Annotated in this window: 48 protein-coding genes, 1 pseudogene and 1 riboswitch; of the genes and pseudogenes, 20 read left to right on the top strand and 29 right to left on the bottom strand. The window is 70.8% G+C overall.

What is annotated here, in order from left to right:
• Together E1286_RS16430 and E1286_RS16425 are read right to left on the bottom strand one after the other, a co-directional pair.
• Nucleotides 1-883, bottom strand: an 883-nt coding sequence (locus tag E1286_RS16430; RefSeq protein WP_132613376.1) for a hypothetical protein, incomplete at its 3' end; no start/stop codon positions are given.
• Nucleotides 884-904: 21 nt separating this feature from the next.
• A complete protein-coding gene (locus E1286_RS16425; protein ID WP_132613374.1) occupies nt 905-2,179 on the bottom strand; it encodes an MATE family efflux transporter in 1,275 nt (424 codons plus the stop codon).
• A gap of 73 nt (nt 2,180-2,252) precedes the next feature.
• Between E1286_RS16425 and E1286_RS16420 the strand changes: the two genes are divergently transcribed.
• Nucleotides 2,253-3,233: an aldo/keto reductase gene (locus tag E1286_RS16420; RefSeq protein WP_132613372.1), complete on the top strand. Its 981-nt coding sequence runs from the start codon at nt 2,253-2,255 to the stop codon at nt 3,231-3,233.
• Between the two features lie 97 nt (nt 3,234-3,330).
• On the opposite strand, the gene thpR is transcribed toward E1286_RS16420, so the two are convergent.
• The 4 genes from thpR to E1286_RS16400 all read right to left on the bottom strand — a co-directional run bounded on the left by thpR (nt 3,331) and on the right by E1286_RS16400 (nt 7,281).
• Nucleotides 3,331-3,888 (bottom strand): RNA 2',3'-cyclic phosphodiesterase, encoded by a 558-nt coding sequence (thpR, locus tag E1286_RS16415; protein ID WP_132613370.1) that lies wholly within the window; start codon nt 3,886-3,888, stop codon nt 3,331-3,333.
• 61 nt (nt 3,889-3,949) lie between these two features.
• On the bottom strand, nt 3,950-5,173 hold the full coding sequence (locus tag E1286_RS16410; protein ID WP_132613368.1) for an MFS transporter: 1,224 nt from the start codon (nt 5,171-5,173) through the stop codon (nt 3,950-3,952).
• 23 nt (nt 5,174-5,196) lie between these two features.
• The gene (locus E1286_RS16405; RefSeq protein ID WP_132613366.1) at nt 5,197-5,649 is read right to left on the bottom strand and encodes a MarR family winged helix-turn-helix transcriptional regulator; all 453 of its coding nucleotides are present in this window, start codon (nt 5,647-5,649) and stop codon (nt 5,197-5,199) included.
• Between the two features lie 189 nt (nt 5,650-5,838).
• On the bottom strand, nt 5,839-7,281 hold the full coding sequence (locus E1286_RS16400; RefSeq protein WP_132613364.1) for an NCS2 family permease: 1,443 nt from the start codon (nt 7,279-7,281) through the stop codon (nt 5,839-5,841).
• 82 nt (nt 7,282-7,363) lie between these two features.
• Between E1286_RS16400 and E1286_RS16395 the strand changes: the two genes are divergently transcribed.
• Nucleotides 7,364-7,570: a DUF2530 domain-containing protein gene (locus E1286_RS16395; protein WP_132613362.1), complete on the top strand. Its 207-nt coding sequence runs from the start codon at nt 7,364-7,366 to the stop codon at nt 7,568-7,570.
• Nucleotides 7,571-7,705: 135 nt separating this feature from the next.
• On the opposite strand, the gene E1286_RS16390 is transcribed toward E1286_RS16395, so the two are convergent.
• On the bottom strand, nt 7,706-10,741 hold the full coding sequence (locus E1286_RS16390) for a sacsin N-terminal ATP-binding-like domain-containing protein (RefSeq protein ID WP_132613360.1): 3,036 nt from the start codon (nt 10,739-10,741) through the stop codon (nt 7,706-7,708).
• A 64-nt stretch (nt 10,742-10,805) separates the two neighbouring features.
• Entirely contained in the window at nt 10,806-11,606 is an 801-nt protein-coding gene (locus E1286_RS16385; protein ID WP_132613358.1) for a DUF3027 domain-containing protein, read from the bottom strand.
• A 299-nt stretch (nt 11,607-11,905) separates the two neighbouring features.
• Between E1286_RS16385 and E1286_RS16380 the strand changes: the two genes are divergently transcribed.
• Nucleotides 11,906-13,429 carry an MFS transporter gene (locus E1286_RS16380; protein WP_132613356.1) on the top strand — a complete coding sequence of 508 codons (1,524 nt, stop codon included), beginning with the start codon at nt 11,906-11,908 and terminating at the stop codon, nt 13,427-13,429.
• Nucleotides 13,430-13,485: 56 nt separating this feature from the next.
• On the opposite strand, the gene E1286_RS16375 is transcribed toward E1286_RS16380, so the two are convergent.
• Together E1286_RS16375 and E1286_RS16370 are read right to left on the bottom strand one after the other, a co-directional pair.
• Nucleotides 13,486-13,881 (bottom strand): cold-shock protein, encoded by a 396-nt coding sequence (locus E1286_RS16375; protein ID WP_132613354.1) that lies wholly within the window; start codon nt 13,879-13,881, stop codon nt 13,486-13,488.
• A 93-nt stretch (nt 13,882-13,974) separates the two neighbouring features.
• Complete coding sequence (locus E1286_RS16370; protein WP_246074904.1) at nt 13,975-14,583, bottom strand: HAD family hydrolase; 609 nt, start codon at nt 14,581-14,583, stop codon at nt 13,975-13,977.
• A 242-nt stretch (nt 14,584-14,825) separates the two neighbouring features.
• Between E1286_RS16370 and E1286_RS16365 the strand changes: the two genes are divergently transcribed.
• On the top strand, nt 14,826-15,443 hold the full coding sequence (locus E1286_RS16365; protein WP_132613352.1) for a TetR/AcrR family transcriptional regulator: 618 nt from the start codon (nt 14,826-14,828) through the stop codon (nt 15,441-15,443).
• Nucleotides 15,444-15,459: 16 nt separating this feature from the next.
• On the opposite strand, the gene E1286_RS47845 is transcribed toward E1286_RS16365, so the two are convergent.
• Nucleotides 15,460-15,996 (bottom strand): hypothetical protein, encoded by a 537-nt coding sequence (locus tag E1286_RS47845; RefSeq protein WP_165969760.1) that lies wholly within the window; start codon nt 15,994-15,996, stop codon nt 15,460-15,462.
• Nucleotides 15,997-16,264: 268 nt separating this feature from the next.
• Here E1286_RS47845 and E1286_RS47840 point away from each other — a divergent pair, with 268 nt between their 5' ends.
• Nucleotides 16,265-16,594: a hypothetical protein gene (locus E1286_RS47840; RefSeq protein WP_165969759.1), complete on the top strand. Its 330-nt coding sequence runs from the start codon at nt 16,265-16,267 to the stop codon at nt 16,592-16,594.
• A 77-nt stretch (nt 16,595-16,671) separates the two neighbouring features.
• Complete coding sequence (locus E1286_RS16355; RefSeq protein WP_132613350.1) at nt 16,672-19,005, top strand: helicase C-terminal domain-containing protein; 2,334 nt, start codon at nt 16,672-16,674, stop codon at nt 19,003-19,005.
• Here E1286_RS16355 and E1286_RS16350 read toward each other — a convergent pair whose 3' ends face one another.
• Nucleotides 19,006-20,319 (bottom strand): hypothetical protein, encoded by a 1,314-nt coding sequence (locus E1286_RS16350; RefSeq protein WP_132613348.1) that lies wholly within the window; start codon nt 20,317-20,319, stop codon nt 19,006-19,008.
• A gap of 279 nt (nt 20,320-20,598) precedes the next feature.
• Between E1286_RS16350 and E1286_RS16345 the strand changes: the two genes are divergently transcribed.
• Nucleotides 20,599-20,946: a hypothetical protein gene (locus E1286_RS16345; RefSeq protein WP_132613346.1), complete on the top strand. Its 348-nt coding sequence runs from the start codon at nt 20,599-20,601 to the stop codon at nt 20,944-20,946.
• Between the two features lie 114 nt (nt 20,947-21,060).
• Nucleotides 21,061-22,707, top strand: coding sequence for a DNA repair helicase XPB (locus tag E1286_RS16340; protein ID WP_132613344.1), 1,647 nt, complete (start codon nt 21,061-21,063; stop codon nt 22,705-22,707).
• Nucleotides 22,708-22,908: 201 nt separating this feature from the next.
• Here the strand turns inward: E1286_RS16340 and E1286_RS16335 are convergent, their stop codons facing one another.
• Nucleotides 22,909-23,226 carry a hypothetical protein gene (locus tag E1286_RS16335; protein WP_132613342.1) on the bottom strand — a complete coding sequence of 106 codons (318 nt, stop codon included), beginning with the start codon at nt 23,224-23,226 and terminating at the stop codon, nt 22,909-22,911.
• A gap of 120 nt (nt 23,227-23,346) precedes the next feature.
• Here E1286_RS16335 and E1286_RS16330 point away from each other — a divergent pair, with 120 nt between their 5' ends.
• Together E1286_RS16330 and E1286_RS16325 are read left to right on the top strand one after the other, a co-directional pair.
• Complete coding sequence (locus E1286_RS16330) at nt 23,347-25,398, top strand: HelD family protein (RefSeq protein WP_132613340.1); 2,052 nt, start codon at nt 23,347-23,349, stop codon at nt 25,396-25,398.
• 64 nt (nt 25,399-25,462) lie between these two features.
• The gene (locus tag E1286_RS16325) at nt 25,463-25,993 is read left to right on the top strand and encodes a YbhB/YbcL family Raf kinase inhibitor-like protein (RefSeq protein ID WP_132613338.1); all 531 of its coding nucleotides are present in this window, start codon (nt 25,463-25,465) and stop codon (nt 25,991-25,993) included.
• Between the two features lie 54 nt (nt 25,994-26,047).
• Here E1286_RS16325 and E1286_RS16320 read toward each other — a convergent pair whose 3' ends face one another.
• The 6 genes from E1286_RS16320 to E1286_RS16295 all read right to left on the bottom strand — a co-directional run bounded on the left by E1286_RS16320 (nt 26,048) and on the right by E1286_RS16295 (nt 31,146).
• The gene (locus E1286_RS16320; RefSeq protein ID WP_132613336.1) at nt 26,048-26,278 is read right to left on the bottom strand and encodes a hypothetical protein; all 231 of its coding nucleotides are present in this window, start codon (nt 26,276-26,278) and stop codon (nt 26,048-26,050) included.
• Nucleotides 26,279-26,428: 150 nt separating this feature from the next.
• Nucleotides 26,429-28,054: a chaperonin GroEL gene (groL, locus tag E1286_RS16315; protein ID WP_132613334.1), complete on the bottom strand. Its 1,626-nt coding sequence runs from the start codon at nt 28,052-28,054 to the stop codon at nt 26,429-26,431.
• 325 nt (nt 28,055-28,379) lie between these two features.
• Entirely contained in the window at nt 28,380-28,580 is a 201-nt protein-coding gene (locus tag E1286_RS16310) for a cold-shock protein (protein ID WP_132613332.1), read from the bottom strand.
• A gap of 245 nt (nt 28,581-28,825) precedes the next feature.
• Nucleotides 28,826-29,101, bottom strand: coding sequence for a MoaD/ThiS family protein (locus E1286_RS16305; RefSeq protein WP_132613330.1), 276 nt, complete (start codon nt 29,099-29,101; stop codon nt 28,826-28,828).
• 24 nt (nt 29,102-29,125) lie between these two features.
• Nucleotides 29,126-30,358: a threonine synthase gene (gene thrC / locus E1286_RS16300; RefSeq protein WP_132613328.1), complete on the bottom strand. Its 1,233-nt coding sequence runs from the start codon at nt 30,356-30,358 to the stop codon at nt 29,126-29,128.
• Between the two features lie 13 nt (nt 30,359-30,371).
• Nucleotides 30,372-30,512: riboswitch (SAM riboswitch) on the bottom strand.
• Nucleotides 30,513-30,591: 79 nt separating this feature from the next.
• On the bottom strand, nt 30,592-31,146 hold the full coding sequence (locus E1286_RS16295; RefSeq protein ID WP_111178496.1) for an RNA polymerase sigma factor: 555 nt from the start codon (nt 31,144-31,146) through the stop codon (nt 30,592-30,594).
• A 117-nt stretch (nt 31,147-31,263) separates the two neighbouring features.
• On the opposite strand from E1286_RS16295, the gene E1286_RS16290 reads away from it, so the two are divergent.
• Together E1286_RS16290 and E1286_RS16285 are read left to right on the top strand one after the other, a co-directional pair.
• On the top strand, nt 31,264-32,688 hold the full coding sequence (locus E1286_RS16290; protein ID WP_132613326.1) for an alpha,alpha-trehalose-phosphate synthase (UDP-forming): 1,425 nt from the start codon (nt 31,264-31,266) through the stop codon (nt 32,686-32,688).
• Nucleotides 32,689-32,722: 34 nt separating this feature from the next.
• On the top strand, nt 32,723-33,883 hold the full coding sequence (locus E1286_RS16285; RefSeq protein WP_132613324.1) for an MFS transporter: 1,161 nt from the start codon (nt 32,723-32,725) through the stop codon (nt 33,881-33,883).
• On the opposite strand, the gene E1286_RS16280 is transcribed toward E1286_RS16285, so the two are convergent.
• The 3 genes from E1286_RS16280 to E1286_RS16270 are packed head-to-tail and all read right to left on the bottom strand — an operon-like array spanning nt 33,861 to nt 35,581.
• Nucleotides 33,861-34,436, bottom strand: a complete 576-nt coding sequence (locus tag E1286_RS16280; RefSeq protein ID WP_132613322.1) for a hypothetical protein — start codon at nt 34,434-34,436, stop codon at nt 33,861-33,863. The genes E1286_RS16285 and E1286_RS16280 overlap by 23 nt on opposite strands.
• 34 nt (nt 34,437-34,470) lie before the next feature.
• The gene (gene otsB / locus E1286_RS16275) at nt 34,471-35,241 is read right to left on the bottom strand and encodes a trehalose-phosphatase (protein WP_132613320.1); all 771 of its coding nucleotides are present in this window, start codon (nt 35,239-35,241) and stop codon (nt 34,471-34,473) included.
• Between the two features lie 40 nt (nt 35,242-35,281).
• On the bottom strand, nt 35,282-35,581 hold the full coding sequence (locus E1286_RS16270) for a DUF3263 domain-containing protein (protein ID WP_187368173.1): 300 nt from the start codon (nt 35,579-35,581) through the stop codon (nt 35,282-35,284).
• 90 nt (nt 35,582-35,671) lie between these two features.
• Between E1286_RS16270 and E1286_RS16265 the strand changes: the two genes are divergently transcribed.
• The 3 genes from E1286_RS16265 (at nt 35,672) to E1286_RS16255 (ending at nt 38,260) form a co-directional block, all read left to right on the top strand.
• On the top strand, nt 35,672-36,478 hold the full coding sequence (locus E1286_RS16265; protein ID WP_132613318.1) for an SAM hydrolase/SAM-dependent halogenase family protein: 807 nt from the start codon (nt 35,672-35,674) through the stop codon (nt 36,476-36,478).
• Nucleotides 36,479-36,689: 211 nt separating this feature from the next.
• Nucleotides 36,690-37,160 carry a hypothetical protein gene (locus tag E1286_RS16260; protein ID WP_132613316.1) on the top strand — a complete coding sequence of 157 codons (471 nt, stop codon included), beginning with the start codon at nt 36,690-36,692 and terminating at the stop codon, nt 37,158-37,160.
• Complete coding sequence (locus tag E1286_RS16255; protein ID WP_132613314.1) at nt 37,157-38,260, top strand: S8 family serine peptidase; 1,104 nt, start codon at nt 37,157-37,159, stop codon at nt 38,258-38,260. Before E1286_RS16260 ends, E1286_RS16255 begins: the two co-directional genes overlap by 4 nt.
• A 50-nt stretch (nt 38,261-38,310) precedes the next feature.
• On the opposite strand, the gene E1286_RS16250 is transcribed toward E1286_RS16255, so the two are convergent.
• From E1286_RS16250 to E1286_RS16230, 5 genes are all read right to left on the bottom strand, one after another.
• Nucleotides 38,311-39,327 carry an ABC transporter ATP-binding protein gene (locus E1286_RS16250; RefSeq protein WP_132613312.1) on the bottom strand — a complete coding sequence of 339 codons (1,017 nt, stop codon included), beginning with the start codon at nt 39,325-39,327 and terminating at the stop codon, nt 38,311-38,313.
• Nucleotides 39,311-40,348 (bottom strand): ABC transporter ATP-binding protein, encoded by a 1,038-nt coding sequence (locus tag E1286_RS16245; protein WP_132613310.1) that lies wholly within the window; start codon nt 40,346-40,348, stop codon nt 39,311-39,313. The genes E1286_RS16250 and E1286_RS16245 overlap by 17 nt, the downstream gene beginning before the upstream one ends.
• 13 nt (nt 40,349-40,361) lie before the next feature.
• Complete coding sequence (locus tag E1286_RS16240; RefSeq protein WP_246074903.1) at nt 40,362-41,339, bottom strand: ABC transporter permease; 978 nt, start codon at nt 41,337-41,339, stop codon at nt 40,362-40,364.
• Complete coding sequence (locus E1286_RS16235) at nt 41,332-42,276, bottom strand: ABC transporter permease (RefSeq protein WP_132613308.1); 945 nt, start codon at nt 42,274-42,276, stop codon at nt 41,332-41,334. Before E1286_RS16235 ends, E1286_RS16240 begins: the two co-directional genes overlap by 8 nt.
• Nucleotides 42,277-42,402: 126 nt before the next feature.
• The gene (locus E1286_RS16230) at nt 42,403-43,911 is read right to left on the bottom strand and encodes a peptide ABC transporter substrate-binding protein (RefSeq protein WP_246074902.1); all 1,509 of its coding nucleotides are present in this window, start codon (nt 43,909-43,911) and stop codon (nt 42,403-42,405) included.
• Between the two features lie 605 nt (nt 43,912-44,516).
• On the opposite strand from E1286_RS16230, the gene E1286_RS16225 reads away from it, so the two are divergent.
• From E1286_RS16225 to E1286_RS47835, 3 genes are all read left to right on the top strand, one after another.
• Complete coding sequence (locus E1286_RS16225; protein ID WP_132613304.1) at nt 44,517-45,452, top strand: ABC transporter permease; 936 nt, start codon at nt 44,517-44,519, stop codon at nt 45,450-45,452.
• Nucleotides 45,445-46,311 (top strand): ABC transporter ATP-binding protein, encoded by an 867-nt coding sequence (locus E1286_RS16220; RefSeq protein ID WP_187368172.1) that lies wholly within the window; start codon nt 45,445-45,447, stop codon nt 46,309-46,311. The genes E1286_RS16225 and E1286_RS16220 overlap by 8 nt, the downstream gene beginning before the upstream one ends.
• Before the next feature lie 174 nt (nt 46,312-46,485).
• Nucleotides 46,486-46,641 carry a hypothetical protein gene (locus tag E1286_RS47835; RefSeq protein ID WP_165969761.1) on the top strand — a complete coding sequence of 52 codons (156 nt, stop codon included), beginning with the start codon at nt 46,486-46,488 and terminating at the stop codon, nt 46,639-46,641.
• A gap of 539 nt (nt 46,642-47,180) precedes the next feature.
• Here E1286_RS47835 and E1286_RS16215 read toward each other — a convergent pair.
• On the bottom strand, nt 47,181-48,029 hold the full coding sequence (locus tag E1286_RS16215; RefSeq protein WP_132613302.1) for a hypothetical protein: 849 nt from the start codon (nt 48,027-48,029) through the stop codon (nt 47,181-47,183).
• Nucleotides 48,030-48,408: 379 nt separating this feature from the next.
• On the bottom strand, nt 48,409-49,725 hold the full coding sequence (locus E1286_RS16210) for a KamA family radical SAM protein (protein WP_132613300.1): 1,317 nt from the start codon (nt 49,723-49,725) through the stop codon (nt 48,409-48,411).
• Nucleotides 49,726-49,903: 178 nt separating this feature from the next.
• Here E1286_RS16210 and E1286_RS16205 point away from each other — a divergent pair, with 178 nt between their 5' ends.
• The gene (locus tag E1286_RS16205) at nt 49,904-50,461 is read left to right on the top strand and encodes a DUF1707 SHOCT-like domain-containing protein (RefSeq protein WP_246074901.1); all 558 of its coding nucleotides are present in this window, start codon (nt 49,904-49,906) and stop codon (nt 50,459-50,461) included.
• A gap of 184 nt (nt 50,462-50,645) precedes the next feature.
• Nucleotides 50,646-50,995 (top strand): annotated as a pseudogene (locus tag E1286_RS16200) (phosphate acyltransferase PlsX); the annotation flags it as partial.

The raw sequence follows: 50,995 nt of genomic DNA, 5'->3' as shown, positions 1-50,995 counted from the left end.
CGACCGGCGTCGGCGTCGGGGTCGGGGTCGGGGTCGGCGATGGGCGGGCGCTCTCGGGGATCGGGACGCGGTAGACCGGGCTGCGCGCCCCCTCCGACCCGGTGAGCAGCGCCGACCCGTCGCGCGTGTACGTGATCGACTCGGCCTGCTCCAGCTCCGGCATCGTCACCCTGGTGATCTGCTCGCCGGAGGGCCGGTAGAGGGTCGCCGAGAAGTAGGTGCGGATGACGTACGAGGAGCCGTCGGGAGCGTAGGCGGCGTCCGTGGCCATCAGCGGCGCGTTCGCGACCTTGCGCAGCACGTTGACCCGGTCGGCGCGCAGCCGCTTCGGCGCGGCGTACACCGAGCCGGCGAACTCCTTGGACACCACGTACAGCCGTCCGGTCTTCGGGTGGACCATGACGCCCTCGGCGTTGCGGGCCCCGTCGGCGTACCGGAACCGGTAGCGGGTGGCGGGCAGCGTGGCGTCGCCGAGCGTGCGCGGCTCCATCACCTTGTAGACGGAGATGTCGGGCCAGGCGCCGTCGAGGTTGTCGCCGATGTCGGCGAACCAGAGCACGCCCCGCCCGCTCTCCGGGTCGCGGGTGGCGGCCATGGCCTCCCAGTCGCGCGCCTCGGCGCCGCGCACCTGGAACGTGCCCAGCGTCCGCCCCTCACCGTCGACGGCGTAGAACGTCGGGGTGTCGGCGCTGTCGTTGTGGGTGTAGTAGACGTCGTCGCGCGTCGGCGACACGGCCAGCCCGCTCGACTCGGTGATCCCCGCGTCCTTGAACGTGAACAGCCGCTGCGGCCGCTCGTCGTCAGGCGCCGCCCAGGCCGGGGCGGCGGGCAGCAGGCAGAGCGCCGCCACGACGGCGAGCATCCGGATCACGACTTCCCCCACGCCGCCATCATGCCCCACCGGTCACCCGGCGACGTGATCCCGCGCGCCGACCCGCGCGCTGTGGCGGTGGAAGCCGGCGCCCTGGAGCACGAGCAGGAGCCCGTTGGCCACCGCCAGGGCGGCCCACAGCCCGGTGATGCCCCACGTACGGGCCACGGGAACGGCGGCCACGACGAGCAGCCCGTACCCGATCGCGAAGAACAGCAGGCTGGCCGACGAGCGCTTGAGCGCGGTGAGACCGAAACCCTGCACGGCCTGGGCCGCGTCGAGCACCGACGCCAGCGACATCAGCGGCAGCAGCGCGAGCACGCGCTCCCGCACCGCCGGGTCGGCGGTGAACAGCCCCACCAGCGGCTGCCCGAGCGCGAGCAGCAGGGCGGCCACGACGAGCGTCCCCACGACGGCGAGCAGCGCCGCGGTGCGACTGGCCCGGCGCGCTCCGGCGGGGTCGGCGGCGCGGGCCACCTCGGGCACCGAGACCTGGGCGACGGAGAGCGAGACCATCATGATGAGGCCGGTGAGCGTGGTCAGCACCGCGTGGGCGGCCGTGTCGCGCGCGCCGGCGGAGCTCGCGGCGAAGGTGACGACCGCCAGCACGCCGAACTTGATCAGCACGGTCCCCGCCAGCGGGATGCTGACCTTCGCCACCGTGACGATCTCGCGCACCCGGGGCCGCGCCTGCCCGATGGGCCGCCCGAGCGCGCGACGCAGGTTGACGGCGGCCACGACCGCGGCCGCCGCCCCCGAGACGGCCCAGGCGATGCCCACCCCGGTCAGCCCGAGCGACGGCACCAGCAGGGCGGACAGCCCGCCCAGCCCGACCGCGAAGACGAGGGTCGGCCAGAGCACGTTACGGGGCCGCCCGAGCGCGACCAGGATGGTGCTCGCGCCTCCGGTGGAGGCGAAGACCAGCAGGTACACCGCGAGAAACCAGGGCAGCGCGCCCATCTCGCCGACGACCTCGCCCGGCACGCCGGTAACTCTCGCGAGCAGCGGCACGCTCAGCACGGCGAGCGCGCCGAGCGTCCCGGTGGCCAGGCTGAGCCAGCGCGCGTCGCGGACGACCGGCACGGCCGCCCCCGGATCGTCGCGGTACGGCGCCACGAACGGCCCGAGCCCGCGCAGCGCCCCCTGGACGGCGGCGCTCGCCGGGTTCAGCACGGCCGTCACCAGCGCGAAGGCGGCGAGCGTGACGGTGTCGTGGTGGCCGAGCACCGACGTGACGACCAGCGTTCCGACCATCCCGGCGATCATCGCCGCGAGGAGGGGGACGGCGGCACGCAGCAGACTGATCATGACATCGGAATATTCAGGATCATGAAAGAAATCTATGGCCTGGAGTGCACTCCAGCTTCCTAGGGTGAGACACATGGACTACGTGAACCTCGGACGCAGCGGTCTGCTGGTCAGCCCGCTCTGCCTCGGCACCATGAACTTCGGCCCCCGCACCTCGGAAGAAGACTCCTTCGCGATCATGGACCGGGCTCACGAGCTGGGCCTGAACTTCTTCGACACCGCCAACACCTACGGCGGCAAGAAAGGTGAGGGCGTCACGGAGAGCATCATCGGCCGGTGGTTCGTCCAGGGGGGCGGACGCCGCGAGCGGACGGTCATCGCGACCAAGCTCTACGGCGACATGGGCGACTGGCCCAACGAGCGCCGGCTTTCCGCCCTCAACATCCGGCGGGCCTGCGACGCGTCCCTCAAGCGGCTGCAGACCGACTACATCGACGTCTACCAGGCCCACCACGTCGACAGGAACACGCCGTTCGAGGAGTTCTGGGAGGCCATGGAGGTCCTGCGGCAGCAGGGCAAGATCCTGTACGTGGGCTCGTCCAACTTCGCCGGCTGGCACCTCGCCAAGGCGCAGGAGAGCGCGGCCCGGCGGCGGTTCATGGGCCTGGTGAGCGAGCAGTCCCACTACAACCTGCTCACCCGCGCGGTCGAGATGGAGGTGCTGCCGGCGTGCGAGGACTACGGGATCGGCGTGATCCCGTGGAGCCCGCTGGCGGGCGGCCTGCTCAGCGGCGTGCTGCGCAAGCTCGACAGCGGCGCCGACACGGGCCGCTCGGTCGCCGACCACATGGTCAAGCAGCTCGAGAAGCACCGCGACAAGATCGAGCAGTACGAGAAGCTCTGTGACGAGCTGGGCGAGCACCCGGCTGACGTGGCCCTGGCCTGGCTGCTCAAGCAGCGGGCGGTCACCGCGCCGATCATCGGCCCGCGCACGATGGAGCAGCTGGAGAACAGCCTGCGGGCCCTGGAGATCGACCTGGACGACGCCGCCCTGGCCCGTCTCGACGAGATCTTCCCGGGCCACCGCACCGCGCCGGAGGACTACGCCTGGTGACGCTCAGGCGAGCAGGGCGCCGACCACGACGATGAGCAGGAGCAGGCCGAGCACGATCGGCAGCAACCAGGGGCGAGGACGATCCACGACCTGGAGCCTAGTCGCGCGTGGAGGGTGCCAGCGCCCATTCGGCGAGTGACTCGTACCTCACCTGGGGCCCTGTGTGGCTGCGTACGAGACGGACACGCTCCGCCCGCCACGGCGAGCCGCTGAACCCTTCCAGCGACTCCACCAGCGGGCGGAGGTCCGTCTCGATCTTGGCGCGGGCCAGCGTGAGGTGCGGGTGGAACCGCTTCTCGTCGGTCTGCGTGGCCCCGGCCCGCCGGGCGCCCGCCTTGACCGAGTCGACCAGGCGCGCCATGGAGTCGCCGGTGACGCCCACCCAGAAGACCCGCGCCCGGCGCAGCGAGGAGAACGCGCCGAAGTGGTCGAAGGCCAGGTGGGCCACCGGGTGGCGGTGCACGGCCCGGGCCAGGCGCTCCTCCAGCTCGGGCAGCGCCGGCTCGGGCACCTCGCCGAAGAAGCCCAGGGTGATGTGCCAGGTGGCCCGGTCGGGCCAGCGCAGGCCGGGCACCTGCCCGACGTGGGGGGCGATCGCGTGCGCGATCTCGTCCAGCACCTCGTCGGGCGGCACCACGGCCGCGAACAACCTCATGGTCCCCGATTGTGCCGCCGCCCCCGGCCGGTCGGCGCACCGGCCCGCCGGGGGACATGACTCATGCGACGGCGAGGGCGGGCTTGCGCACTCGCGAGCTGATCAGCCGCGTCATGACCACCGCCAGGCCGGTGCCCACGAGCACCAGGGCTCCGGACAGGATCACGCCGACCCGGGGCCCGCCCAGGTCGGACAGCCAGCCGACCAGCGGCGCGCCCAGCGGCGCCCCACCGGTGAACACCAGGAAGTAGATCCCCATGACGCGTCCCCGCATCTCGGGGGACGTGGCCATCTGCACGCTCGCGTTCGCCGCCGTGTTGATCGTGATCAGCGCGATCCCGGCGGGCACGAGCAGCATCAGGTAGGCGGGGTAGATCGGGGCCAGCCCGGTCGCGATCTGGAACAGCCCGAACCCGAGCGCTCCCGCGAACAGCACTTTCCGGGTCGGCTTGGCCCGGCGCGCGGCGACCAGCGCCCCGCCGAGCGCGCCCACGGCGAACATGCTGGAGGCCAGCCCGAACGACGACGCGTCCGCCCCGAACACCTCGCGGGCCATCAGCGCGATCGACATCGAGAACGACTGCGAGAACATCGACACGAACCCGATCAGCAGCACGGGCATGAGCAGCTCGTCGCGCTGGAGCACGTACCGCAGGCCCTCGCGGAGCTGCCCCTTGGCCCTGGGCACGGGCTCGGCCGGGTTCAGCTCGGACGAGCGCATGAAGACCAGGCTGGCGATCACGGCGAGGAAGCTCAGCGCGTTGAGCACGAAGAGCGGTCCCGGGCCGCCGAGCAGGTGCATCAGCACGCCGGCGAGCGCCGGACCGGCCACGCGGGCCAGGTTGAAGATGGAGCTGTTGAGCGCGATCGCGTTGGGCAGGTCGCCGCGTCCGACCATCTCGACCACGAACGCCTGCCGCGTCGGCACCTCCACACAGGAGATCATGCCGAGCAGGAACGCCATCAGGTTCACGTGCCAGACCTCGGCGGAGCCCGTCAGCGTCAGCGCGCCGAGGGTGAGGGCCAGCAGGCCCATGAGCGTCTGGGCCGCGACGAGGATGGGCCGCTTGGGGTAGCGGTCGGCGATCACGCCACCGAACAACCCGAACAGCAGCATCGGCAGGAACTGCAGTGCGGTGGCCGTGCCGAGCGCCGATGCGCTGCCGTTGGTCAGGTCGAGGACCAGCCAGTCCTGGGCGGTCCGCTGCAGCCAGGTGCCCGTGTTGGTGACGATGCTCCCGGCCGCGTACATGCGGTAGTTGGGAATCTTGAGCGACCGGAACATCCCGGTCTTGGGTTCCTCAGGCTCTAGATCTTGCTGAGCTTCTCCAGGATCGGCGCCGCCTGCCTGAGTATCGACCTCTCCTCCGGCGACAGCTCCTTCAGCCGCTGTGTCAGCCACGCTTCCTTGCGCCGCCGCTCCTCCTTCAGCAGCTTCTCGGCGGCCTCGGTCACCGACACGCTCACCTGGCGCCGGTCGGTCGGATGCGGGGTGCGGGCGACCAGGCCGCGCTCCTCGAGGGCCGCGATCACGCGTGTCATCGAGGGCGGCTGCACTTTCTCGAGCTCGGCCAATTCGCCGGGGGTTATCCCGGAATGCCGATCCACCGCGGCGAGCGTCGCGAACTGCGTGGGCGTCAGCGAGTGCGCCGCCGCTTGGCGCCGCAGACGCCTGTTGAGCCTTGCCAGCGAAACGCGCAAGGCGGAAGCGAGACCTGCGTCGCTGCGCAGGTCCGTCTTGAACGGGGTTCTGGTTAGCATGAGTCATTACCTTTGCTAACTATAAGGGAACTCAAGATATTTCCCAACGTTAAGCGTCTCACCCGTTGATACCCGAAGCCGCCCCATGCGTGCGCATGGGACGGCTTCGGGTGCGACGGTTTCTCAGCCGGCCAGGCGCCGGCGGCCGTCACGGCCGACGCGAACCGCGAGCGGCAGGACGACCGCTGCTCAGGACAGCCCGAACAGGATCTTGATCGGGCCGATCGCGAAGTAGAGCACGAAGAGCGCCGTGACGCCCCACAGCAGCGGGTGGATCTCCCGCGCCTTGCCCTTCACGATCTTGATCAGCACGTACATGATGAAGCCGACGCCGATGCCGTTCGAGATCGAGTAGGTGAACGGCATGATGACGACCGCGAGGAACGCCGGGATCGAGATCTCGTAGTCGTTCCAGTCGATGTCGCGGATCGACGTCATCATGAGGAAGCCCACGACGACCAGGGCGGGGGCCGCGGCCTCGTACGGCACCATGGTCACGAGCGGCGCGAAGAAGATCGCGACGAGGAACAGCAGGCCGGTGACCACGCTCGCGAGGCCGGTCCGCGCGCCCTCGCCGACGCCGGCGGCCGACTCGATGTAGGTCGTGTTGGAGGAGACCGAGCCCGCGCCGCCCGCCGCCGCGCCGATCGAGTCGACGAGCAGGATCTGCTTGGTACGCGGCAGCGCGCCGTCTTCTCCCACCAGGCCCGCCTGGCGACCGACGCCCACGACCGTGCCCATGGTGTCGAAGAAGTCCGTGATCAGCAGCGTGAACACGAACAGCCCCGCCAGCAGCAGGTCCACCCGGACGAAGCCGCCGAACGGGTCGAACTCGGTGAACAGCGTGAGCGGGTTGTGGAAGCCGAAGGGCTCGCTGGGTACGACGGGACGGTTGAGCTGGAAGCCGCCCGGGTTCTCCGGCGAGGCACTGCCCACCTGGGCGATCGCCTCGACGACGAACGCCAGGACGGTCGAGCCGACGATGCCGATGAGGATGGCGCCCTTGACCCGCCGCGCCACCATCGCCGCCGTGGCCAGCAGGCCGACGACGAAGACGAGGATCGGCCACGAGGTGAGGCTGCCGGCGATGCCCATCTCCAGCGGCGTGCCCTCGGCCCTGCGCACGAAGCCGGCGTCCACGAAGCCGATCAGCGCGATGAACAGGCCGATGCCCACGCTGATGGCGGTCTTGAGCTGGGCGGGGATGGCGTGGAAGATCGCCGTGCGCAGGCCGGTCAGCACCAGCAGGGCGATGATGACGCCCTCCAGGAAGACCAGGCCCATGGCCTCTTCCCAGGTCATGACGCTGGCGATGTTGAAGGTCACGAAGGCGTTGAGCCCGAGCCCGGCCGCCATCGCGAACGGCACGCGGCCGACGACGCCCATGAGGATCGTCATCACGCCGGCGACGAAAGCCGTGCCGGCCGCGACGAGTGCCACGTTGGGCGCGCTGCCGTCGCCGATGAACTGGCCCTCCACGTCCTGTCCGTTGGCGATGATGAGGGGGTTGAGCACGACGATGTACGCCATCGTGAAGAACGTGGCGAGGCCGCCGCGGATCTCACGGGCGATGGTCGAGCCTCGTGCGGAAATTGAGAAGTATCGATCTATTGCGCTACGTGTGTCGCTCACGCGGCGAAGAGTGACAGTTGCGGTGACCTGCGAAAAGAGTCAGTAATGGGATCGAGACCCGATTGGAAGCTAGTCTGGACACGTGAAGCAGCAGTGGCATCCCGACCCGGAGCCGATCAAGACCAACGACATCACCACCGTCGCCGCCGGAACCGCCGTGTGGGCGGTCGCCCTGGTCTTCCTGCTGGTCTTCCGCCCAGCCCCGGAGAACACGTGGTGGATCTGGACCTGCGTGACAGGGATCGCGTTCGGCTTCTTCGGCATGTGGATGGTCCGCCGCCGCCGCTGACGCGCCCGGGCCATCCCTGACAGACCGCACACGAGCCCCCTGACAGACCACACACCAGGCCACCCCTGACAGACCACCACCGGGCCGTCCGCGACGGGCCGCTGCGGGCGGCCCGTCAGACGGCGGCTCGCCGGCTCAGGACAGATCCGCCTCGGCCAGCAGCAGCGGCACCGCGGCCGGATCACGCAGCAGCGCGGCCACCGCGAGCCGGTCGTTCCACTGCCCGGTGGCCCAGGCCAGCCCGCGCGCCAGCCCGTCGACGCCCGTGCAGTGCACCGCGCCCTCGAAGTAGCGCCACGCGCACGCCACCCCGTCGACCAGCAGTTTGTCGTGCTCGACGTACGTCTCGGGCGCGTGGGGCAGCAGCGACCGCACCTCGGCCGGCACTGGCCGCACCGCCCCCTCGGAGGTGACCTCCCCCGGTGTCAGCTCACCGGCGAGCGGCAGGTCGAGCAGCTCCGACAACGCCTCGGCCAGGTCGTACGGGGCCAGCACCAGCGGCCGGTCGGTGACGAGCTGCAGCAGGTCGGGCGCCTCCACCACGACCGCGTCGTCGGCGGAGGCCACCACGATCGAGCCGCCCAGCACCGCCCGCACCCGCGACGGCGGCGCCACCCGCGACGGGTCGACGGCGGCCAGCGCGATCCACAGGGCGCGCAGCTGGGCCCGGTCGACCTCGATCGACTCGTCGGCCATCAGGTCGAGCAGCTCCTCCGGCCCACCGTGCGAGGTCAGCAGCTCGGCCAGCGTCGTACGGACGCCGAGCATCGCCAGCGCCGCCTCGTCGAGGCCGGCGGGCGCGTCGGCGTAGAGGCCCTGCAGCAGCGGGTCGGCCCCGGGCAGCCGCAGCTCCAGCGGCTTGCGCCCGCCGAGCACGGAGTGGTGGGCCAGCCACCACGCGGTGTAGGACGGCACCTCCACACCCTCGACGCGCAACGGGTGGAGGGCGGCGCGCAGCGGCGGCCTGGTCAGCAGCTCAAGCGCGGCCGGCCAGTCGGCCACCAGCTCCAGGTCGCGCACGGCGGTGAACTCGGGCACCAGCGGCGGCACGTCGAGATCGGGCAGCAGGTCGAGCACGTGGTGGAGCCACTCGGCCTCGCCGTCGAGGTCGTGGTCGCACTCGTCGGGGTCGAGCAGCACGTCGGACTCGTGCACCATCGCGAACCCGTCGAGCACCCCGGCCGCGGCCAGCACCCGCGCGCCGTAGGTCTCCTCCAGCTCGGACGCCGCCACCCCGAGATGGGTGTCGGCCTCCAGCAGCCCGGCCAGCGCGCCGCCGGCCAGCATGAGCTCGCCGGCCGGGTAGATCTCGCCGTCGGCGCCCGGCAGCGCCAGCTCGGCCAGCCACGGCGCCTCACCGGGGGCCAGCCCGGCCGCGTCGACCAGCGACAGCACCGCCCGCGCCACCGGCTCGGGGTCGGGGCTGTCGAGCGACTGCGCGACGGCCGCCTTCGTCAGCGGATCGTCGAGGATCGTACGGGGCGTGGCCTCGGCGGCGCCCAGGCGCAGCAGCGCCGGGTGGGCCGCCTCCGGGTGCACGATGCGCAGCCCGAGCGGCGTCAGGTCGAGGTCGGCGCCCCCGTCGGTGAGGATGAGCGTGCCGCGCGGCCCGCGGACGAGCCGCCCGTCGGTCAGCGGCACCGGCAGCGCGCCGAGCGACTCGGGGTCGTCGGCGGGCAGCACGTCGTAGAGCGAGCGCCACCACGACGGCTCGCGCGCCTCGACGGCCTCGCCCGACAGCAGGTCGACCACGTCGGCCAGCTCGACCCTGCGCACGCCGAGCGCGGACATGGCGGGATGGCGAGCGGGCCAGCCGGCCGGCAGCAGCCCGGGAACGAAGGCGGCGACCGTCTCCAGCAGCTCCGCCGTCGCGGACGGCACCACGGCCGCCTCCCGGCCCGCGACCACCCAGCCGTCGCCCTCGGGCTCGCGTGCCGGATGCTCGACCAGCCACTCGGCGTCGGGCTCGTAGACCGGCGCCTCGGCGAACGACGGCGTCTGCACGGCCGGGGCGGGCGCCGACAACGCGGGCAACAGCGGCGTGGCAGGCAGCCGCGCCAGGACGGCGCGGCGGATGCGGGCGTCGAGCTCGCCCTTGCCCAGAAAGGACGGAACGAGGTCGAGCAGCTTCGGCGTGCGCGGCAGCTCGCGCAGCAGCCGGACGTAGGCGTCGGCCACCCGCTCCACCAGGAAGTCGGCGAGCGGCCCCTTGGCGACGTGGCGCCGGTCGGTGGCCATCGGGAACGACGCGATCAGCAGGGCGGGCAGGTCGAGCGGCTCGTCGCTGGGCGTGGGCGCGTGGACCACGGGCGGCACGGTCTCGGGCAGCGGCCCCGGCTCGCCGGTGCCGGTGACGGGCACCGCCCAGCGCAGCGACCAGAAGGGGCGCGCCCGCTCCTCGGTGGGCCGGTCGGCGAAGAGCCGGCTCACCTCCTCGGGGGTGAACTCGCCGGACTCGGACACGACGTGCCAGCCGTCGGCGACCACCTTGCGCGTCTCGCCCTCGACCTCGATCTCGATGACCTCGAGCGCCGGCATGCCGATCAGCAGCGCCGGGCTGGTCTCGGCCAGCATGCGCCGCACCACCTCGACGCAGGCCCGGTCGCGCAACGGCAGCCGGACGATCGTGTCGAACCCCTCGGGCACGTCGATGGGCGGCGGCTCGTCGAACGGCAGCCGCAGCAGCGGCACGTGGCCGCCCCGCCCGGTCAGCTCGCCGGCGAGCGCGGGGATCTCGGCGACCAGCGCCGCGGTCTCCGTGCGGGACCAGCGGACGGCTCCGACGCCGCGTGAGCCGATGGAGGGCGCGTCGCAGACGGAGACGACCGCCGCGAAGCCGACGCCGAACCGGCCGGCCGCGCCGCTCTCGTCGCGTTTGCCTGAGGCCCGCAGGGTGGACAGGCTCTCCACACCGGTGGCGTCGAGCGGGGCACCGGTGTTGGCGGCGGTCAGCATGTCGCCCCGCAGCGTCAGCCTCAGCACTCCCGGCACACCCGCCCGCAGGGCCGCGTCGGCGGCGTTCTGCGCCAGCTCGACGATCAGCCGGTCGCGGTAGCCGCCGAGCGCGAAGTCCTCCTCCGCGTTGGCGTCCTCGCGGAACCTGGCGGGCGAGGCCGTCCACGCAGCGAGGACGGTCGCTCGCATCCGGTCAGTGCCGTAGGTGTCGCTCATCTGTCACGATCCTGGTTGTGGGTTGGGGGCCACCGTAGGTTAGCGGCCTTCACCGACACTCAGATCACGAATGCCCGAGCTCCTCCGAGGCGGACTCGTCGACCGATCCGGCCTCCTCCTCCATGAGGTCGTAGCCGAGATCGTCGAGGATGGGGATGGCCTGCTCCACGGGCGGCGGCAGCACGGCGGCCTCGGAGTGGGCACCGCAGCCATGGTCGGCGGCCACCACCTTGCCGTCGTCGGGGGCGTACTCGTTAGAGCAGACTCCGAACATCTGCCGCAAGCTGCCCGCGAGCTGCCAGTAGAAGCCGCAGGTGGAGCACTGCGCGGGAGCGGCGTGTGCGATCGGTGTATGCGGCCCGTGCTCGCCCGAGTGCCAGCGTCTGGCCGCCCGGTCCTTGCCGATGGCCGAGAGCACACGTGCTCGGCCCAGGCCGTACTCGAAAACCGTCTGACGCTCTGCGTCGTCGGCGGTGTCGGTGAAACCAGGGACGAGCCGGTCGTCGTCTTCGGGGGTGGGCAGCAGGTCGCCCACGCCGAGGTCGCCGGGGCGCAGCCGCTCGCTCCACGGCAGCCACTCGGGCGCCAGCAGCGCGCCGGTGCCGGGCAGCAGGACGGCCTCGCTGACCGTCACCTTCTTCGCGCGCGAGGCGCGCGTGACGGTGACGGCCCAGCGCCAGCCGCGGTAGGCGCGGTCCAGGCAGGCGAAGTAGTGGGTGACGATCCGGTCGCCTTCGCTCTCGTAACCGAGGTGCTCGCCCGGCTCGCCCGGGCGCGCGAGCTCCTCGGCCGCGGCACGCGCCAGATCGACCGCGGCGACACAGGCCTGGTCGGGAGCGGAGACGCGGGCCCTGGTGCGGCTCATCGGGCAGCCTCCGCCGAAAGGTGCTGTTCGCTCACACTTCATTCTCACCCATCCCAGGACCTGCGGGCGCCGACAACCGCGGATCTCGGTGGGAGATCCGCCGAATCGGCCCTGCGCCGGCGTTGCCCGGCGACCTCGGATCTCCCGCGGCGGCTCGTCCGAATCGCCCCGGGACCAGCGTCTCCCGGCGACCTCGCGTCCCCTGCGGAGACGTGTCCGCATCGGGCCGGGGGCGGCGTTGTCCGGCAACCTCAGATCTCCCGCGGAGAGGGCCCCCGAATCGGGTAAGACTGGTAGGCGTGGAGGGTGGCTGGCAGCGGGCACGTGAGGTGTCCCGGCGGATGGCGCACGGCGTCGCCGACGCCGGACGCGCCTGCGCGCGCGCCGGAAAGGCCACCGTGGGCGGCACGGCGCGGGCCGGCCGGGTCACCGCGACCGGCGCCAGGAAGGTCGGCCACGCCGCCCGCAAGCTCACTTACGCCAACGGCGCCGGCCGCACCGGGCTCGGCCGGCTGATCGAGCTGTCGGCCGGCAACAGCGCCTGCGACGCGATGGTCACGGTCGCGCTGGCAAGCACGGTGTTCTTCGGCGTGCCGGTCGGCGAGGCGCGCGGCTCCGTCGCCCTCTACCTGGTCATCACGATGCTGCCGTTCGCGCTGCTGGCGCCGTTCGTCGGGCCGATCCTCGACCGCTTCAGGTCGGGGCGCCGCTACGTGATGGCCGGCACGCTGTTCGGGCGCGGCCTGCTGTGCTTCGCGATGGCGGCCGCGGTGGGCCCCGGTGACCTGCCGACGCTGTTCATCGGGGCACTGGGCGTGCTGGTGCTGTCGAAGGCGTACAACGTGTCGCGGGCGGCGATCATGCCGAGCGTGTTGCCCGCCGACATCACTCTGGTGTCGGCGAACGCGCGGGTGGCGCTGTTCACGCTGGTCTCGGCCGGAGTGCTGGTGCCGGTCGGCGCGGGGCTGACCGCGTGGCTGGGCAGCGCCGCCGTGCTGCGCGTCGCGATGGTGGCCTTCCTGCTGCTCGGCGTGGCCGCCGTACGCCTGCCGCGCCACATCGACTCGCCCGACCTGGAGGAGGAGGGCGCGGCCCCGCGCTGGCGCACCCTGCTCAAGGTCGGCCCCGCGGTGGCCGAGGCCGTGTGGGCCAACGTGGCCGTCCGGGTCTTCTCCGGGTTCCTGCTGTTCTTCCTGCTGTTCCTCGTGCAGGACGGCGCGGTGCCGTGGCTGGCGGCCGAGGAGCCGTGGGCGCGCGACCAGTTCTTCGACATCCCCAAGACGATCGCGCTGCTCGCGGGGGCGGCCGGGCTGGGCGGCCTGCTCGGAGCCGTCGTCGCCAACTGGACGCGCAACCACTCTCCGCAGGTCATCGTGCTCATCACGCTGGCCGTCACGGCGGCGACCACCGTGGTCTCCGCGATCCTCTTCGGCGTGTGGACGGCCCTGGCGATCTCGCTGGTCGCGGCGTTCGCGCAGGAGCTCGGCAAGCTGGCGCTCGACGCGATCGTGCAGCGGGAGATCGGCGAGGAGGTGCGCTCGTCGACGTTCGGGGTGGTGGAGGCGGTGCTGCAGCTCGCCTGGGTGTCGGGGGGCCTGGTCGGGCTGGTGCTCTCGCTGACGCGCAGCTCCACGGCGGGGCTGGCCACCCTGGCCGCCGCCCTGGTGGCGGCGCTCGGCTGGCTGCTGCTCTCCCGTCGCAGGCGGGTGCGCGCCACCGAGGACGATCTCCGCCGCCGGCGCGCCGAGGCCGCCGCCCACTCCGACCAGCACCGCACCGACACCCTCGACCCGACCAAGCCGCTCACCAACCCCAACGGCTGAGCGTCCGCACCGGCGCCGCGGCCGGACGAGCCGGCCGCGGGACCGGGACGCCCGGGTCAGTCCTCCAGGTCGTCGGCCACGGCCCGCAGGACCTGGGAGATCTTCTTGGCGTGGGCGGCGTCGGGGTGCTTGCCGCGTCGGTACGACTCCGAGACGACGTCGAGCAGTTTGATGAGGTCTTCGACGATGACCACCATCTCGTCCGGCTTCTTCCGCCTGCCCTTGGGCTTGGTCTTGGCCAGGGTCGGAGGTTGCTCAAGGATCCTCACGGACAGGGCCTGCTGGCCCCTGCGGCCCTCGGCCACGCCGAACTCCACCTTCTGGCCGGGCTTCAGCGGGCCCGCACCGGGAGGCAGCGCGGATGAATGCACGAAGACCTCACCGCCGTCGTCGCGGGTGAGAAAGCCGAAACCCTTGTCGGCGTCGTACCACTTGACCTTGCCACTCGGCACAGGACGACCTCGTTCAAACAGTCGAAAAGAAGGACGGATGGATGTAGGTTATGCCCCGCGAAGCGCCAGGGCGAGCGGGTAAATGCCGGGGAATTACCGGGCCTCGTGATGTTCGCGCCAGGCGGTGAACCAGGCGCCGAATTCGGTCAGGTCGCCCAGCGCCACATCCGCACCGTGATCACGCAGCTCTCCCACCGTGTAAGGGCCGGTCGCAACTGTCACGCTCACGGCGCCGCCGGCGCGCGCCGCTTCGATGTCCGCGACATGGTCACCAACATAAGCCGACGCGCCGAAGCGCGCGAGTGCCGATCCCTTGGCGGATCCGAAAAGGGAACCGACCACTTCGTCCACATCCAGCTTGAGCGCGGTGACCGTGCTGACCGCGTCGCGGACGTTCTTGCCGGTCACCACGATGACCCGGCCGCCGGCCCGGCGTACGGCGTCGATGGCCTCGTGGGCGCCGGCCATGGTGGTGTGCGCAGGAACCCCCATTTCCGGATAAATCTGCCTATAGAGGTCGGCGGCTGCGGGGACCTCCGCGGCGGGCAACCAGTTGGCGAGCTCCGCCTCCAACGGCGGCCCCAACCTTCGCACGATGGCCGCGCTGTCAAATGGCACGCCCAATCGCACGGCCAGCTCGTCGTAAACCGCCGCGATCCCGGAACGCGTGTCGGCCAATGTCATGTCCAGGTCGAATCCCACCGATGGCGTCACCCCAGCAGGATGCCAAACCAGCCCCTTGACCGCGTAACGAGCATTGTTCTGGAAGCCGGGGAATGAGAAGAAAGGAATTGCTTGTCGCAGAGGCGCCGCGGCCGTGGGCGAACGCGCGCCAGACCGGCCCGCCCACCGCACGGATCCGCCCTTCGCCCCGGCTCGGGCGATCCGCAGCCGAAGGGCCTTTCCACACCGACTACTCTCCTTACGGAGGTATCAGCGTAGATATGAGCAGATCGACCCGTGAGCGGATCATCGACGAGGCCCTGCGGCTCTTCGCCGAGCGTGGCTACTCGGCGACGTCCGTGGCCGAGATCGAAGCCGCCTCGGGGCTGTCCCCCGGCGCCGGGGGTCTCTACCGGCACTTCAAGTCCAAGTACGAGGTGCTCGCCGCGGCGATCAACGAGCACGCCGCCCGCACCCGCACCCAGGTGGCCGGCAGCCTGGCCGAGCTGAACGCCATGGAGACGTCGGTGGCCCTGGAGGAACGCCTGTCGCACGTGTGCCGGGCCGGGCTGGCGAAGGTGCGCGAGGAGTCGGAGCTGACCCGGGTCTTCTTCCGCGACCTCAGCCAGTTCCCCGAGCTGGTCGCCGTCGTACGCGAGGGGCTGCTGCAGCCCATGTTCGACGCCATCGTCACCTGGTTCCAGGACCAGCCCGAATACCGCGACGCCCAGGTCGACTGGACGGGCATCGCGGCCGTGCTCGGCGGTTCCGTGGTGCACTACCGGCTCTTCCAGGAGACGGTGGGCGAGATGCCGGGGTACGCGGAGAAGGACCAGTTCGTCGCCGCCTGGGTACGGCTGGCCGTCGGCCTGCTCCCGAGCCCCGCCCCAGTGAGCTGACGCCCCAGCCGGCGTCTCAGCCGGCGTCGAGCAGCCGGTAGGCCAGCCAGACGACGCCCAGCCCCGTACCGACCATGAACATCGTGCCGCTGACGTCGAAGAACTGCGCCACGAACTCCCCCAGCCCGGCCTCCACCCCGACGCGCACGCCGCCGACGACCACTCCGCCCACGGAGTAGCCCAGGATCGGCGCGCCGATGCCGAGCAGCTTGTCGCGCAGTTTCCAGCTCTCGCTGATCAGCACCATCGTGGCGGCCGCCGCCCAGACCACCAGCGGCACCGGGAAGATCGCCAGCGGCCGCAGGTCGAACGGCACCAGCAGCGCCGCCACCACCAGGATCACCATCGCCGCCGCGTCGCGCGGGTACTCCTTGAGCAGAGTCCTGGCGTCCCGCCCGCCGGTGGCCATCGGATTGGCCCCGGCCATGGCGAACCGGCGCAGCCCCGCGAACGGCATCCCCCGGCCCCTGCTCAGCCGCTCCCGCGCGACCCGCCGATGCTCCCGCACCCCGGGCGGCAGCCCGGCGTCGTCCGCGACGGCCGGGAAGCGCAAGGTCACCTCCCCGGGCGCAGAGTCCCCGAACGCTTCGGACGCGAAGCCCGCGGAAGCGGCCGCCGGGGAAAAGTGCGCGGCCGAAACAGCCGGGCTCGAAACAGCCGGGCTCGCGACAGACGGGCTCGAAGCAGGCGCGGGCGAAGCAGGCGCGGGCGAAGCAGGCGCGGGCGAAGCAGGCGCGGGCGAAGCAGGCGCGGGCGAAGCAGGCGCGGGCGAAGCAGGCGCCGGGATCGGCGGGGCCGAAGCCGGCCCGGAGATCGGAACGGTGGAAGCCGGTCCTGTGGCCGGCGCGGCGTCGTCCGGCCAGGTGGTCGTGACGGCGGCGCCCGGAGCGGTCGTCGGCGTGGTCGCGGCGCCTGGAGCGGCCGGCGCCGGGTGGCGTCTGGTGGGCACACCGGCCTCGGCCAGCCTGCGCTCCTCCCGCTCCACCAGGGCCACCGGATCCCCGAACCTGGCGAGCACCTTGGCCACGTCGCGCGGGTTCCGGCTGCCGTGCCGCTCCGCCTCGATCCTGGCCCGCAACCGCCGCGAGAATTCGAGCCGCTGGTCAGCCCTGAGCACGCCGTGGGCGGCGTCGGCCGCCTTGGAGACGTAGTTCAGCACGAGCTGGTCGGCGCGCTCTATCACGTCTAGCAATGCTGCCCCAATCAGGTGGGACATACCATGGCAACGATGGAGTTCACGGAGTGGATCAGGGGGCGCACCGACGAACAGCTGCGGGCGCTCGTCTCCGCGCGTCCCGAGTTGATCACTCCGGTGCCCGCGCATCTGGAGGGCCTCGCGTCCCGCGCGGCCAGTCCTTCGGCGATCGGCAGGGTGCTCGACCGGCTCGACCGGTTCACGCTGGCGGTCGTGGAGACGCTGGCCGTACGGGAAGACCCGGTGTCGAAGGACGAGCTGCGCGACCTCGTCGGCGCCGCGCTCGACCCCGGCGAGGACCCGGAGCCCGCGCTGTCGTCCGCCCTTGAGAGGCTGGCCGACCTGGCGCTGGTCTACGGCCCCGACGACGCGCTGGAGCTCGGCCCCGGCGTGCGCAAGGTGCTCGACGACCCGGCCGGGCTCGGCCCGAGGGCCGCCGACGCGTTCCGGCACCACCCGCCCGAGCAGCTGGAGGAGATGGCCGACGCCGTCGCGCCGAGCACCCCGGGCTCGGGCAGGGAACGGCTGGCGGCCGCGCTGGCCGAGCCCGCGGAGCTGGTCGAGTCCGTCTCGCCCGCGGCCAGAGCCGCCCTCGACCAGCTGGTGTGGGGCCCGCCGACCGGGCGGGTGCCCAACGCCCGCCGCGAGGTACACCTGGCCTCCGCACGTTCCCCCATCGAGGAGTTGCTCGCCCGCGGCCTGCTGGCCGCCACCGGCGAGGAGAGCGTGACCCTGCCCCGGGAGGTCGGCCTCCACCTGCGCGGCGGCCGGGTCCACCGCGACCTGCTGGCGGTGCCGCCGCAGCTGCGGGGCGCGGCCCGCGACCGCGAGCTGGCCGACCGCACGGCCGCCGGGCAGGCGTTCTCGTTCGTCAGGTCCGTCGAGGAGCTGTGCGAGCGGTGGAGCATCGAGCCGCCGGGGGTGCTGCGCACCGGCGGGCTCGGCGTCCGCGACCTCAAGCGCACGGCGGTCGAGCTCGACCTGCCCGAGTGGGTGGCGGCGCTGGTCGTCGAGGTGGCCCACGCGGCCGGGCTGATCGCGGCCGGCGGAGGCGTCGACGGCGAGTGGCTGCCGACCTCGGGCTACGACCTGTGGCGGGTCAGGGGCACGGCCGACCGCTGGGTCACCCTGGCGGTCACGTGGCTGCACATGGATCGGGTGCCCGGCCTGGTCGGCGAGCGCGACGACCGCGACCGGCCGCTCAACGCCCTCCACACCGACCTGCGCCGCTCGTCCGCGCCGAGCGTGCGGGCGGCCACGCTGGGCGTGCTGGCCGCCGCGCCGGGGCTCGCGCCCGACCGTGACTCCGTGCTCGCCCGGCTGGCGTGGGAGCAGCCGCGCCGCCGGGGGCCGTTGCGCGAGCAGCTCACCGACTTCGCGCTGCGCGAGGCCGAGCAGGTCGGCGTCACCGGGCTCGGCGCGCTGTCCGGGCACGGCCGGGCGCTGATCGAGGGCGGCGACGCCGCCGAGGTGCTCGCGCCGCTGCTGCCCGAGCCGGTCGACCACGTGCTGCTCCAGGCCGACCTCACGGCCGTCGCCCCGGGGCCGCTGACCAGCGAGCTCAACCGCTGGATGACCCTCACCGCCGACGTCGAGTCCAAGGGCGGGGCCACGGTCTACCGGTTCAGCGAGGGCTCGATCCGGCGGGCGCTCGACGCGGGCCACGGCGGCGAGGAGCTGGTCGCGATGCTGGCCCGCCATTCGGCCACACCGGTGCCGCAGGCGCTGTCGTACCTGGTGACCGACGTGGCCAGGCGGCACGGGCGCATCCGGGTGGGCACGGCGAGCGCGTACATCCGGTGCGACGATCCCGCGCTGCTCGACCAGATCACCGCCGACCGCCGCTCGGCCGCGCTGCGGCTGCGCCGGCTCGCGCCGACCGTCATCGCCTCCCGCTCGCCCCGGGCGGCGCTGGTCGACTCGCTGCGGGCCATGGGGTACGCCCCGGTCGCCGAGTCGCTCGACGGCGATGTGATCATCTCCCAGCTTGAGAGCCGCCGTACCGAGAGCGTTGCGCCGGCCCGGGTCGTGGCCTCGCCCAACGGCCTCGACCCCGAGGTCGCGACGGCGGCGGTGCGCGCGCTGCGCGCCGGTGACGCGGCCCATCTGTCCCGGCGCGAGCCGGTGGACGCACCCGACGGCCAGGTGCCGCGCTCTCCGGCGACGGCGACGATCTCGGCGCTGCAGGAGGCGATCAAGCAGGGCGTACGGGTGTGGATCGGCTACCTCGACTCGCAGGGCAACGCGACCTCGCGCATCCTGGAGCCGGCCCGCATGGAGGGCGGCTATCTGACCGCGTACGACGAGACACGCGCCGCCGTCCACCGGTTCGCGCTGCACCGCATCACGGGCGTCGCCGGTCTCTGATCACGCGCGCGGCAGCGCCAGTGACCGCGCGGCCACCACGGCGGCGGGCCCGTGGCCGGTCTCCAGGCGGCGCAGGTGGCGTACGGCGTCACCGGGGTAACGCACGGCCAGCGCGCCGCCGAGGGCCGCGGCCGCCGTCACGCGCACGTCCCCGGGCCCGTCCGCCCAGGCCAGCGCGATCCCGAGGGCCTTCGGGGCGAGGGCGTCGTCGGCGCACATCGACGACAACACGCCGGCCGCCGCCGCGCGCTCCGCCGCGTTCCCGCGCGCCCAGACCTCCAGGAACGTATGCCGTACTTCCGCGAACGAGTGCGCCGCGAGCAGCGCCACGGCCTCGGCGGCGGACGCCCGGACGGCGGGGCCCTCGCCCGGCAGCGACAGCGCCCAGTCGCGCAGCGGCTGCCACAGCCAGAAGCCGTACCGGACGACCAGCTCCGCCAGCACCTGCGCGCGCTGGTGCGGGGCCAGGAAGGCGACCAGCCCGTCCCGTGACCCGACCAGCGGGCAGGACGGCGGCCGCTCGCCGCTCTCCCCGCAGAGCCGCTCCAGCCGGGCGAGCTGCCGGTCGAAGGCGGGCGCGGGCAGCAGGTGCGCGAACGCCGGCGCCGCCACCGCCAGCACCTCGCGCAGCGGCGGCTTGGTGTCGAACCAGGCCGCCACCTCCTCCCCCTCAGCCTCCTCGCGCCGCGCGACGCGGGCGGCCAGGCGGACGACCTCGGCGGGCGTCGCCAGCAGATGGGCGGTGCCCCGGGCTCGGGCGACGTCCTCGGCGCTCACCCCGTCCCGCCGGTCGAACGTGCTCAGGCACAGGTCGAACAGCTCCCCCGGCTCCGGCGCGACCCACGGGTGCTCCACCTCGACCGCCGCGGACGGCCCGCCGTCCCTGGTGATCACCAGGTACGACCCCAGCTCGGCCAGCTTGCGGGCCAGGTTGACCAGCGCGGTGCGGTCGGTGCTCACCGTGACCCAGTCGTGCAGCAGGTACGCCCGCCCCGGCTCGTACTCGGTGCCGGTGAGCAGCTCGCGCGCGGTGGCGGCCGGCGACAGCACGGTGATCCGGCCCTCGGCCAGCGACATGCGTGACAGCAGCGCGATCGCACCGAGCCGCCGCCCGGTCCCCTCCTCGCCCACGAGCACGAGCAGGCGGCACGCGGCCAGCCGGCGTACGCCCTCGGAGAACCCGGCGGGCTCCAGGTAGGAGCGCAGCAGCCCGTCGGCCTCCCGCCGGCTCAGGTCGCGCGTGACCGGCCCGGCCACGGCCGCGCGACTCCGGGTGAGCATGTCGATCTCGCCCTGTTCAGGCGTTTCCGTCACGAATTCACCTCGGGAATCAGCAGGAAGGGGTTCTCTCAGGACATGGGGCGGCACCCGGCAATCGAGGCCCACCACCATGGCACGATCGAAGGCTCCGGGAGACACGAAGAACGACAGAGAGGGATTATTGCTCTTTACGGGCTAGGAGCCCCGTCCAGACGGACTAGTCACGGCCGCGACCCCTTACCGGGCCGGGCTTCGCTCCGTCTATCGTGAACTCGCACACCGGCCAGGCCGCGGGTCATTTCGTGATAAGTGTTGACGTGTCTGGAGGTGAAGATGAGCCAAGACCCGCCGGGATATCCGTACATGCCGTATGGCACGCCCTACGGCGAGCAGCCGCCACCGCAGTACGGCTACGGTCCACCGCCGCCCCCGCCCAATGACGGGCCCATGGCCAACGCCATCGTCTCGCTCGTGCTCAACCTCCTCGCGCTCGTCAGCTGCTGCAACTTCCTGGGAGCGCCCGGCGCGATCTGCGCCGGCCTCGCGCTGAGCAAGCACCGCACACAACCGCGGGCCGCCCGCACCCTGGTGATCTGGAGCTGGGTGCTGTTCGGCCTGGGCTTCGTGCTGGGCATCGGCACGTTCCTCTTCCTGGGCTTCAGCGGCTACCTCGAAAGCTGACGCCGGACTAATCACGGCCTCGCTGTTGTTGGAGAGTCGGAGCGGGGGAGCCGGGATCAGGAGACGATGGTCCTGTTGCGCAAGGCCCCGCACTGACCCCACGGAGAAACGCAAGTGAGCGATGGACCGCTGATCGTCCAGTCGGACAAGACGCTGCTGCTCGAGGTCGACCACGAGCGAGCCGACGCATGCCGCAAGGCGATCGCGCCGTTCGCCGAGCTCGAGCGTGCCCCCGAACACGTCCACACCTACCGCGTCACCCCGCTCGCGCTGTGGAACGCCCGCGCCGCGGGCCACGACGCCGAGCAGGTCATCGACGCGCTGATCGGTTACAGCCGATACCCGGTGCCGCACGCCCTGCTCGTCGACATCGCCGAGACCATGGCGCGCTACGGCCGGCTGCGCCTGGAGAAGGACCCGGTCAACGGCCTCGTCCTGACCTCCATCGACCGCGCCGTGCTCGAAGAGGTGCTGCGCTCGAAGAAGATCCAGCCGATGCTGGGCGAGCGCATCGGCGACGACTCCGTCGTCGTCCACCCGAGCGACCGCGGCAACGTCAAGCAGGCGCTGCTCAAGCTGGGCTGGCCGGCCGAAGACCTGGCCGGTTACGTCGACGGCGAGCACCACTCGATCAAGCTGCTGGAGGAGGGCTGGTCGCTGCGCCCCTACCAGCGCGACGCCGCCGACGCGTTCTGGAACGGCGGCTCCGGCGTGGTCGTGCTGCCCTGCGGCGCCGGCAAGACGATCGTCGGCGCGGCCGCCATGGCCCACGCCCAGGCCACCACGCTGATCATGGTCACGAACACGGTCTCGGCCCACCAGTGGAAGACCGAGCTGCTCAAGCGCACCTCCCTGACCGAGGACGAGATCGGCGAATACTCCGGCACGAAGAAGGAGATCCGCCCGGTCACCATCGCCACCTACCAGGTGATGACCACCCGCCGCAAAGGCGTCTACAGCCACCTTGAGCTGTTCGACGCGCGCGACTGGGGTCTGATCGTCTACGACGAGGTCCACCTGCTGCCCGCGCCGATCTTCCGGATGACCGCCGACCTGCAGGCCCGCCGCCGCGTCGGCCTGACCGCGACGCTGGTGCGCGAGGACGGCCGCGAGGGCGACGTTTTCTCGCTGATCGGGCCCAAGCGCTACGACGCGCCCTGGAAGGAGATGGAGAACCAGGGCTGGATCGCCCCGGCCGACTGCGTCGAGGTGCGGGTGACGCTGACCGACGAGGAGCGGCTGGCGTACGCGATGGCCGAGTCGGAGGAGCGTTACCGCTTCTGCGCCACCACGCCGTCCAAGACCCAGGTGACCGAGGCGCTCGTCCGCCGCCACCTCGGCGAGCAGGTCCTGGTGATCGGCCAGTACATCGACCAGCTCGACGAGCTCGGCGAGCACCTCAACGCCCCGGTCATCAAGGGCAGCACCCGGATCAAGGAGCGCGAGCGCCTCTACCAGGCGTTCCGCGACAAGGAGATCCAGGTGCTCGTGGTGTCGAAGGTGGCCAACTTCTCCATCGACCTGCCGGAGGCGGCCATCGCGATCCAGGTGTCGGGCACGTTCGGCTCGCGCCAGGAGGAGGCCCAGCGGCTCGGCCGGGTGCTGCGGCCCAAGGCCGACGGCGGGGGCGCCCGGTTCTACACGGTCGTCAGCCGCGACACGGTCGACCAGGAGTTCGCCGCGCATCGGCAGCGGTTCCTGGCCGAGCAGGGGTACGCGTACCAGATCATCGACGCCGACGACGTGCTCGGCGGGGTGTGACGCTGGGTGCCCGGCCGCTCGCGCCGAGCGGCCAGGCGTTCAGCATGGTCTCACGTCCACGAGACTCCGCGGGTCGAAGACAGTCGAACCACCCCCCTCACCTGCGTACTATCACGCCGCCTGCGACATACCCCCATGATCCGACAAACCCACCTGATATGCCCGAATTTTTCGGTATTTCCTGGTTGTTCGGTTTCGGGGTCAGCGCACCAGCAGGCCACCGACGAACAGCACTCCCTCGGCCGCGATCCAGGCCAGCATCCCGGCGCCCATCACGCGGGTGAACGCACGCTGGTCACGGCGGGAGAAGGGCAGCAGCCAGGCGCCGGCCGTGCAGACGGCGGCCACCGCGGCGAACAACCCCGACACACCGGTGACCGCGCCGAGCCGCTGCGCGCACGCCGGCTGCCCATCGGCGCAGAACGCCTGCAGCCCCCACCCCGCGAACACCGACAGCGCCCAGAGCGCCGCCAGCAGGAAGCTCGCGATCGTGGGGATGATCGGCGAATACCGCACCACGTCTTGGGCGTACCCCACCCCCGCTCGGTAAATGCTTTGGAAGCGTGTCGGAGTCACCACTAAACTGGCGGATTCGCTGCCTTAGACCACCTCCGAAAACCCACAGGGAGGCGCTTCCGCATGCCCGCATCCCAGCTGGCACCCGACATACCCTCTGACGTACTCGCCGCCGAGCAGGCCCACCTGGCCGCGTCCAGGGCCGCGCTCAAGGCGATGCGCGAGCACGCGCAGTCGCTCTCGGCCGACGCGGCCGGCGACTGGGTGTCGCAGCAGATCCTGCAGTCGCTGCTCGACCAGCGGGTGGCCGCGCTCGCCGACCACCCCGACACACCGCTGTTCTTCGGCCGCCTCGACCGCGAGGCCCCTGAGCGAACGAGCGCGCGACCGGAGCGCGACGAAGGAGCCGAGGAGGAGCAGGCCGACCTGCCCACCACGATCTACGTCGGTCGTCGCCACGTCCACGACGGCCACAGCAAGCCGCTGGTGATCGACTGGCGGGCGCCGGTGTCCCGCGCGTTCTACCAGGCGAGCCCGGCCGACCCGATGGGCGTAGCACGCCGGCGCCGCTTCGGCTACCACGGCGGCGCGCTCACGGCGTTCGAGGACGAGCCCCTGGGCGAGGGCGTCGAGCTCGGCCCGTCGAAGATCCTCACCGACGAGATCGAACGCCCCCGCACGGGCCCCATGCGCGACATCGTCGCCACCATCCAGCCCGACCAGGACGAGATCGTTCGCGCCACGCTGGCCCAGACGGTCTGCGTGCAGGGCGCGCCCGGCACCGGAAAGACCGCCGTCGGCCTGCACCGCGCCGCCTACCTGCTGTTCACCCACCGCGAGCGGCTGGCCAGGTCGGGCGTGATGATCGTCGGCCCCAACCGGGCCTTCCTGTCCTACATCTCCTCGGTGCTGCCCGCCCTCGGCGAGGTCAAGGTCGACCAGACGACGGTGGCCGGGCTGCTCGGCGAGCACGCCGCACCGGAGGATCCGCTGGTCGCGGCGGTGAAGGGCGACGCCAGGATGGCGGCGGTGCTCGACCGCGCGCTCTGGCTGCACATCGTCAAGCCGGAGGAGGGCGTCGTCTACACCCAGGGCGTCTACCGCTTCCGGGTGGCCGACTACGAGGTACGCGAGATCGTCGCCTCCCTGCGCGGCACCACCCGCTACAACCCGGGGCGGGCGGCGCTCGCGCAGCGGCTGGCGCACATGGTGCTGGTCCGGATGGAGCAGCGCGGCGAGTCGCCCGACGACCGGGTGCAGGACGCGGTGGCGCGGTCGAAGCCGGTCAAGCAGCTCGTGGAGGCGGTGTGGCCGAAGCTGACGCCGGAGCAGGTGCTGTACCGGCTGCTTTCGGACCGCGAGTTCCTCGCCAAAGCCGCAAAGTCGGACTTGCCGCCCGAAGAGCAGGAAATGCTGATCTGGCGGAAACCGTACCGGAGCTGGAAGTCGGCCAAATGGTCGGCCGCCGACGCCGCGCTCCTCGACGAGCTGCGCGACCTCATGGAGCGCACGCCGTCGCTCGGCCACCTGGTCGTGGACGAGGCCCAGGACCTGTCCGAGATGCAGCTGCGAGCCCTCGGCCGGCGCTGCCGCAACGGCTCGGCCACCGTGCTGGGCGACCTGGCCCAGGGCACCACGCCCTGGTCGACGAGCTCGTGGCAGTCGGTGCTCGAACATCTCGGCCAGCGCGAGGGCGAGGTCACGGAGCTGACGCTCGGCTTCCGCGTGCCGCGCGAGGTGCTCGACTACGCCGCCCGCCTGCTGCCCTCCATCGCCCCGGGGCTGGCCGCCCCGCGCTCGCTGCGCCCCGGCGCCGGTTCGCTTTCCGTACGCGCGGGCGGCTCGGTGGCCGAGGCGGCCAAGGAGGCCCTGGCGAAGGAGGGCTCCATCGGCGTGATCGTCCCCGACGCGCGGGTCGCCGAGGTCTCGGCGGCGCTGGCCGGCCTCCCCCACACGGTGCTCGACCCCGACTCCGCCGAGGACCACCGCCTGCTGGTCATCCCGGCCACGCTGGCCAAGGGCCTGGAGTACGACCACGTCATCGTCGTCGAACCGGCCGACATCGTCGAGGCCGAGCCAAGGGGCCTGGCCCGGCTCTACGTCGTCCTGACCCGAGCCGTCACGTCTCTCACGGTGGTGCACGACAGGCCGCTGCCGGCCGAGCTGACCGCATGACATCCGGCGGGTGCGGCCGATTCTAGGATGGCGGGGCAAGCAGCTCTCAACCTAGGAGGATGCCGTGCCCGCACCCCTTCCCCATGAACACCTGCCGTCGGTCCCCGCGCTCGTGGTCGAGAGCGACGACATCCGCGACGGTGAGACGCTCAGCGAGCTCCACGTCTTCAACGACTGGGGCATGTCGGGCCAGAACCAGTCGCCCCACCTGCGCTGGTCGGGGGCTCCCGAGGGCACGCGCGGCTACGCCGTCACCTGCTTCGATCCCGACGCCCCGACGGGCAGCGGCTTCTGGCACTGGGTGTCGTTCGACCTGCCGGCCTCGGTGACCGAGCTGCCCACGGGCGCGGGCACGGGCCCCGACTTCAAGGGCCTGCCGGAGGGTGTCGTCCACGCTCGCAACGACTACGGCGTCAAGGCGTACGGCGGCGCCGCCCCGCCGCCCGGCGACCCGCACCGCTACGTGTTCACGGTGCACGCCCTGGGCGTCGACAAGCTCGGCGTCGACAGCGACACCAGCCCGGCGGTGGTGGGCTTCAACATCACGGCTAACACCCTGGCGCGGGGCCACGTCATCGCCTACTACGGCGTCTGACGCGCGCGGCGCCCCGCCACGACCGGCGGGGCGCCGTCGCCCGGCTCAGCCCCGCTAGTAGGCGCAGGCCACCATGCCGGGGGCGATGTGGTCGACCAGCGGAATGCCGAACGACGAGACCGGCACGCACACCGGCGTCCGGTACGGCGTCAGCAACGCCCAGCCGGGCCCATAGCGGTGGTCGTCCCAGTAGTCGTCGTCGGCGTGGGCGGGAGCCGCCATCGCGGCGGCGGCGGCGAAGGACAGGACGGCGATGCCGGCCAGGCGCTTGCTGCGGGAAAACATCCTCTGCTCCTTGCGTGTGAGGTCGGTGTGGCCACCACTTTCCCGCACGCAGCCCGGCCGCCCCCTCGCGAAATGTCATCGGGGACGTACAGAAACAAGAACGGCCCGGAAAAACCGGGCCGTTCTGTCGTACGTCCGAGGCGAAAAGACCTAGAAGTCCATGTCGCCGCCGCCCGGCATGGCCGGAGCAGCAGGGGTCTTCTCGGGCTTCTCGGCGATGACCGCCTCGGTGGTGAGGAAGAGCGCCGCGATGGAGGCGGCGTTCTGCAGCGCCGAGCGCGTCACCTTGGCCGGGTCGATGATGCCCGACTCGAACATGTTGACGTACTCGCCGGAAGCGGCGTTGAGGCCCTCACCAGGGGTGAGGTTGCGCACGCGCTCCACCACGACGCCGCCCTCGAGGCCGGCGTTGACGGCGATCTGCTTCAGCGGCTCCTCGAGCGCCTTCTTGACGATCGCGGCACCGGTGGCCTCGTCGCCGTTGAGCTCGAGCTTGTCGAACGCCTTGGCACCGGCCTGCAGCAGCGCGACACCACCACCGGGGACGATGCCCTCCTCGACGGCCGCCTTCGCGTTGCGGACGGCGTCCTCGATGCGGTGCTTGCGCTCCTTGAGCTCGACCTCGGTCGCGGCACCCGCCTTGATGACGGCGACGCCACCGGCGAGCTTGGCCAGGCGCTCCTGGAGCTTCTCGCGGTCGTAGTCGGAGTCGGTGCGGTCGATCTCGGCGCGGATCTCGTTGACCCGGCCGGCGATCTGCTCGGCGTCACCGGCGCCGTCGACGATCGTGGTCTCGTCCTTGGTGACGACGACCTTGCGAGCGCGGCCCAGCAGGTCGAGGGTGGCGGTCTCGAGCTTGAGGCCGACCTCCTCGGCGATGACCTGGCCGCCGGTCAGGATCGCGATGTCGTTCAGCATCGCCTTGCGGCGGTCGCCGAAGCCCGGAGCCTTGACGGCGACCGAGCGGAACAGGCCGCGGATCTTGTTGACGACCAGGGTGGCCAGGGCCTCGCCCTCGACGTCCTCGGCGATGATCAGCAGCGGCTTGCCCGACTGGACGACCTTGTCGAGCAGCGGCAGCAGGTCCTTGTTGGCGGAGACCTTGCTGTTGACGATCAGGATGTACGGGTCTTCGAGCACGGCCTCCATGCGGTCGGAGTCGGTGACGAAGTACATCGACGTCATGCCCTTGTCGAAGCGCATGCCCTCGGTGAGCTCGAGCTCGAGGCCGAAGGTGTTGCTCTCCTCGACGGTGATGACGCCTTCCTTGCCGACCTTGTCCATCGCCTCGGCGATGAGCGCGCCGATCTCGGGGTCGGCGGCGGAGATGGAGGCGGTCGAAGCGATCTGCTCCTTGGTCTCCACGTCCTTGGCCAGCTTGGAGAGCTCCTCGCTGACGCGCTCGACGGCGGCCTCGATGCCCTTCTTCAGGGCCATCGGGTTGGCGCCGGCGGCGACGTTGCGCAGGCCCTCGCGCACCAGCGCCTGGGCGAGCACGGTGGCGGTCGTGGTGCCGTCGCCGGCGACGTCGTCAGTCTTCTTGGCGACTTCCTTGACCAGCTCAGCGCCGATCTTCTCCCACGGGTCCTCGAGCTCGATCTCCTTGGCGATGGAGACACCGTCGTTGGTGATCGTGGGAGCGCCCCACTTCTTCTCCAGCACGACGTTGCGGCCCTTGGGGCCGAGGGTCACCTTGACGGCGTCGGCGAGCTGGTTCATACCGCGCTCGAGACCGCGCCGGGCGTCCTCGTCAAACGCGATCATCTTGGCTGCCATAAGGCTAGACCTCCCAGATGCAGGGTGGCTTACAAGGACCGAGCCGACGCCCGCGACGGCATGGGTCAGCATCTCCGTTCGGCAGACCCCATCGTCTCGATCCGAGTTGGCACTCTGCTGCACAGAGTGCCAACGAACTGTTTAGCACTCTACCCTGCCGAGTGCAAGCGAACGCCTCCCCCACTGGGGTTTACGCCCAGCTCATGAAGTCTGTACGGCGAGCCGCCACGCGGCCCGCCGTACGAGAGTCGAGGAAACCAGGGCGACGGCCCGCACGGACTGCGCTGCCGTGCGAACCCGCCACGCGCTTGCCGGCGACCGATGATCAGACCGAGCGGACGGCCTCCGCCTGCGGCCCCTTCTGCCCCTGCGTGATCTCGAACTCGACGCGCTGACCCTGCTCGAGAGATCGATACCCGTCCATCAGGATCGCTGAGTAATGGACGAATACATCCTTACCACCGTCTACCGCGATGAAGCCGTAGCCCTTGTCCGCGTTGAACCACTTGACGGTGCCCTGCGCCACTTCCGACTCCTCTTACTTGTCTCACAGATCTCGCCCATTCCTCCGCGAGACCTGTAATCACCCGACTTAACAGAAAATCAGTCGAGACGATCGCCCTCGACCATACCTGTGGCAAGGGGTTTGGCAACAGAGTCAATCTGCGAACCACTATTTGCTCCGGCGCGAGTAGTACAACGTTAAATGAAACCGGAAAAGCAGAAGGCGCCCACTAGGGGCGCCTTCAGGAGTGTGGAGTCGGGCCGGGCTCAGCCGCCGGCGACGGCGGGGATGATGGAGATCTGAGTGCCCTCCGGGGCCGGGGTGTCGAGACCCTGGGCGAAACGGACGTCCTCTTCCCCAACGTAAACGTTGACAAAACGACGAATCTTGCCCGATTCATCCAGAATTCTCGCGCCGATCCCCGGGAAGTCGGAGTCAAGCTTGGCGAGCACGTCACGAAGCGTCGCGCCCTCGCCGCTGACCTCCGCGTTCCCCCCGGTGTAGGTGCGCAGAATGGTGGGAATCCGCACAGAAACGCTCATGATTTAACTTGCCTTTCCTGGTTGTCAGACAGTCGCGCGGAACGCGTCGAGAGAGGGCTTGATGACGGCCGTCGGCACGGCGTCGTCGCTGATCGCGTCGAGCGTCTTGAGGCCGTCGCCGGTGTTGAGCACCACGGTCAGGGCCTCGGGGTCGAGCTGCCCGGTCTCGGTGAGCTTCTTCAGCACGCCGACGGTCACGCCGCCCGCGGTCTCGGCGAAGACCCCCTCGGTCGAGGCGAGGAGCTTGATCGCCCGCACGATCTCGGCGTCGGTGACGTCCTCGACCGCGCCGCCCGTGCGCCGCGCGATGTCGATCACGTACGGCCCGTCGGCCGGGTTGCCGATGGCCAGCGACTTGGCGATGGTGTTGGGCTTGACCGGCTGCACGACGTCGTGACCGGCCTTGTACGCCGTCGACACCGGCGAGCACCCGGCGGCCTGCGCACCGAAGATCTTGTACGGGGTGTCCTCCACCAGGCCCAGCGCGACCAGCTCCTTGAAGCCCTTGTCGATCTTCGTGAGCTGGGAGCCCGAGGCGATCGGCACGATGATCTGCTCAGGGAGCCGCCACCCGAGCTGCTCGGCGATCTCGTACGCGAGCGTCTTGGAGCCCTCGGCGTAGTACGGCCGCAGGTTGACGTTGACGAAGCCCCACTTGTCGCCCATGGGGTCGCCGATCAGCTCGGAACAGAACCGGTTGACCTCGTCGTAGGTGCCGTCGATGCCGACGAGCCGCCCGCCGAAGACGCGGGCCATGGCGATCTTGGCCTTTTCCAGGTTGGCCGGGATGAACACGCACGCCTCGAGGCCGGCCCGCGCGGCGGCGGCGGTGACCGCGCCCGCGAGGTTGCCGGTGGACGAGCAGGAAAGGGTGTGGAAACCGAAGTTGCGCGCCGCTTCGACGGCCATCGCGACCACCCGGTCCTTGAAGGAGTGGGTGGGGTTTCCGGAATCGTCCTTCACATAAAGGGAGTTGATGCCGAGCGCTCGCCCGAGGTTTCCGGCCTTGACCAATCGCGTCCAGCCCGGGTTCATATTGGGCTTGGTGGTCACGTCAGCCGGAACGGGAAGCAGTGCGCGGTAGCGCCAGATGTTGGCGGGGCCTGATTCGATCTGCGCCCGCGTCACCTCGCCGAATTCGTAGGCCGCCTCGAGCGGCCCGAAACACTCTTCGCAGGCGAAGATGGGGCCGAGCGGGTAACGAGCGCCGCACTCGCGGCAGGACAGAGCGACAGCAGGACCAAAGTCGAGCGACATGAAGCGAGGCCTTCCCTCATCTTCGCCCACGGCCACCTTGACCGCGAACCGGAATTGGCACCTGTCCCGGTCGGCCTCGCCACGTCGCGAGTCACAAGCCGGGAGGGTTGCCGGGGCTTCGCAGGGCCGGTCCCTCCACCCCTCTGGATGAGCAATATGAAGTTGTTGAAATGGACTCTACCCGCCTAAGTGGCGGATATTACCACCCGTCTCACTGTACGAGACGCACGGTCTCAGCGGTAGTCGTCCCCCAGCACGGCCTGCACGTATTTGCGGGCCTGGTGGATGCGGGACTTCGCGGTGCCGAGCGGGATGCCGAGCTGCTCGGCCACCTCGTTGTAGTCGAGCTGGACGATGTCGCGCAGCACCAGCGCCTGCGCCAGGTCGGGCTTGTCTGCCTCCAGCGCCTCCATCGCGTCGAGCAGGTCGAGCCGCGAGCCGGCGATCACGCTCACCCGCCGCGCGTCGGGCTTCTGCATGGGCAGCTCGTCGGAGGTCTGCTCGGCCGCCCGGCGCTTGAGCGACCGGTACGTCGTGCGCGCGCAGTTGGCCGTCACGATGTGCAGCCAGGTGCTGAACCTGGCGCGCCCCTCGAACCGCCCGATGTTGCGGGCCACCGCCAGCAACGTGTCCTGCGAGGCCTCCTCGGCGTCCTGGTGGTAGGGCAGGATCCGCGAGCAGTGGCGCATCACATCGGGCTCGATCCGCGCCAGGAGCTCGCCCAGCGCGCGGTGGTCCCCCGCGGCGGCGGAGCGGGCGAGTTCCTCGGTTAGCTCATCAAGCGCCATAGCTGGGATCCTAGATCGAAGGGAGCCCGGTTGACGTCCTCCTTCCCGAAGGGGAGGGGATTCCAACCGTCGCGGCCCGGCCTTCCGCTCCACTGCCGGTCTCCTCGGAGGTATTCGATGAACAGCGTCCTGGTGGCCTCCAACAGGGGTCCGGTCTCCTTCACCGTCTCCGACGGAGGCGAGCTGACCATGAAACGCGGCGGCGGGGGCCTGGTCTCCGGGCTGTCGGGGGTGGTCAAGGACGACGGCGTGCTGTGGGTCTGCGCCGCGCTGTCCGACGGCGACCGCAGCGCCGTACGCCAGGCTCCCGAGGGGCGCATCGACCACGCCGGCTACGACACCGGCCCGCTGCGGATGCTGGACATCCCGCCGGCCACCTTCCACCGCGCCTACAACGCCGTGGCCAACTCCACCCTGTGGTTCGTCAACCACCTGCTCTACGACATCCCCAACGCGCCCAACTTCGGCACGAAGTTCGCCCGCGAGTGGGAGTCGTACCGCGACTACAACGGCGCGTTCGCGCTGGCGCTGGCCGGGGAGGCCGGTCACGGCGCCCGCGTGATGGTGCAGGACTACCACCTGACCCTGACCCCGGCGATGCTCCGCGCCGAGCGGCCCGACCTGCGCGTCGCCCACTTCAGCCACACGCCGTGGGCGCCGCCGGAATACTTCTCGCTGCTGCCCGACGAGGTGGCCCGCGAGGTGCTCGAAGGCATTCTCGGCGCCGACCACGCCGGGTTCCTCACCGACCGGTGGGCGCAGTTGTTCATGGACTGCTGCGAGCGGCTGCTCGGCGCCGAGGCCGACCGCGTCGCCCGCACGGTCACCCACCAGGGCCGCACGACCCGCATCGGCGTGCACGCCCTGGGCGTCGACGGCGCGGCGCTGCGGCGGCGGGCCGGCGAGCCCGACGTCGAGTCGCACATGACGGTGCTCAGGGAGCAGGTCGGCGACCGCAGGCTGATCGTCCGCATCGACCGTACCGAGCTGTCGAAGAACATCGTGCGCGGGCTGGTGGCCTACGGCGAGTTCCTGGCGGCCCACCCCGAGTGGCACGGGCGGGTGGTCCACCTGGCCTTCGCCTACCCGAGCCGCCACGACCTGCCCGAATACCGCGAGTACACCGCGTCGGTGCAGCGCTGCGCCCGGGAGATCGAGGACGCCTACGCCACCGAAGACTGGGCCCCGGTGATCCTCAACGTCGACGACGACTACCCGCGCTCCCTGGCCGCGTACCGGATGGCCGACGTGCTGCTGGTCAACCCGATCCGCGACGGGATGAACCTGGTCGCCAAGGAGGGCCCGGTGCTGTCGCCGCACTGCGCGCTGGTGCTCTCCCGGGAGGCCGGCGCGGCGGCCGAGCTGGGCCCGCACGCGCTGCTGGTCAACCCGTACGACATCAGCGGCACCGCCGCGGCGCTGCACGAGGCGCTGGTCATGCCGGAGGAGGAGCGCCGCAGGCGCCGCGACCGGCTGCACGCCGCGGCCACGGCGCTGCCCCCGGACAAGTGGCTGGCCGCGCAGCTCGACGCCCTAGCATGAGGGGGTCTCATCCCCCCGTCCAGGGAGCTGCCGGGTGACCTCGGTCTTACCCCGCGTCCGGCTGGTCAGAGACCGCCCGACCTGGCTCATCTACCTCCAGCTCGGCACGTTCGCCAGCTACCTCTACGGCCTGAGCGCCGCGCTGCCGCTGCTGCGCGCCGACCAGGGCACCTCCGCCACCGTGGCCGGGCTGCACGGCACCGCCATGGCCCTCGGCACGATCGCGGCCGGCCTCGCGCTGTCCCCGCTCACCCGCAGGTACGGCCGCCGCGTGACGAGCTGGGCCGGCCTGGCCGGCATGAACGCCGGCGTGCTGCTGGTGCTGGCGTCCGACGCCCAGCCTCTGACGCTGCTCGGCTACGGCGTGTCCGGCGGCTTCAGCTCGATCCTGCTCTACACGGCCATGGCGGCGCTCAGCGACCACCACGGCCCCGCCGGTCCCGCGGCGATCAGCGAGGCGAACGCGGTCGGCGTCGTGGTCGGCATGGGAATGACGTTCGGGCTCAGCATGGTCGCGCAGTCCACGCTCGGCTGGCGGGCCGCGCTGCTGGTCACGCCGGTCGCCAGCGTGCTGCTCGCGCTGGCGATGGGCCGGGTCTGGCCCGCCGTGCGGGAGGCGGCGGGCGTCGCCGGCGGCCCGGCCGCGCGGCCCGGCTGGCGCTTCCACATGGCGGGGCTGGTGCTGTTCTGCTGCGTGGCGATGGAGTTCACGTTCAACCTGTGGGCGGCCGACCTGTTCGCCTCCCGTACGGGACTGAGCACCGCGGCGGCGGCCACCGGGCTGACCGCGTTCGTGGCCGGGATGGCGGCGGGGCGCTTCGCCGGGGCGCAACTGGCGCTGCGGCTGCCGCCCGCGCCGCTGTTCGCCGGAGCGCTGACGGTGACGTTCGCGGGCTGGCTGGTCTTCTGGCTCAGCACCCACCCCGCGCTGTCGTACGCCGGGCTGGCGCTCTGCGGGCTCGGCACCTCGCTGCACTTCCCACTGGCCATGACCGGCCTGATCACCGGGGCCGGCGGGCGGTCGGACCTGGCGGCGGCGGCCTCGCCGATCTGGGCGGGCGCGGCCATGGCGGCCGGCCCGCTGGCCCTCGGCGCGCTCGCCGACGGGTTCGGCACCCGCACCGCGTTCCTGATGGTGCCGGTGCTCATCGGGCTGGCCGTCGCCGGGGTGCTCATTTCCAGTCGGCGTTCCTGAGGGCGTCGGCCAGGCCCGGGGTGTTCCACTGGTCGACGACGAGGACGCGGGTCCGCGGCAGGTACCACTCGCGCTGCACGTACCGGGACTTCACGGCCCCGTCGGTGTAGGAGACGCAGGTGGCCTTCCACTCCCGGTAGGCCGCCCTGTGGCCGGGGCCGACCTGGCGCAGGCCCTTGGCCCGCGCCTCACCGAGGACCTGGCCCCACTTGCCGTTGTGCGGGCACCTCTGCACGTCGGTGGCGGGGTAGAAGGGCTTCGCGCCGTTGTACGGACGGAAGAGCTCGTTGCCCGCCTTGATGGCCTTCGGGCCGAGGATCCAGAAGCTGTCGCACCCCGGGGTGCCGTACTCGCCGCTGGGGTTGGCGCACTTGCCGGTGACCACCTTGGTCCAGTCGGGGTTGACGCGGTGGACCTCCCACTCGATCGGCAGGTAGAGCGTCAGCCCGCCCCGGAGCTTCAGCGGCTGGGCGGGGGCCGCGTGGGCTGCGGCGGGGACGGCGAGTACGGCGGCCGCGGCCGTGGCGGCGACGGCGAGGAAGCGCTTCGACATGCGCCGAGACTAGGGATTCCCGCTTGCAGGCGAGTCACGAACGGCTGAACGCGGACGCCAGCTCCGCCAGCAGCGCCACGACCCCCTCCGGCCCCTCGACCACGATGTCGGCCCGCTCGCTCAGCGCGGTCACCTCGGCGGAGCCACTGCACACGGTCACCCCGGGCAGCCCCGAGGCGCGTACGGCGTCGAAGGCCGCCAGGTCGCCGAGGTCGTCGCCGGCGAACATCACCGAGCGCGCGTTCCGCTCGGCCAGGAAGAGGCTGAGCGCCTGCCCTTTGTCCATGCCGGGCGGCCGCAGCTCCAGCACCATGCGCCCGGGCTCGATGACCAGGCCGTGTTCGCCGGCCAGCTTGGCCAGCGGCTCGCGCAGGGCGGCCAACGCGCCCTCGGGGTCGGGGCTGCGCCGGGTGTGCACGGCCACGGCCCGGCCCTTGTCCTCGATGGTCACGCCGTCCAGGCCGAGCGAGTCGAGCAGCAACGGCAGCTCGGCCTCGGCCCGCGGCACTCCTGGCGGGGGCGGCGGGGCGGAGATGCGCCCGGCCTCCCAGCGTTCGAAGCCGTAGTGGCCGAGCACGACGAGCTTCGGCACGTCGGCCAGGCCGGGGCCGAGCTCAAGGGCGGTGGCCGGGGGTCTGCCGGTCACGATGGCCACCGCGAGAACGTGGGCGCCCAGCTCGGCGAGGACTTCGGGCGCCTTCGGGTGGATCACGGCCTTGGCCGGGTCGGGCACGATGGGCGACAGGGTGCCGTCGAAGTCGAGCCCGATCACGACGCCCGCCGGATCGCTCAGGATCGCTTCCATTCCAGGGATGTTCCTCACGCGGGCCCCCGTACCCACCGTGTCAGGGGCGCATGCCAAGCCTTCTGGCCGCCCGGTCGCGCTGGCGGGTGGCGCGTAACCGGCGCAGCCGCTTGACCAGCATCGGGTCGTGCTCCAGCGCCTCCGGCCGGTCGATCAGCCCGCCGAGCAACTGGTAGTAGCGGGTGGCGGACAGGCCGAAGGTCTCCTTGACGGCCTGTTCCTTCGCGCCCGCGTGGCGCCACCAGTGGCGCTCGAAGGCGAGGATCTCGAGCTCGCGTTCTGACAACGGACGGCGGGACGGCTCCTGGGCAGCATCGTCACCGCTGAGCGGAGCTCCCATGGTGTCCTCCTCGGAAGGGGCAGGCGTGCCCATCGTAATGTGCGCGCTGCGGCTGTTCACGATGGTTTGCGAGACGTACAGTCACCAGATGTGACCTCTGTCATCACCCTTCTCACCGACTACGGGCTCGAAGACGGCTATGTGGCCGCCTGTCATGGAGTGATCGCCGGAATCGCCCCCGAGGCCCGGGTGATCGACGTGTGCCACCTGATCCCCGCCGGCGACGTACGGCGCGGCGCGGCGGTTCTCGCCCAGACCATCCCCTACCTCCCCGAGGGTGTGCACATCGGCGCGGTCGATCCCGGGGCGGGCGGCGCGCGGCGCGCGGTGGCGATCGAGGCGGGCGGCCGGGTGTTCATCGGGCCCGACAACGGGCTGCTGTCGTGGGCGGTGCACGCCTGCGGCGGCGCGCGGGCGGCGTACGAGATCAGCAACGAGGAGCACTTCCTGCGGCCGGTCTCGCCGACCTTCCCGGGGCGCGACGTGTTCGCGCCGGTCGCCGGGCGGCTCACGGCCGGGCTGCGGCCGTCCGAGCTCGGGCCCGAGGTGCCGGTGTCCCGGCTGGTCGCGCTGCCGGAGCCGACGTCGCTGGTGCGCGAGGGCTCGGTGGAGGGCGAGGTCGTCTCGGTCGACCGTTACGGCAACACGCAGCTGTCGATCGCGGCCGGCGACCTTCAGGCGCTCGGCGTGCGGGTGGGCGACACGCTGGGGGTGCGGCTGGGGCGGCGGCAGTTGTCGCTGCCGTACCGGGAGACGTACGCGGCGGTGCCGCCCGGGGAGCTGGTGGCCTTCGAGGACTCCGCCGGGCTGATCGCGATCGCGGTGAACTCGGGGGACGCGGCGCAGCGGCTGGGACTTCCCCCGGGCGCACACGTCCGACTTTCGCCCATGAACTAGAGCAAAAACGGCAAATCGGAACTACTCCGCGTATCGGGCTGTTTACTGAACCGTCGGATTGAGTGGCGAGTCGCGTGTCAGAATGCACCGACTGATCGGGCGCCCCTCCCCCCGTTCGAGGTTCCCTGTGTGCCACCACCTCTCTCTTGTCCTGCTCGCCATACTGTCCGCGATCTGGCCGCCCGCGCCGGAGCCCCCTCCTCCCTGGCCGATGGCGCGGATCTTCCCCGGCTCGGTCCCCGGGGTGAGCCCGTCGGGCGCCCGGGTCACGTACGTGCTGGCCGGGGTCGCGCCCGCGGCCTCCTGCCGGGAGGCGTTCCAGCCGGCCGCCGTGCCGCCCGGCTGCCGCACGACCCTGCGCGCCACGTACGCCGACAGCACGCAGACCTTCGTCGCCACCGTGGGCGTCGCCGTGCTCGACCGGCCCCGCGTGGGACCGCGCGGGGCGGGGCGGCCGGCGACCGTGCGGCCCGTGGCCTTCCCCGGCGGCCCCGCCCAGCGCTTCGGCGAGCGCCAGTACGTCACCGGCGTCGTCGTCCCCTGCCCGGAGCGTTACCTGGTCGCCACGGCCGCGGGCTACGCCGACGGGCGGGCGTACCAGCCGGGCGACCTGGTCGTGCCGCGCCTGCGCGACGCCGCCTGGCAGCTGGCCGCCGCCCTGCACCGGTCGCTGAGCGTATGAGACACCTGATCGCGGGTTTCCTGGTGGCCGGCCTGGCCGGCGGGCTGGTGGCCGGGGCGGCGAGCGCCTCCGACGAGGTGGCCGAGGCCGCCAGGGCCGGCCAGTGGCAGCTCGCCGCGCTGCGGCTGCCGGAGGCGTGGCGGTCGGCCAGGGGCGAGGGCGCCGTGGTCGCCGTCCTCGACACCGGCGTGAACCGCCGCCACCCCGACCTGCGCGGCGCCGTGATCCAGGGCCCCGACCTGACCGGCTTCGACCGGGGCCCGTCGGGCCGCCACGGCACCGCCATGGCCAGCCTGATCGCCGGGCGCGGGCACGGCGACGACGCCAGGGGCGGCGTCCTCGGCGTGGCGCCCGCCGCGACGGTGCTGTCGGTCCGCGTCACGCTGGAGAGCGGCGACCCGCGCCGCGGCAAGGAGCGCTTCGGCGGGCGCGACGCCCTCGCCAGGGGCATCCGGTACGCCGCCGACCACGGCGCCGACGTGATCAGCATGTCGCTCGGCGGCGGCAGCGGCTCGTGGGAGGGCTCGGCCTCGGAGGAGGAGGCCGTCCAGTACGCGATCGGCAAGGGCTGCGTGCTGGTCGCCTCGGCCGGCAACGACGGCGCCTCCACCAACAGGAAGAACTTCCCTGCCGCCTACCCCGGCGTGATCGCGGTGGGCGCGGTGGACCGGCGGCTCAGGGTGGCGCCGTTCTCCAACCGGCAGTACTACGTGTCGGTGGTGGCGCCCGGAACCGACATCGTCACGGCCGACGCCGACGACTCGTACGTGGTGAGCGACGGCACCAGCTCGGCGGCGGCCATGGTCGCGGGCATCGCCGCGCTGATCCGCTCGGCCCACCCCGGCATGTCGCCCTACGACGTGCGGATGGCCATCGAGCTCGGCACCCGGCGGCGGCCCGCCGACGGCTACAGCCCCGCCTACGGCCACGGCGTGGTCAACGCGCTGCTCGCGCTGCGCGAGGCCGAACGGCTGGCCACCCGCGGCTCCGCCCAGATCAGGACGGCTCCGGTCTCCAGGGCGCCGGTGGTCGCGGGCATGGTGCTGCTGGCGCTGGCGATGTCGGCGCGGGTGCTCCTGCGCCGCCGCGAACGCCGCTGACACCCGAAGGCCCCCGGAAGACAGAACTCCCAGGGGCCCCGTGCGGCGGGTCAGCCCGCGTGCACCACGTCGTGCGTCTCGGCGAAGTGGCAGGCGCTCAGGTGCGCCGTGCCCGGCCGGATCTGCAGCAGCGGCTCCTCCTGGGCGCAGATCTCCTGCGCCTTCCAGCACCGCGTACGGAACCGGCACCCGCTCGGCGGGTTGGCCGGCGACGGCGGGTCGCCCTGCAGGATGATCCGCTCACGCCGCTCCCGGCCCTCGGGGTCGGGCACCGGCACCGCCGACAGCAGCGCCTGCGTGTACGGATGCGCGGGCCGTTCGTAGATCTCGGCGTCCTTGCCCAGCTCGACGAACTTGCCGAGGTACATCACGCCCACCCGGTCGGAGATGTGGCGCACCACCGACAGGTCGTGGGCGATGAAGATGTAGGCCAGGCCGAACTCGTCCTGCAGCCGCTCCAGCAGGTTGATCACCTGCGCCTGGATCGACACGTCGAGCGCGGAGACCGGCTCGTCGCAGACGATGATCTCCGGCTGCAGCGCCAGGCCACGGGCGATGCCGATGCGCTGCCGCTGACCGCCCGAGAACTGGTGCGGGTAACGGTTGATGTGGTCGGGGTTGAGCCCAACCACATCCAGCAGCTCCTGCACCTTCTTGCGGCGGTCGCCCTTCGGCGCCACCTCGGTGTGGATCTCGTACGGCTCGCCGATGATGTCGCCGACCGTCATCCGCGGGTTCAGCGAGGTGTACGGGTCCTGCATCACCATCTGGATGTTGCGGCGCATGGTCTTCAGCTCGCCGCCCCTGGCCTTGGCGATGTCCCGGCCGCCGATCTTCACCGAGCCCGACGTCGGCCGCTCCAGCGCCATGAGCACCTTGGCGAGCGTGGACTTGCCGCAGCCCGACTCGCCCACGATGCCCAGCGTCTCGCCCTTGTGCAGGTCGAACGAGACGCCGTCGACGGCCTTGATCGCGCCGATCTGCTTCTTGAAGAGGATCCCCTGGTTCAGCGGGAAGTGCTTGACCAGATCGCGTACCTCGAGAACCGGCTCACCGACGCTCGCCATCGAGGACCTCCCTCCAGTAGTGGCAGGCACTGCCGCGCGTGCCGCTGATCTCGTAGAGCGGGGGGGCGTCGGTCACGCAGTTCTCCTGCCGGAACGGGCACCGGGGGTGGAACGCGCAGCCTGTCGGCAGGTCGAGCAGGTTGGGCGGCAGGCCCTTGATCGCGTACAGCTCGTGGCCCTTCTGGTCGACCCGGGGGATCGAGTCGAGCAGACCCTTCGTGTACGGATGCGCCGGCGCCCGGTAGATGTCGTACACCGGGGCGTTCTCGACGATGCGGCCGCCGTACATGACCGCGATCTTGTCGGCCACGTCGGCCACGACGCCGAGGTCGTGCGTGATCAGGATCAGGCCCATCTGGCTCTCGCGCTGCAGCTCGGCCAGCAGCTCCATGATCTGCGCCTGCACGGTCACGTCGAGCGCCGTGGTCGGCTCGTCGGCGATGAGCACCTCGGGGTCGAGCGCGATGGACATGGCGATCATGATGCGCTGCCGCATGCCGCCGGAGAACTGGTGCGGGTAGTCGTGCACCCGCTGCTTGGCGGCCGGGATGCGGACGCGGTCCATCAGCTCGACGGCCTTCTTCATGGCGTCGGACTTGGACATGCCCCGGTGCACCCGGAACATCTCGCTGATCTGCCAGCCCACGGTGAACACCGGGTTGAGCGCGGAGAGTGCGTCCTGGAAGATCATCGCGATCCGCTGGCCGCGCACCTGCGTGCGGTCGTGCTCCGACAGCTTGAGCAGGTCGGTGCCCTTGAACCGGATCTCCCCCTGGGGGATCACCGCGGGGGGCATGTCGAGGATGCCCATGATGGCCTGCGCCGTCACGGACTTGCCCGAACCGGACTCGCCCAGCACCGCGAGCGTCTCGCCGGGGCCGACCGTGTAGCTCACGCCGTTCACCGCACGTACGACACCGGCCCGCGTGTGGAATTCCACGTGCAGGTTGTCGACGGCGAGCAGCGGTGCGTCGCCCAACCCTCCCTCGGCGGGCAACACGTCCGCGGACGTCTTCTTCACGTGATCCCCCCTTCTACCTGAGCTTCGGATCGAGCGCGTCGCGCACGGCGTCGCCCATCATGATGAACGCGAGCACGGTGATGCTCAGGAACACCGCCGGGATCACCAGCGGCAGCGGCGCCTCGAGGAACCTGTTGCGCGCGTCGGCGATCATCAGGCCCCACGAGATGTCCGGCGACTGCACACCGACGCCCAGGAACGACAGCGCGGCCTCGGCCGCGATGAACGTACCCAGGTTGATCGTGGCCACGACGATGACCGGGGCCACCGAGTTGGGCAGCAGGTGGCGGAACATGATCCGGCCGGATCCCGCGCCCAGCGCCTTGGCCGCGATCACGAAGTCCTGGCCCTTCGCCGTGATCACCGCGGCTCGCATGATGCGGTAGACCATCGGCCAGCCCAGCACCGACAACGCCAGGATGACCAGCAGGATGCTGTTGGCCTTGCCGCGGAAGGTGGCCGCGATCAGCAGCGCGCCGAGGATCGACGGGATGGCGAAGAAGACCTCGGTGAGGCGGGAGGCGACGGTGTCGACCACGCCGCCGCGGTAGCCGGCGACGATGCCCAGCAGGCCGCCGACGACCGTGGTGAAGAGCGTGGTCAGCACGCCGATCACGATGGAGTTGCGGGCGCCGTAGACGGTCCTCGCGTACAGGTCGCAGCCCAGGTTGTCGCGCCCGAACAGGTGGCCGGCGCTGGGCCCCTGACGCGCCGTCGCGAGGTCGCACGAACGGGCGTTGAACGGATCGATCGACGAGAACAGCGACGGCCAGATCGACATGACCAGCAGGACGGCGACGATGACCACCGAGATGATGAACATCGGCCGGCGCCGCAGGTCGTACCAGGCGTCCGTCCACAGGCTCGCCGGCTTGCCGCCCTTCTTGGCGTGCTTGCCCTCGCGTACCGGCGCCGGCGCGGGCACCGTGTCCGAGACCATGGTCTGCGTCTCGGGGAGACCCGGCCCGACCGGCGGGGTTGGGTTACTCATAGCGGATCCTCGGATCGAGCACGGCGTACAACAAGTCGACGACCAGGTTGGCCAAGATGTAGATCAGCACCAGTACGGTGATGATCCCGACGACGACCGGCTGCTCACGTAGGTAGACCGACATGAAGAGCTGGTTGCCGATGCCCTGGAGGTTGAAGATCGTCTCCGTGATGACCGCGCCGCCCATCAGCTGACCGAGGTCGGCTCCCAGGAACGTGATCAGCGGGATCAGCGCGTTGCGCAGCGCGTGCCGTCCGACGACGCGGCGTCTGGACAGACCCTTCGCCGTGGCCGTGCGGATGTAGTCGGACCGCAGGGTCTCCGCGAGGCTGGTCCTGGTGAGCCTGGTGAGGTACGCGATGGACACCCCGGCGAGGACGAAGCCGGGCAGTAGGTAACTGCGCCAGCCCGCGAACGTGCCCGCCACGGGGAAGATGTCCGCTCCCGTCCACTGCTTGAGCTTCACGCCCAGGACGAGTTGCAGCACGAAACCGGTCACCAGCGTCGGGACCGAGATCAGCAGCAGCGTGGCGGCCAGGATCACGGTGTCGGTGGCCTTGCCGCGGCGCAGCGCCGCCCACAGGCCCAGGCCGACGCCGATGACGGCCTCCATGACCAGCGCGGTCAGGGCGAGGTTCAGGGTGATCTGGAACTTGCCCGCCATGATCTGGGACACGGGGACGTCGGCGAAGTTCACCCCGAAGTCGCCGCGGAAGAGAACGCCGCTGATGTAGTACCAGTACTGCAGCAGCAGCGGATCGTTCAGGTGGTACTGCTCGCGCAGGACCTCCGCGATGGCGGGGTCCGGGCGCTTGTCTCCGAACAACGAGGCGATGGGGTCGCCCGGCAGCGCGAAGACGATGCAGAAGATGAGTAGCGTGGCGCCGAGCAGGACGGGTATCGCCTGGATCAGTCGCCTTATGACATATCGGCCCATTCAGCCCTCCGGTACATGCTTGGAGGCAGCCCCTCGGAGTCCGTGGTTTTGCCCGGCCCGAACGACTGCCTCCAAGATCAGTCCTTCGACGGGTGGGCGGCGCGGCCGCCCACCTGGCGAACGACGTCAGGCCTTCTCGACGTCAGCCCACTCGATCTGCTTGAGCAGGTTGAGCTTGACGTTCTTGACCTTCGAGGAGTTAGCGTAGACGGCCCGGTAGAAGTAAACAGGAATGTACGGCAGGTCCTTGAGGAGGATGTCGTCGGCCTGCTGGTAGTACTTCAGACCCTCCGCGGCGTCCGTGGCCTGGTCGCCCTTGGCCACCAGTTCGTCGAACTCCTTGTTGGAGTAACCGCCGTAGTTGGAGCCGGTGCCGATCGACCCGGTGCCGAAGATGGGGGTCAGGTAGTTCTCGGCCGAGGGGTAGTCGATGGACCAGCCCATGCGGAACAGGCCCTTGTACTCCTTGGCGTCGAGCGCGTCCAGAATACCCTGGAACTTCTCGAACGGCTTCGGGGTCACCTCGATGCCGAGGTTGGCCCGCAGGTTGTTGGCGACGGCCTCGATCCACTCCTTGTGACCGCCGTCGGCGTTGTAGCCGAGCTCCATGCTCTTGGGGCCGCCGGCCGACTCGTACAGCTTCTTGGCCTCGGCCGGGTTGTACGCGCAGGCGGCGCAGGCGCCCTGGCGGTAGCCGGGAATGGCCGGGTTGATGAAGTCGTCGGCCGGGGAGGTCGTGCCGGAGAAGACCGTCTCGGTGATCGTCTTGCGGTCGATCGCCATCGAGATGGCCTTGCGGACGTCGACGTTGTCGAATTCCTTGTTGTACGCCAGCGGCACGCCGATGTACGCCACGGCGGCGTCGGGCTCGTCGTGGTAGCGGTCACCGAGCACGGTCTTGGCCGTGGAGATCGCGGTGGCCGGCAGCTGGTCGTGAATGTCGAGGTTGTCGGCCTGCAGGTCGTTCCACGCGGTCTCGGAGCTGGTGTAGACCTTGAACTGGAGCTTCGTCCAGTTCGAGGGCTTCTCGCCCGGGAACTTGTCGTAGACCGTCAGGTCGAGGGTGGTGTCGGTGCCCTTCTTGTAGGGCTTGTCCAGCTTGAACAGGCCCTGGCCGGTCGGCTTCTCGCCGTAGGCCTGGGTGACCTTGCCGTCGGGGCCGAGGGCCGACTCGGGCATCGGGTAGAAGGCGGTGTAGCCGAGCATCGTCTTGAACTGCGAGAACGGCGCGGACAGCGTGACCTCGAGGGTCTGGTCGTCGACGACCTTGAGGCCCTTCATCTCCTTGGCCGTCGGCGTCTTGCCCTCACCGGGGTGCACGTCCTCGTAGCCTTCGACGCGGTTGAAGAAGGCGGACGAGCTCATGGCGTTGTCCTGCAGGGCGGCGTAGTTCCAGGCGCGGGCGTAGTCCGCTGCCGTCACCGGGGTGCCGTCGTGCCACGTGTAGCCGGACTTCAGCTTGATCGTCCAGACCTTGCTGTCCTCTGTGGTGATGGACTCGGCGGCCTCTTCGACAGGCTGCTTGTTCTCGTCGTAGGTGACGAGCGGGTCGAAGATCGCGGCGAGCACCTCGGCGCCCTCGGTCTCGGTCGTGTTCTGCGGGTTCAGCAGCTCCTGGGGCTCACCGATTCGCATGCTGACCGGCGTGTCCGCGCTGCCCCCGGCGGAGTCGCCGCCACCCGAGGCGCCACTGCCACACGCGGTGACCGCGACCGCGAGGAGCGCGGCACCGGCGACAATCCGTGCGCCTTTAGTAACACGCATGGTGAAAGAATTCCTCCCTCTACAGGTGGGCGCCTAGCGCTGAGCTGCCGTGATCTAGAGCAGCCTGACGGAGGGTTTCCTGGTATCCCCCCGGATTTGGCTGACATGGTCAAACCAGCCGACGCCCTGCCAGTCGATCGCGACTATCCCTTACTCCTTGCCATCAGGAAGTCTCTGGCGCGTTGCAGTTCGGTCACACGTGTGCCTATCTAGCGTCACAGACAATTCGCCCGATGCGGTTCAAACAGTACAGACTCCACGGAACGCATGAAGCCCGCCCCACGGACAGTCGATGAAAGTTACCCCCTACCCGACGGTGGCCGTGTCCCGGCCCCCGGAGCAGGCCCCCTTGGGCTACCGTTGAGCAGGTCTTTGCGGCGTCTTGGAACCCGTCGCCGCGAGACTCCGTCCAACTGTCTGTCGCCGACCCGCGCGACAGCTACTTCACCGACCGGGATCCAATAGAGTCACTTGCCATGAGCCAGCCGGAATCCGCTGTCGCGGACGCCCAGGCGGGCGGCCGAAGCGGGCAGGAGCCGCTGGCCAAGCTCGCCAAGAGATACGGGCTTCGCCGTGCCATCGCACGGCCGAGGTTCCCGGTCTACCTGCGCCAGCTATGGGAGCGGCGACACTTCATCCTGACGTACGCGACCTCGCGCAACGTCTCGAAATACTCCAGATCAGCGCTCGGCCAGTTGTGGCAGGTGCTGACCCCCCTCCTCAACGCCGCCATCTACTACGTGATGTTCGGCCTCATCCTCGGTGGCAAGGATGACATCGAGAACTACCCGGCCTTCCTGCTGACCGGGATGTTCGTCTTCACCTTCACCCAGCGGACGGTCAGCGCCGGCGCGAGGTCGATCTCCGGAAACCTGTCGATGATCCGGGCCCTGCACTTCCCGCGGGCCTCGCTGCCGCTGGCGTACACGATCCAGGAGCTCCAGCAGCTCGCCTTCTCCATGGGCGTGCTCCTCGTCATCGTGATGATCACCGGCGAGACGCCCACCTGGTTCTGGCTCATGATCCCGGTGGTGCTGGTGCTCCAGACGCTGTTCAACATCGGGGCCGGCCTGGTGGTCGCCAGGCTGGGCGCCCAGATGCGCGACCTCAACCAGTTGCTGCCGTTCATCACCCGCACCTGGCTCTACGCCTCGGGCGTCTTCTTCTCGATCCAGGACAAGGTGGTCGGGTCCGCCGATCTGCCCCAGTGGGTGGCCAACGCGATGTACCTCAACCCCGCCGCCTCCTACATCGAGTGGATGCGCGAGATCCTCATCAGCACCCACAACCCGGAGCTCGGGCACCACCCGCCGACAATGGTGTTGGTGTCTTGCGTATTCTGGGCGGTGTTCGCACTCGGCTTCGGCTTCTGGTACTTCTGGCGGTCCGAGGAGAGGTACGGGCGTGGCTGAACTGACCAAGGAGCTGTCACAGGTGAAGGGCGACAAGCCCGCCGTCCCCGGCAAGGATGTGAAGGTGCATCCCACCCCGGAGCCCCAGGGCAAGCGACCCCTCGACGTCCCCACGGGCACTCCGACCGTCATCGTCGACGACCTCCACATCGTCTACCGCGTCTACGGGGCGGCTGCGGAGTCGGAGAAGGGCAACGCGGTCAACGCGCTCACGCGCTTGCTGAAGCGCCAGGCCCGGCCGCAGATGAAAGAGGTCCACGCGGTCAAGGGCGTGACGTTCGTGGCCTACCACGGCGACGCGATCGGCATCGTCGGCCGCAACGGCTCCGGCAAGTCCACGCTGCTGCGCGCCATCGCCGGCCTGCTGCCCCCGCACAAGGGCGCCGTCTACACCGACGGCCAGCCCTCGCTGCTCGGCGTCAACGCGGCCCTGATGCGCGAGCTGACCGGCGAGCGCAACATCGTGCTCGGGTGCTACGCGATGGGCATGACGCCGGCCGAGGTCCGGGAGAAATACCAGGAGATCGTCGACTTCTCCGGCATCGACGAGTTCGTCCAGCTGCCGATGTCCACGTACTCCTCCGGCATGGGCGCGCGCCTGCGCTTCGCGATCTCCTCCGCCAAGACCCACGACGTGCTGCTCATCGACGAGGCCCTGGCGACCGGCGACCGCGAGTTCCGCAAGAAGAGCGAGGCGCGCATCCGCCAGATCCGCGAGTCGGCCGGCACGGTGTTCCTCGTGGCCCACGACCTGCGCGTGATCGAGCAGACCTGCAACCGCGTCATCTGGCTGCACAAGGGCAAGATCAAGATGGACGGCGACCCGAAGGAAGTCATCGCCGCCTACAACAAGGGCTGATCACCCCCGCTTGCCGCGTCATCGAAGCCCCCGCGCTCCCCGCGGGGGCTTCGTCGTGCCCGGATCCGAAACCAGCGCGACCGGCGTGACTGATGACTGACACGGAGGCGGGCGTTCCGCTAGGATTCGAACGTCCATTCGATCTGAGGAACGGTGAGGGAGTGGGGGCGCGCGATGGTAGAGCTTTCGACCGCGATTGACCACCTGGCCACCGAAGACGTGTCCGAGGTCCCACGGCTGCAACTGGTCGAGCAGCTCATCGAGCTGCACTGGCAGATGGCGCGGCTGCAGGCCCAGATAGCCCGGCGCACCGGCGTCCGCCTCCCCTGAGCCCGCTCAGGCGCCGCCAGAGCGCCGGGGCGCCGGAGAGGCGCCTGTGGGGCTGCGGGCGCAAGAAGAAGCCACCGACCCCTGGGATGAGGCCGGTGGCGAGGGGTGGGGGCCGAGCCGCGCCGCTGCCCTGCAAACGGCGGCGCGGCGCTCGATCGACACACCCGGGACGAGGGCGCGTCCGCCCAGGCCCATCGTGAGACCCGCTTGCGCGGGAGGTTCGCAACCCACGCGCGTCAGTGCCCAGGGCGCCCGGCACCTCTGTGGGCGCCCCGCCTTCGGGCCTGCCGCGTCCGTACGACGGCGTTCCGGCGAGAAGAGCCCCGGCCGCACAGCGGCCGGAAGGCCCCGACCGGGCGGCCTCGTCGACAGAAGGCCCCGGTCAAGGGAGATCACGCCGTCAGGGCTGCTGGAGAGCGCCGCGAGCGAGCCGCCTCGCCGCCGGTCCGGCCGGTGCCCGGGCGTCGGCACCTGTGACACCCGCGAACCGTCCTCACCGGCCCTCGGCCGGTCACGCTCATCAGCGCCTCGACCACGGACTAGTCGCGAGGCCCGGAGCCCTGCACCGAGCCGGTCAGCGCGCCGGTGGTCCAGCCGAGAGTGGAGATCACGTCGCCGGGAGAGAGTGCGCCGGCGGCGGCGCCGCCCGTGACGGCGGAGGCGGCCTCCTCGACGACCGGGGCGAGCTCGGTGACGGACGCTGCCTCGGACACGCCCTTCACGGCCTCGGCGACCGGCTGCGCCGCGGTGGCGGAGTCCTGCCCCAGCGCCGGCGACAGCACATCGCCCGTGACGCCGGGCAGCGCCATCCTGGCGGCCTGGTTCAGGCCGGCCATCACGCGCTCGGGCGACAGGCCCTCGACGGTGTCGTTCACCATGGCGAGCGTGCCGCCGATGGGGTCGTCCATCGCGCCGTCCGCCGCGGCCGTGCCCTGGGTGACGGCGCGGCCGCGCTTGACCGAGGGCGCCTGCGCGGTGGGCACGGAGGCAGCCATGCCCCGCCCGCCGAACGGGGTGCCGGCCACGATCGGCGAGATCTCCGGCATCGGCCAGGTCTCGCGGGTGACGTCCTCCTCCGCGTTGGGCGTGTACCCGCGCTGCGCCCGGGTCTGCCGCTCCATGTACGCGTCGCGCTGCGCCTCGCTCATGGCCGGGCTGGCGGCGGACTTGGCCTGGGTGAGGCCGCCGAGCACGCTGTCGACGATCCCGTTGCTGACCAGGCCGCCGAGGAGGCCGCCCAGGGGGCTGCCCGCGGTGGTGCCCAGGAGCGGAACGTCGATGGCGCGCCCGGCAGTGTCGTATCGGACTTCGGCCTGAGCGGGCGCGGCCAACGCCGCCGCCAGACCGAATGCTGTAACGGCTACAGCCGTCTTGACTACTCGATTCATGATTGCCTTCCCGGCTCGTGATCGATCGCTCTCGAATGCGGTGAAAATGCGAATCGATAACCCCCGTATGCCGTGGCGTACGCGCTATGGGCACCACACTGAGCGTGCCGTCACGGCTGAGCTACTGGAAGAGTTCTACCACTCGCCGCGAGCGGCCGCAGACGCATGAATGCCCATGTAGCAGGGGTTTGCAGCTCGGTTACCTAGTGCAGGGCGAGCGTTGGGCGGGCCGACAAAACCGGAAATAGGAGCCTCTTGTTTCTGATATTGTGCGCGCCGGGAAGAGCCTCGTACACAAAAAGACAAGAGCCCCCGGCCCGTGCACATAAACAAATGTCACGGGCCGGGGGCGAAATCTTTCCGTACGCGCGCGGCCGGATCAGGCGGGAAGCAGCGACTCCTCGGGCTCGAACGGGAACCGCTCGGCGAAGGCGGGCCGTAGATCCGTCAGCCAGACCGCCTCCGGGTCGTAGCGGGCGAAGAACGGCCGCCCCACCAGCGATGGGTCTCGGGCTTGGATGAAGTGGAGCACGAAGACCCGCTCGCCGGCGATCTCGGTGACGCCGTCCACGCACACCTTGCCCGGCGTCGCCGACATCGACGGGCCCCGGACCGTGCGGCAGAGCCCGGAGACGGAGGAGTAGGCGTCCCTGAAGATCTCGTACGCCCGGGCCAGCGGGACGGCGAAGTAGTCCTGAGGCCCGGTGTCGCGCTCGACGAACATGTAGTAGGGGATCATCCCCATGCGCAGCTGCCGCCGCCACATGCCCGACCACACGGCCGGGTCGTCGTTGATCGACCTGATCAGCGGCGCCTGCGTCCTGATGGTGGCACCGCTGCCGAGGATGCGCTTGACGGCCGACTCGACCAGCTCCGACTCCAGCTCGCGAGGGTGCGAGAAGTGGGCCATGAACGCGAGGTTCTTCCCCGCGCCCACGACCTTCTCGAACAGGCGCATGGTGTCGTCGGCGTCGGGATCGGTGGTGAAGCGCTGCGGCCAGTACGCCAGCGCCTTGGTGCCGATCCTGATCGACTCGATCTGCTCGAGCTCCAGCAGCGGCTCGATGTAGCGGCCTACGACGGACTCCCCCATGATCATCGCGTCGCCGCCGGTGATGAGGACGCTCGTGACCTCGGGATGGTCGCGGATGTAGGTGACCAGCTGGCCGACGTCGTCGGAGGCGAACTTCAGGTCGGCGTCGCCGACGAACTGCGCCCACCGGAAGCAGTACGTGCAGTACGCGTGACAGGTCTGCCCCTGTTTGGGGAAGAACAGCACGGTCTCCGGATATTTGTGCTGCATGCCAGGCACGGGCTCTTCGCCCAGCTTCGGGACGTTGAGCTCCTTCTGGCCCGCAGGGTGCGGGTTGAGCTGGGCGCGTACGCGGTTGGCCTCGGCCTGGATCTCGGCGTTGGGCGCCTCGGCCTTCAGCAGGTCGGCCAGCCGCGCCACGTCGGCCGCGGGCAGCATGTCCTCCTGCGGGAAGACGAGCCGGTAGATGGGGTCGTCGGGCGCGGCCGACCAATCTATGAGTTCATCGACGACGTAGGCGTTCGTCCGGAAGGGCAGCACCGTGGCGACGGCGCGGACCTTGAGCCGCTCGTCGTCTCCCAGCCCGGCACGCTGCAGGAGCTGGTCGAGGTGCTTGGACGTGTACGCCCGGAAGCGTCGGGTGCCAGCTTGGTTCAAGATCACTAGGCCTTTCCCATCTTTTTTGTTCGCTCGGAGGTAAACCTCACGACCCAGTCGCGCGTCTACGGTTCTTACTATCCGGACGTGCCCACCCGCGTAACCGGTTCCGTACGTCTCGAAGTTTTCCTTGAGGTTCGCCGACCATCGCGACATATCGCGTTTTTCCCTAGACTGGTGGATCGTGACGGAAAAACCCGACCTGCGCGCCTCTGACGCCGACCGCGACCGCGTGGCCGCGGTGCTCGGCGAGGCACTCGCCACCGGACGCCTCACCAGCGTCGAGCACGCCGACCGCCTCGACGCCACCTACACGGCCACGATGGTCGGCGAGCTCGTCCCCCTCACCCACGACCTGCCCGACGTGCCCGCCTCCGGCGCCCCCGAGGCCGTCGAGCGGCAGGTCATCGACGCGACGTTCAGCAAGATCGTACGCAAGGGCCGCTGGGTCGCCTCGCGGCGCACCAGGCTGTCGGCCCGCTTCGGCGCCCTGATCATCGACCTGTCCGACGCCGTGCTGCCCGGCCGCGAGATCACCGTCGAGACGGCCGCGTGGTTCAGCAAGGTGATCGTCCGGGTCCCCGCCGACGCCCACGTCATCGACGAGGGCAGCTCGATGTTCGGCAAGCGCAACGTCACAGGCGGCTCCCAGGCCGACGGGCCGCTCATCCGGGTGACGGGCGCCTCGAAGTTCTCCAAGGTCATCGTCACCCGCGGCGAGGACGACTGGAACCTGCGCTGAAACAGTCGTCAGGACTGGAACCGGCGCGCGCGGGAACCAACAAGTCCTACCCGCCGGTTAACCTGACAGCTGCCTTGCCTGCGATGCGGCATCCCGAGCCCGCGTTCCGGCCGAGCCGTGACGGCGGGCGCGATGCCGTACGAGGTGACCATTGTCCGACAGCAGGCCCGTCGCCCTCGACGCCATGGGCGGCGACCACGCGCCCCACGAGATCGTGGCGGGCGCGGTGCACGCCGTACGCGAGCGCGGCCTGCCCGTCGTGCTCGTCGGCTCCCCACGCGTCCTCTACGAGGCGCTCGCCGACCACGACGCCACCAAGGAGATCCCCATCGTCCGGGCCGAGGAGGCCTTGTCCATGGACGAGGGCGCGCTGGCCAGCCTGCGCCGGCCCCGCTCCAGCATCGCGATCGCCTGCCATCTCGTACGCCGCGGCGACGCCTGCGCGGTCGTGTCCGCCGGCTCTACCGCGGGCATCGTGGCCACCGGACGGCTCCGGCTCAAGGGCCAGCAGGGCGTGCTCAGACCCGCCATCGC

Source organism: Nonomuraea terrae, from assembly GCF_004348995.1.
Classification (GTDB): domain Bacteria; phylum Actinomycetota; class Actinomycetes; order Streptosporangiales; family Streptosporangiaceae; genus Nonomuraea; species Nonomuraea terrae.
The sequence above is the reverse complement of the archived record's forward strand: the minus strand, read 5'-3'. Positions and strand labels throughout refer to the sequence as shown.

What these genes read in the sequence shown, in the direction of transcription:
- E1286_RS16425 (WP_132613374.1), bottom strand. Translation starts at nt 2,179, where the DNA reads ATGATCAGTCTGCTGCGTGCCGCCGTCCCCCTCCTCGCGGCGATGATC.
- E1286_RS16420 (WP_132613372.1), top strand. Translation starts at nt 2,253, where the DNA reads ATGGACTACGTGAACCTCGGACGCAGCGGTCTGCTGGTCAGCCCGCTC.
- thpR (WP_132613370.1), bottom strand. Translation starts at nt 3,888, where the DNA reads ATGAGGTTGTTCGCGGCCGTGGTGCCGCCCGACGAGGTGCTGGACGAG.
- E1286_RS16410 (WP_132613368.1), bottom strand. Translation starts at nt 5,173, where the DNA reads ATGTTCCGGTCGCTCAAGATTCCCAACTACCGCATGTACGCGGCCGGG.
- E1286_RS16405 (WP_132613366.1), bottom strand. Translation starts at nt 5,649, where the DNA reads ATGCTAACCAGAACCCCGTTCAAGACGGACCTGCGCAGCGACGCAGGT.
- E1286_RS16390 (WP_132613360.1), bottom strand. Translation starts at nt 10,741, where the DNA reads ATGAGCGACACCTACGGCACTGACCGGATGCGAGCGACCGTCCTCGCT.
- E1286_RS16385 (WP_132613358.1), bottom strand. Translation starts at nt 11,606, where the DNA reads ATGAGCCGCACCAGGGCCCGCGTCTCCGCTCCCGACCAGGCCTGTGTC.
- E1286_RS16365 (WP_132613352.1), top strand. Translation starts at nt 14,826, where the DNA reads ATGAGCAGATCGACCCGTGAGCGGATCATCGACGAGGCCCTGCGGCTC.
- E1286_RS16355 (WP_132613350.1), top strand. Translation starts at nt 16,672, where the DNA reads ATGGAGTTCACGGAGTGGATCAGGGGGCGCACCGACGAACAGCTGCGG.
- E1286_RS16345 (WP_132613346.1), top strand. Translation starts at nt 20,599, where the DNA reads ATGAGCCAAGACCCGCCGGGATATCCGTACATGCCGTATGGCACGCCC.
- E1286_RS16330 (WP_132613340.1), top strand. Translation starts at nt 23,347, where the DNA reads ATGCCCGCATCCCAGCTGGCACCCGACATACCCTCTGACGTACTCGCC.
- E1286_RS16320 (WP_132613336.1), bottom strand. Translation starts at nt 26,278, where the DNA reads ATGTTTTCCCGCAGCAAGCGCCTGGCCGGCATCGCCGTCCTGTCCTTC.
- groL (WP_132613334.1), bottom strand. Translation starts at nt 28,054, where the DNA reads ATGGCAGCCAAGATGATCGCGTTTGACGAGGACGCCCGGCGCGGTCTC.
- E1286_RS16305 (WP_132613330.1), bottom strand. Translation starts at nt 29,101, where the DNA reads ATGAGCGTTTCTGTGCGGATTCCCACCATTCTGCGCACCTACACCGGG.
- thrC (WP_132613328.1), bottom strand. Translation starts at nt 30,358, where the DNA reads ATGTCGCTCGACTTTGGTCCTGCTGTCGCTCTGTCCTGCCGCGAGTGC.
- E1286_RS16295 (WP_111178496.1), bottom strand. Translation starts at nt 31,146, where the DNA reads ATGGCGCTTGATGAGCTAACCGAGGAACTCGCCCGCTCCGCCGCCGCG.
- E1286_RS16290 (WP_132613326.1), top strand. Translation starts at nt 31,264, where the DNA reads ATGAACAGCGTCCTGGTGGCCTCCAACAGGGGTCCGGTCTCCTTCACC.
- E1286_RS16280 (WP_132613322.1), bottom strand. Translation starts at nt 34,436, where the DNA reads ATGTCGAAGCGCTTCCTCGCCGTCGCCGCCACGGCCGCGGCCGCCGTA.
- otsB (WP_132613320.1), bottom strand. Translation starts at nt 35,241, where the DNA reads ATGGAAGCGATCCTGAGCGATCCGGCGGGCGTCGTGATCGGGCTCGAC.
- E1286_RS16270 (WP_187368173.1), bottom strand. Translation starts at nt 35,581, where the DNA reads ATGGGAGCTCCGCTCAGCGGTGACGATGCTGCCCAGGAGCCGTCCCGC.
- E1286_RS16260 (WP_132613316.1), top strand. Translation starts at nt 36,690, where the DNA reads ATGGCGCGGATCTTCCCCGGCTCGGTCCCCGGGGTGAGCCCGTCGGGC.
- E1286_RS16255 (WP_132613314.1), top strand. Translation starts at nt 37,157, where the DNA reads ATGAGACACCTGATCGCGGGTTTCCTGGTGGCCGGCCTGGCCGGCGGG.
- E1286_RS16250 (WP_132613312.1), bottom strand. Translation starts at nt 39,327, where the DNA reads ATGGCGAGCGTCGGTGAGCCGGTTCTCGAGGTACGCGATCTGGTCAAG.
- E1286_RS16240 (WP_246074903.1), bottom strand. Translation starts at nt 41,339, where the DNA reads ATGAGTAACCCAACCCCGCCGGTCGGGCCGGGTCTCCCCGAGACGCAG.
- E1286_RS16235 (WP_132613308.1), bottom strand. Translation starts at nt 42,276, where the DNA reads ATGGGCCGATATGTCATAAGGCGACTGATCCAGGCGATACCCGTCCTG.
- E1286_RS16230 (WP_246074902.1), bottom strand. Translation starts at nt 43,911, where the DNA reads ATGCGAATCGGTGAGCCCCAGGAGCTGCTGAACCCGCAGAACACGACC.
- E1286_RS16225 (WP_132613304.1), top strand. Translation starts at nt 44,517, where the DNA reads ATGAGCCAGCCGGAATCCGCTGTCGCGGACGCCCAGGCGGGCGGCCGA.
- E1286_RS47835 (WP_165969761.1), top strand. Translation starts at nt 46,486, where the DNA reads ATGGTAGAGCTTTCGACCGCGATTGACCACCTGGCCACCGAAGACGTG.
- E1286_RS16215 (WP_132613302.1), bottom strand. Translation starts at nt 48,029, where the DNA reads ATGAATCGAGTAGTCAAGACGGCTGTAGCCGTTACAGCATTCGGTCTG.